This window comes from Cycloclasticus sp., from assembly GCA_040743155.1.
GTDB lineage: Bacteria > Pseudomonadota > Gammaproteobacteria > Methylococcales > Cycloclasticaceae > Cycloclasticus.
The window spans coordinates 1382211-1439881 of the sequence record JBFLJU010000001.1 but is presented as its reverse complement, the minus strand read 5'-3'; the positions used below and the strand labels follow the sequence as shown (position 1 = coordinate 1439881).

The following is a 57671-nucleotide window of genomic DNA, read 5'->3' as shown; positions in this document are numbered from 1 at the left end:
ATAAAGGAGCGTGTGTTGCCTTCATCGGCATAGCAAAATTTATTACCTCGATGTGGGCAGGAATTCAAAAATACTTTGACGCTCCCGTCTTTTTGGCGTGCGCCGATAACGCCGTCTTCACCCATGTACGTGGTGTAAAAATCATTCGCATTAGGAATCATTGAATCGTGCGCTATAAATTGCCATGATTTGGCAAAAATTTGTTTTAACTCTTGTTCGTAAATCTCTTCTTCCCAAAAGATGCGACGGTCAACCCATCCTTCTTCGTTGTCAATAAATTGATGATAATCGATATCGTTGCTCATAATATTCTGTCCTCTTTAAGTAGATACTGGAAATGGTTTTTATTAAGAAGAACCGGCACACAATTTGTTTGACAGCTCACTTCTGTGTAAATTCTAGGAGGATAGAGCTTTTAACGCCTTGATACAGATCAGGAAAAGGCAATGAAGCTATATACTGTTTTGCGGGAAGTGGTTTACTTAATGGTCAAGGGCAGAGTGAGTGAGCTATATAATTAAAGAGTAAGGGAGTAGCTTTTTTGCATAACAGCTACGGCCTACATTAACGTGAATTCTGCTGACGATTTGTTTTGAAACCAACGCCATTGAGAAAGAAATTGCTGTCAGATAAGGTGTTTTAACCCTCCATACCGCTAAACTTCCTACAGATATGGCCGATAAAATAGTTGTACACTGTTAGTTCAGCAAAATCAGGAGGATATTGTGACTATTCAAGCATCGATTCCCTTTAATCAACAAGTGCAAAACTTGGCTAAAAGTAACGATAAGAAAGCGGATGGCCCAATGGGGCAAGAAGTTTCGGCACTGGCACACGAGAAAAATTTAGCAAAAAAATCACTTAACTCGGCTATTTTAGAATCAACGATTAGTTTGAGTGCGGCTGATTCTCCTCAGGCATTAGTGCTAAAAACGGCTCTCGACGGCATTAATGAAGCGTTGAGTGCTAGCTTAGGAGAGAGTGCAATTCAAAATGCCTATGATTCGGACCTGGATGTTAGTCCGGATGCGACGGCAGAGCGAATTGTTTCTTTGAGCACAGCCTTTTTTGCGAGCTATCAAGAGCAGCACCCTGAATTAGTTGAGGATGAGGCGCTGTTGGCCTTTACTGAGCTTATTAAAGGCGGTATTGAGAAGGGTTTCTCAGAAGCTCGAGATATTCTAAATGGGTTAAATGTTTTAGAGGACGAGATCGCCAGTAACATTGATGAAACCTATGAGTTGGTGCAAACTAAATTAAATGCGTTCGTTGACAGCTTTACGTTAGAGGATTGAGAAATCAACCCGACGCTTATTGAATCGACTCTTTTTAAGTTCGTTTTATGCGTGTTCTTTGTGTGTTTTTTTCAGAGTACTTGCATGGCAGAGATTTTTAAATACAAGGATGAGAATGGGCGTTGGCAGTTTTCTGACTCACCTAAAAAATCTGCCGGTTCTACAGCTGTTCGTTCTTATCGAGGTTTTGGCTCATCATCTGGGAAAACGAGAGATTTTGTTGCATTATTGAATGACAAATATAGCCCTAGTAATCCAGTTCAAAAAGCGACGATGGCGGTAGTGACGGTTAGAAGTCAGCTTGGTTCAGGTTCTGGTTTTTTTGTAACGGATGACTGCTACCTTATTACTAATAAACACGTCGTACGTCCGGCCAAGGGGAAGCAGTGGGTTGTTACGGAAGCTAAGATAAAGCAAAACGCCTTAATGTTTGAGCGAAAGAAGCTGGAGGTTGCTAATCAGGAAGAGCGGCTGCTCATCAATAAGCAAAGACTAGATGACTTTAAGCTTTATATGGATGGTTTGTCGTCTGAAAGAGAAAGGCAAGTATCGCAGCGGGAATATTCGCTTTATGAGCAGCAATATCACCAAGATAAACAACAAATTAATGAGGCTTCAAGACGGTTGAATGAGGCCGAGCGAAAATTCAAACAACAACAGTCGGAATTTAATTTCTCAAGCGCGGTTTCAAATGTGGCGCGGTCATTTGAAATTATTTTAAAAGACAACACGAAAGCTAAAGCGAAGCTTATTAAGGTGTCGTCTAAAGACGATTTGGCCTTGCTTAAAGTGGACGCATGTAAGGCGCCGTATCTTGAAATTTCGACAGAACGGGTGTCACAGGGCACCAGTGTACATGCGATTGGCAGCCCGTTGGGTTTGCGAGATCAGCTAACCGAGGGGACGGTGACTCAAATTTCAGCAAGGGGAATTGCCACTGACGCAAAAATTTTACCTGGGAATAGTGGTGGGCCACTGATTACCGATAATGGGCATGTGGTAGCGGTTAACACCATAAAAGTGGCGCAAGGCTCTGCGCTTAACACAGGCTTTGGTATTTCAATTCCTATACAAAAGGTTAGGCAAAATTTTGGTGGTTATTTTAAGTAATATTTGAGTCGTTTCGACGTTATGTGATCACTAAGGGAGGTAAACCTTAAAACAATGGCTGACTACAGGTATTCAATTGGCGGGTGTTCATACCGGTTTAAAAACCTAGCCGACTTAATGGCGAAAGCATCGTCCGTTAAAAGTGGTGATTACTTAGCGGGTATTGCGGCCGAAACTGAGGAACAGCGTGTTGTAGCGCAGATGTTGTTGGCAAATACGCCGCTTAAGCGCTTTCTTGAAGAGCCGTTAATTCCGCCTGAATCTGACGCAGTGAGTCGTTTAATTTTCGATGAGCATCATGCTGAAACGTTTCAAAAAATAGAAAATGATACGGTCGGTGATTTACGTAACCGCTTATTATCTTATTCGATGACTTCGACCGAGTTAGCGGCATTGTCGAGCGGCTTACTGCCTGAGATGGTGGCCGCGGTGAGTAAGTTGATGCGTAACCAAGACCTGATATTAGTCGCCAGTAAATGTCAGGTAGTGAGTCAGTTTCGTAACACGATAGGGCTACAAGGTTGCGTGGCTACTAGGCTACAGCCGAATCACCCGACAGACGATGCAAAAGGCATTGGTGCGTCAATAGTAGATGGCTTGATGTACGGCTGCGGTGATGCAGTGATTGGTATTAACCCGGCGACAGACAGTGTGGAAAGTGTCAAGCGACTGGTGGCTAATATAGACGAGCTTATTCAACGTTTTGATATTCCAACACAGTCCTGCGTCTTAGCGCACCTGACGACACAACTGGAAGCGATCAATCAAGGTGCGCCGGTTGATATTGTTTTTCAATCCATTGCTGGGACAGAGGCGGCGAATAAAAGCTTTGGGATTGACTTGAATATGCTTGAGGAAGCAAAGCAAGCGGCGTTGTCGCTAAATAGAGGCACGGTGGGCCAGCAGGTGATGTATTTTGAAACGGGGCAGGGCTCGTGTTTATCTGCGCAGGCGCATCACGGTATTGATCAGCAGACGTTAGAAACCAGAGCATATGGCGTGGCGAGAAAATATAGCCCTTTTTTGGTGAACAGTGTGGTTGGGTTTATTGGGCCGGAATATTTGTACGATGGTAAACAAATTACCCGTGCGGGCTTAGAGGATCATTTTTGTGGCAAGTTACTCGGTTTGCCGATGGGCTGTGATGTTTGTTATACCAATCATGCAGAGGCTGATCAGGATGATATGGACAATTTGTTAACGCTGTTAGGTGTTGCTGGCTGTAATTTTTTTATGGGTGTGCCAGGTGCTGATGACATCATGCTCAATTATCAATCGACTTCATTCCATGATATGCACTACTTGAGGCAAGTGTTAGGCAAAAGGCCAGCGCCTGAGTTTGAGGCATGGCTTAAGTCGATGCATATTATTAATGACAGCAATATGTTGTTACCTGCCAGTGAGCAGCACCCATTGCTGATGGCTCAATAGGGTACTTATGAGCGATTCCAACATCAGCTTGAACGACCCTTGGTTTAATTTGAAGGCGTTTACATCGGCGCGTATTGCCTTGGGCCGAGCCGGTGGTAGTCTTAGAACCGATGATTGGCTGGATTTTAAGTTGGCGCACGCAAAAGCCCGTGATGCGGTTCATCATGAATTTGATAGCGATGCCCTCGTTAAAAAATTAATGCCGATTAACGGCGCAGTTTTATTGCTTGAAAGCCAAGCCAAAGATCGCTCTCGTTATTTAACGAGGCCTGATTTAGGGCGTTGTTTAGACGCTGACTCGCAACAATTATTACGTAATAATGCTGCATCTTATGAGGTGGTTTTTATTGTTAGTGATGGCTTGTCAGCGATGGCTGCTGATAAACATGCTAAGGCTGTATTGGCCTTGCTGCTACCTCGCTTAATAGGACTCAACTGGCGTATTGCACCGTTGCTAGTTGCGCGCTTTGGGCGGGTTGCGGTAGAAGATGAAATTGGTGCGTTAATCGGTGCAAAAATGGCAGTTATTTTAATTGGCGAACGACCAGGCCTAGGTAGCCCTGATAGTTTGGGCGCTTATGTTGTTCATAAACCGCAAATAGGCAATACAGATGCGAATAGAAACTGTGTGTCTAATATCAGGCCGGCTGGGCTTAGTTATGAGAAAGCAGCAGATACCTTACTTTATTTGCTAACCGAAGCGAAACGTATGCAATTGTCTGGGATTGGCTTGAAAGATGAACGTGTTTTTACAGATGATTTGTTAGCGTAAAAAGCGCTGCAGATCGGCAGGTTTTACACAGGCGTTTAGCTCTATTGATAGTTTAGCAACATGGGTAGCGATATTTTCTCTAAAGCTGTTTTAGTGTTTTTTAGAAAAGTTCAGTGAGCTTAGGTCTTGCTCCATTCATAAATGTCTATGCTATCAGGGTCGCAACTACGACAACCACCTTGGCAAAGCGAGCCGGGCGGTAGTTTTCTTACGTAACCTTTTTTAACCCAATGTTCGATCATGGATTGGGCGTCGTCGTGAGCTATATTGAAGTGTAGAGCAAGGTCGCGTACGGGGGCGCTGCCTGCTGCTTTTATGTAATCCCTAATTTCTAATAAGATCATGTGCTTCCGACGACAGAGTGATCAATAGCGAGCAGTTTTTGGCCTAGTTGGCGTAGGGTTAGCCAAATAGCTAAAAACCCAACAAAAAAGATACCAAGCCATATCAACGTTTGCGTTGGGTGCAGGCTAAAATATGCTATTTGATAGAAAGAAGTGGCCATACTATAGGCGAGGTATAAGCTCCAAAAAATGGAGAACATTGCCCAGCGTGTGCCTGTTTCTCGTTGAACGGCTGCAATGGCCGCCACACACGGCACATACAAAAGTATAAACAACAGGTAACTAAAAGCGCCGACCTTGCCATCAAAGTATTTTACTAAGGTGCCGAATAGGGCGTGGCTGACGTCTTGTTCTGTTGCCGCCTCTTCAATATTACTGTTGGCATCGAGTGTGCGTAAACCGAGCGGGTCACCCATATTATGGAATGCATCGCTTAAGTTTTCGTTAGTCGTGCTTATAGCTTCTGAGAACTTTGCGCTAAGACTGAAGCTTTCTTCATCTTCGCCGGTGTTGCCTTCAAGGTTTGAATAAACAGCATCCAGTGTGCCAACAACGACTTCTTTTGCCAATAAGCCGCTAAAAATACCGACGATGGCTGGCCAGTTTTCTTCTTGAATACCCATGGGTTCAAAGGCGGGAGTGAATGTTTTGCTCACTTCGCTCAACACAGATTTTGAACTGTTCTCGTTGCCGAAACTGCCATCTGTTCCCACAGAATTTAAGATATTAATCACCATGACCATTAAGACAATGAATTTGCCTGCTTCCAGCACGAAGGACTTTAAGCGTTCCCAAGTGTGAAGAAATAAGCTTTTAATAGCAGGGCGATGATAAGGCGGCAGTTCGATAAGGAAGCTATCAGACTCGCCTTCGAGCACGCTGCTTTTTAGCAGTAGTGCGGTAAAAATAGCGGCGGCGATACCGAGCAGATAAAGTAAGAAAACGATGTTTTGCCCAGACTGAGGGAAAAAGGCCGCGGCAAATAATGCGTAAACCGACAGCCGAGCGCCGCAGGACATGAAGGGCGCCATCATCACGGTCATGATGCGGTCGCGCTGTTTTTCTAAGGTGCGTGTTGCCATGATGGATGGCACGTTACAACCGAAACCAACAATCAACGGTACGAAGGCTTTACCGGGTAAACCGAGTTTGCGCATAAAGCGATCCATCACAAAGGCGGCACGTGCCATGTAACCTGAGTCTTCCAAAATAGATAGACAGAAGTACAAAGTGGCGATGATTGGAATAAAGGTCGCGACAACCTGAATGCCACCGCCTAAACCATCGGCGAGTAAGACCTGAAACCAGTTTGGGAAACCCAAATTCTGGAGCAGTATTTTCAAGCCATCGACAAACAGTGCGCCCGCAGTGATATCGAAAAAATCAATTAATGCGCCACCAAAATTAATGGTGATGCTGAACATTAAGTAGATGCTGAAGAAGAAGATTGGCAGGCCAAAATAATCGCTAAGAACCACTTTATCTACGCGGTCGGACCATGTTTGTTGAGTGCTTTTTGTTTGTTCAACAACCTGCGAGGTTAACTGATGTGAAAATTCATAGCGGCTAGCAGCAATAAGCGTGTCCGCGTCTTCTCCGGTTTCTTCTTGAATGGCGAGCTGCAAGCGGCGGCAAGCCTCGTGTGTTTGCTCGGTCGTCGTTGGTGAGAAGTAACCCTCTAGACACTGGATTGCGTGCCACTGCAAAATAAACTGTGATTGTTGCCCGGTGTTTAATGTGGGACTTATCTCGCCGATGGCTGACTTAATGGCTGAAGGGTAGTCGATTTCAAGATGCTGATTGGTTTTATTTTGTAGAGCCTCTAAAAGTTGCTTCAAAAGCGCATCGATACCTTTGTTCTGCCGTGCCATGATGGCGGCAACTGGACAGCCTAACGACTGAGATAAGGCGTCAAGGTTGATATCCATGCCTCTAGATTTAGCGACATCCATCATGTTTAAAGCCAGGATCGCTGGTATGCCCGTTTCTAATAACTGGCTCGTAAGATAGAGACTGCGCTCTAGATTGGCAGCATCAGCAACGATTAATAAAGCATCGGCTTCACCCGATAAAATATATTGGCGGGCAATTTGTTCATCCAGCGCCTCGCGATCACTATCGAGTGCGTAAACACCAGGTAGGTCAACGAGTATGATTTCTTGATCGTTAATTTTAGCAAGGCCTTCCCGACGTTCAACCGTCACCCCAGGCCAATTACCTGTTTTTTGCTTTATGCCTGTAATGGCATTGAATAACGTTGATTTGCCACAATTTGGGTTGCCAATAACGGCAACAACAGGGCTTTTATTTGATAGTGATACTGGGGTGGCTGCGTCGCAGCATTGTTTTGTCATAGTGATTGAATTAGGACTTGTTGCGCTAAGGCCTCGTTTAAGGCAATGCGCGCGTTACCTATGCTAACAACTAGGCCGCCTTTTCTTTTTTGTGTTACTTGAAGGGGAATCAATTTTGAAAAGCCAAGAGCTAACAGCTTTTTTTCTAGCTTATGATCCATTTGATTTTTGCGTAACATCACTTTTTGACCGATCGCAATATCGGCTAACGTGCTGTTAGTTGTCAATTCGTTGGTTCTTGACATGGAGTATTAAACGGTAATGATAATGATTCCCATTCTAATCCATAAGCAAAGCATGTCAAGGAGAGGGTTTTTAAGAAGAGACGCGATCCTTCGATTTAATGATATAGATCATGTAGATAATAGAGAGTAATGCAATCCAAGCAAAGCTGAGAAGACCCACTATGCCATCGTATTGACCCGTTAGGTAAGCTAAATCCGCATGCCGATTATTATCAGTTAATTCCTTAACTATTTTTATTAGAAAAACCCAGCTGGCGTGAAGGCCGATGCAGTAAGTTAAGGTGTTGGTTCTAAGTCGAACCAATGCCAGCAGAACACCGACACTGAATAAGGCCAAGAAATCACCTGCTTGCATACTTGTAAGAGCGCTAAACGCATTAAAAATAACCTCAAAACCACTTTGAATGCTCAGCACGCTTTGGTCGATGTGCTCAATCGGTTTGATGAAATGCAAGATAGCGTAGAAAAAGCTACTAACAAAAACAGCGGTAAAGGCGTTATGCCAAGTTTGCGTTAACTTGAAAAAGAGCCCACGAAAAAGCGTTTCTTCAATCAGCGCCACGACAATGCCTGCGAGTAGGGCCTTAACAATGAGTTTAAGTGTTAACTGCTCATCGGCCGATGTGGTTCTGACGTCGAAAAAGATTAGTGCAAAAACAACGACGCCGAGTATCAATAGCCCAGAAACAAATCCCTTAGAAAGTTGTTTTAAAGAATGCTTAAAAGTCGTATTGTATCCAATGCTGAGTAACGACAACTTAAAGAACTTAAAGCAAGGGATTAAACCCAAAATTAAAAATAATAGCGCGGAGCGGGTTACCCAGCTTTCGAAGCGGTATGAATTATTACCGACAAATTGAAATAATGGGTAGGCAATTAAAGCGGCCATAAGGGATGCTATTAAGAAGTAAAAAATAAAAAAACTGGTGGCTTTCATTAGGGTTTTTAGGTTTTAAATAAAATTGTCTAGAAAAGAGGTGCAAAAGTGTTGCAAGAGTCGGTATGATACCGCACATTATTTCCAACCAAAATGCGAAAGTGGCGGAATTGGTAGACGCGCTGGTTTTAGGTACCAGTATCGTAAGATGTGAGAGTTCGAGTCTCTCCTTTCGCACCATCTATTTGAATAACACCATCTAAAACAACACTAGAGAATAAATATGCAGGTTTCTGTTGAGTCTAATTCTGATATTAAAAGAACATTAACAATTGTCGTTCCTCAAGAAGAGGTGGATACAGCGATAAATAAGCGCTATGACGATGTGAAACGCAATGCGCGTATTGATGGCTTTAGACCTGGCAAAGTGCCTATGAGCGTCATTAAAAAGAAATTTGGTGCCAGTGTTAAAGCTGAAGCCTTATCAGAATTAACGCAAAGCTTCTTCTATAAAGCTCTTATGGAAGAAAAGTTGAACCCAGTGGGTGCGCCAGTTATTACGCCGAATGACGATAAAACAGACGGCTATGAGTTTTCGGCAAGCTTTGAGGTTTATCCAGAAATCACCATCAACCCTATTGAAGAATTATCTCTAAATGCTCCGGTTGCAGAAATTGCAGAGTCTGATATTGATAACATGGTTGAGAAGCTACAGAAGCAAAAAATCACTTGGAAAGAAGTTAAGACAAAAGCAAAAGATGGAAATCAGGTAACAATAAGTTTTGAAGGTAACGTGGGCGATAAGCCGGTTTCTGAAGAACCAATTAAAGGTTTCCCAGTTGTTTTAGGTTCAAAGAGCATGATTCCTGGTTTTGAAGAAAACTTAACAGGCGTTAAAACGGGTGAAAAACTAAACTTTGAAGTGACCTTCCCTGAAGATTATCAACAGAAAGACTTCGCTGGAAAAGTGGGTGTCTTTGATGTAGACGTTGATAAAGTGGAAAAAAGCGAATTACCTGAAGTAAACGAAGAATTCATTAAAGAATTTGGCGTTGAAAGTGGTGATATGGCTGACTTTAGAGCAGACCTTACAAAAAACATGACGGGTGAGTTGAGCCGCGCATTAGCAACAAAGCGTAAAGAAATCGTGATGGATGCGATTGTGGAAAACAACGAAGTTTCTATCCCTGAAGCATTAATCGATAATGAAGTGAACCAAATGGTTGCATCATTAAACGAAAAGGCAGCGCAAGCTGGCCAACCTGCTCAGCCTGATTTACCTAAAGAATTATTTACTGAGCAAGCGAAAAAGCGCGTTAAATTAGGCTTGTTATTATCTGAAGTTATAAAGCAAAATGACATAAAAGCGGATGAAGATAAGGTTCAAGCGCGTATTGAAGAGTTCGCCCAAACATATCAGTCTCCTGAAGAAGTGATTAACTGGTATAACTCAAATCCTGAAGAGAAAAATAAGGTTGAGAGTGTTGTTTTAGAAGATCAACTTGTTGATTGGGTACTAGAAAAAGCAAAAGTAACTGAAACATCCTTATCGTTTGAAGAGCTAATGACACCAGCACAAGCTGTTGGATAACTAACACATTTAAAAAATGGGAATAAATATGCAGAGCAATACGCCTGAAGCGACAGCGCTAGGTCTGGTTCCAATGGTGGTTGAGCAAACCGCACGCGGTGAACGTTCATATGATATTTATTCTCGACTTCTGAAAGAACGAGTTATCTTTTTGGTCGGACAAGTTGAAGACCATATGGCCAACTTGATTGTCGCTCAAATGTTGTTTTTAGAATCTGAAAACCCAGATAAAGATATTCATTTATACATTAATTCGCCGGGCGGTTCGGTCACGGCGGGTATGTCTATTTACGACACGATGCAGTTTATTAAACCGGACGTCAGCACGATGTGTATTGGTCAAGCGGCTAGCATGGGTGCTTTATTATTGACCGGTGGTGCAAAAGATAAACGCTTTGCTTTGCCACACTCAAGAATGATGATTCACCAGCCTTTAGGCGGCTTTCAAGGCCAAGCATCAGATATTGATATTCACGCCAAAGAAATCCTGCTGATTCGTGATCGCTTAAATAACATTATGGCTGAACATACCGGCCAACCGATTGAGGTTATACAAGGTGATACCGACAGAGATAACTTTATGGGTAGCGAAAAAGCTGTTGATTACGGTTTAATCGATAAAGTATTAAAAGCTCGAAGTGTGGATGGTTCTGAGAAATAACCGTTTGTGCTAGACAGATTCGAAATCTCAACCATACTATGCCTTAGATGAATGAAAGATTGAGAGCAAAGCAGCTGTCAGATATAGTAGTAGCGTTAAAGAAATGAGGTTTGTATGAGTGACAACAATGAAAACGATAGCAAAATTCTAATTTGCTCGTTTTGTGGTAAAAACCAGCACGAAGTTAGAAAATTAATTGCAGGCCCTTCTGTTTTTGTTTGCGATGAATGCGTAGAGCTTTGTAACGACATTATTAAAGAAGAGCTTGAAGAAAATGAAGCCTCTGCTGCTGGGGGCGAGTTACCTAAACCCGCTGAAATAAAAGAATCTTTAGACAAGTATGTCATCGGTCAACAACAAGCGAAAAAGATCTTATCTGTAGCTGTTTATAATCACTATAAACGTCTTAATGCAAAGCAGGGCACGAATGATGTTGAGCTTGCTAAAAGTAATGTCTTACTGATTGGGCCAACTGGATCGGGTAAAACGTTATTGGCTGAAACCTTGGCCAGAATGTTAAATGTACCATTCACCATCGCAGATGCGACAACATTAACTGAGGCGGGTTATGTTGGTGAAGATGTTGAAAACATTATTCAAAAAATCCTACAAAAATGTGACTTTGATGTTGAAAAAGCAGAAAGTGGCATTGTTTATATTGATGAAATTGACAAGATTTCACGTAAATCAGATAACCCTTCTTTAACGCGAGATGTATCAGGCGAAGGCGTGCAGCAGGCGCTATTGAAATTGATCGAAGGAACGGTGGCTTCAGTTCCTCCACAAGGCGGTAGGAAGCATCCGCAGCAAGAATTTTTGCAAGTTGATACGGCTAATATCTTATTTATTGTTGGTGGTGCATTTGCAGGTTTAGATAAAGTTATTAACGACCGTACGCAGAAAAATGTTGGTATTGGTTTTTCAGCTGAGGTTATTAGTGAAGATGATGCGCTTGATGTTGGCGACGTGTTACAAAATGTTGAACCAGAGGATCTTGTTAAATACGGCCTGATTCCTGAGTTTGTCGGCCGGTTGCCTGTCGTAGCTACGCTTGAAGAACTGGATGAAGAGGCCTTAATTGAGATCTTAAGTGAGCCTAAAAACGCATTAACTAAACAGTATAAAAGGCTTTTCGATATGGAAGGCGTTGAGTTAGAGTTTAGGGGCGAAGCGCTACGGGAAGTGGCCAAAAAAGCAATGCTTCGTAAAACGGGTGCTCGCGGTTTAAGGACTATTTTGGAGAGTGTCTTACTAGATACAATGTACGACCTACCTTCGTTGGATAATGTATGTAAAGTTGTGATAGATGATAAGGTGATTCGAGGCGAGTCAGCTCCTATGTTTATTTATGACAATGAAAAAAAGCGGGCATCGTTGAATCACACTTAGTCATAAGTAGCTAAATATGCTTAGCGGCAGGTGTATGTTCGTTCTCATCGACTCTTGTTGCTAAGTAATACCTGATTCGCAAAAATTTATAAATTAGCAGTCGCTAATTTGAATTTAAACTGTTCGATTGATAAATTAATCGGTTATTTTCTCCGTTGCTTTGCTGCTAAATGTGGCGCTGATGGACGCCGTTAGTATCTGTGCCTAGAACCCTAGAAGTGAACGGTTAAGCTAGGCTGTTTAGTTACACTGGGCGTAGGAAAGGGATAATTTTGGGCCTTATCAAAATTACTTCAATCAGAGCTTAATACCTCCCATCAAGCATTCTTACAGAGCTTATTTGGTTCTAATATGGCTGCGTTTGTGGCCTCTGCTAGCATTTAGCAACCGCTTTTTAGTAAGCGTTTCCTGTTTTATCTCTGGTTTTTAACTCTTGCTTCAATTTTCTAAGGTTGAATATAAACGCCTAGACTTATAAATAATCGTAACTTCATAAACATTCAAACGCTTCTTTTTAAATAGACAAAGGAGCGCAGTTTTTTTATTTAGGCAGTATTTGTTAAATACTGCTCCATCTGATCTAGCTCTTATCATTCGATGCGGTAAACAATTATGCAGTTAGTATGCTAGTATTTTTATAATTTAATCGAGATAAATGAGGGAGTTTATAGTGCAAGGAAAAACAGTTGTTTTAACAGGGGCGAGTGGTGGTATTGGTGGTGCATTGGCTGAGGAGCTTGCTTCAAAAGGTGCACGACTTGTTTTAATTGGCCGTAACACAGAAAAACTCTCCAAATTAGCTGAATTATTAGGGGAAGGTCATTCCGTTGTGTCATGTGATATTGCCACGGCTGATGGCAGAGAAACGATTATTAGTTATTGCCAGGCGCTAGAATCTGGCGTGGACATGTTGGTGAACAATGCAGGTATCGGTGCCTTCAAATCGTTTGATAAGACAGAGGAAGAACAGGTTATATCATTAATTCATACCAACCTGACGAGCACTATTCTTTTAACTCAGGCTATGTTGCCAATTCTGCAAGCTCAAAAAAGTTCTCAAATTGTTAATGTTGGCTCTGCTTTTGGCAGTATAGGTTTTCCAGGCTTTGTGGTGTATAGCGCGAGTAAATTTGGTCTGCGAGGCTTTACCGAGGCGCTTGCTCGGGAATTATCTGATAGTAGTGTTGCTGTTCGTTATTTTGCACCAAGAGCGACTAAAACCCCTCTTAATGATGCTAATGTTGATGCATTGAATGCGGCGCTTGATACGCATGTTGATGAGCCATCGCAAGTTGCAAAAGAGTTTGTTGAATTTGTTGAGTCTAATAAACAAAGGTATTACGTTGGTTGGCCGGAGAAGTTGTTTGCTCGTATTAATGGAGTTTTTCCTGCACTGGTTGATAGTTCGATTAGTAAGCAACTGGCGTTGATTAAGAGTTGTTTACCTAAATAAGTTTAGAGAAGTCATGAGCACGATATTAAGGGTGGTTTGTTAAGTGAGGTTCTTAAGTTTGTGGCGTTATTTAAGCGCGTTGCGCTGGGCGAAATATATGATTTAACGCATATTCATGTTAAGCGATAAAGCGATTTGGAGAATGAAAAAAACTTCTAAGTTACTGGATATTTATTCCTTAAATGTGAGCTATATTTAGATTCATTATTTGGCATGCCGTTTGTACTTGGTTAACTATTACTAGCGTTGTTGTAATACAAGATGTTTTTTGGAAATAAAAATAATAAAAGTGTTGAAGTGGATCACCTGAAGGAGCAGCTCGTTACGCTTAAACAATAATAAGAAGTGTTAAATCAGCAATTAATCGCTCAAGCAGAAACTATACGACAGTCAGCATCTTGCATACAGGGTGATAAAGGCGATATGAAAGTTTCCCGTGGGGTTTTTGGCAATATGGTGACCTGTTTAAAACAACTCAGGCTAGGAAGCAAATTGAAGGTGTTGCCACAAGTTCGGAGAACTTTAGTAAAATTGGCCTGAATGAAAAAGCCAAATGGATTAAATGATCACTATTTTTAATAGGATGGAAGTGGTTATTAATCAGGGGTGACTTAAAAGCTTCGTTGAAGCCGTGGAATTGATCTTTTGTCATGGAAATTAGAGGTTTACTAAGTTTTTATGGGGGTTTCGGATAAAACACCAGACGAGTTTGCTGATCATACAAAATGTCGATTAGGTCTGTGGTATTATCAAGGCGAAAGGCATCAGAATTTCTTGAAATTGAGTGGGTTTAGCGACATAGGAAGACCGCATAAAGCGGTGCATCAATCTGGGTTGTCTGCTTTGACCAATTTTAAAACGGGTGATGGGGTAGTTGCGTTAAATAATTTGGCGAAAATGGAAGATGCCAGTATGGGGGTATTACATGCATTGAGCCGTTTGGCGAATGCTCTATAAAAGGTAGGTCGGTTTGCCGCAATAATTCGTTAAATGATCCCGGACGATTCATTTCATTGTTTGTAGTAAGTTGACCATAAAATAAAAAAAATGAGTTTATTAGAAGTAAAGGGGTCTCAACAGCGCTTCAGCTTGCCTTCCCAGCCAGAATTATTGTTGGCTTTGCAAAATGAAATGCGTAAAGGTGATGCCAATATAGTTAAAATTGGGCAAATTATTAGCGAAGACGTAGCAATATCAGCTGCGGTTTTGAAAACGATTAACTCTTCCTTCTTTGGTATGAAGGTAGGCATCTCATCCATACAACATGCGGTTAGTTTAATAGGTGTTACAGCAACGACCAATATTGTAACGGCCTTTGCGCTTGAGCAGTCTATGAGAAGTTTTACTGTGATACTCCCACGTTATTGGGATACCGCTAAAAATACGGCAAATCTCTGCGCATATGTTGCTAATAGATTGAAATTGCATGAGCCCAGCGAACCGTATATGCTTGGTTTGTTTCACGATATTGGTATTCCATTGATGGCGTCTCGTTTTCCTGATTATCTTGATGTGTTAAGAGATGCGAATGCTCAAGAAGATGGTCGAGTCACGCAAGTTGAAGATGCCGCATACAGCACGAACCACGCTGTGATGGGATATTACCTATGCCGTGAATGGGGCTTGTCTGAGAGTATTAGGCAGGTGATTAGTATGCACCACGATTGTGCTCCGATCCTGTCACCGTCTAGTTCTTTGGATGAAGATACAGCCATATTGATGGCAATTCTTAAGCTGTCAGAGTGGGGGGATGATGTTTATCGGACTGGTCAATCAGGGGCTGATTGGCAGCGACATGGTGAGGCAGTTCTTGATTATCTTGGCCTCAGTGAAGAAGACTCGCTTGACCTGCTGGAAAATATGAAAGAGGTTCTGCTCGATTCACAATAAACGCTAGTGTCTTTTCTCAAGCTAACTTGAATGGCATCATGCTGATAGGGTCGGGTTGTAGAGTGCAAAAAAACTATCTGCAATAAAGGTCCTTGAATTGTTCAAATGAGCCCCCATTTAATTCACTGTCGATATTAATGAATAGATGGAGGCTTGAATGAGCGAAACAATAGAGAAGAATGAAAAACAAACACTGGGGTTTGAGGCAGAAACTAAACAAGTTTTAGAGTTGGTCATACACTCTCTTTATAGCAATAAAGAGATTTTTTTACGTGAGTTAGTTTCAAATGCTTCTGATGCGGCGGATAAGCTGCGTTTTTCTGCACTTTCAAACGAAGGCCTTTATGAAGGTGATGGCGAGCTTAAAATACGTTTAGCTGTGGATAAAGAAGCGCGTACGCTGACGATTTCAGATAATGGCATTGGCATGAATGCTGATGAAGTTAAAAAGAATATTGGTACGATTGCTCATTCAGGTACTAAAAAGTTTTTTGAATCACTAACCGGTGACGAGAGTAAAGATAGCCAGATGATTGGCCAATTCGGCGTGGGTTTTTATTCTGGATTCATCGTTGCAGACAAGGTCACCGTAGTAACGCGTAAAGCCGGTGAAGGTAAGGCAACTGGCGTTAAGTGGGAATCGTCAGGTGAAGGTGAGTACACCATTGAGACGCTTGAAAAAGTAGCGCGCGGCACAGATGTTATCTTGCACCTGAAAGAGGGGGAAGACGAGTTTTTAGAAAGTTACCGTTTACAAGCCATCATTCATAAGTTCTCTGAGCATCTGGACATTCCCATTGTGATGAAAAATGAGAATAAGGATGAAGAAAAAGAAGATGAGCCGGACGATATCACGGTTAATAGCAGTTCAGCATTATGGGCAAAAGCTAAAAATGAACTGAAAGAAGACGATTACAACGACTTCTACAAGCAAACATCAAATGACTATCAAGACCCATTAGCTTATACACACAGTAAAGTGGAAGGGACTAATGAGTATACGTTACTGCTATACCTGCCTTCGAAAGCACCGTTCGATATGTGGGATAGAGAAGCGACAAGCGGCGTAAAACTGTACGTAAAACGTACCTTTATCATGGAAGGTGGTGAGCTTATGCCGCGTTATTTACGTTTTGTTAAAGGCATCATTGACTCAGATAGTCTGCCATTAAACGTTTCGCGTGAATTGCTGCAACAAAGTAAGCAAATTGATTTACTCAAAGCGGGCGCTGTTAAAAAGGTATTGTCCTTAATCGAAGGTTTGTCTAAAAACCACCCTGAGAAATTTGACACACTGTGGGCAGAGTTTGGCGCTGTATTAAAAGAAGGCCCTATTGAGGACTTCAAAAATAAAGACCGCATAGCTAAATTGTTGCGTTTTGCGTCAACTAAAACCGATGGAAAGCAAACCCTAACATTGACATCTTATCTTGAGAATATGCAAGAAGGGCAAGATAAGATTTATTATCTAACGGGTGGAGCGTACGGTACGATTAAAAATAGCCCGCACCTTGAAGTCTTTAAAAAGAAAGGTATCGAAGTGCTGTTATTAACCGATCATGTTGATGAGTGGTTGGTACAGCATATGCCTGAATTTGATGGCAAGTCTTTACAGTCTGTGGCAAAAGGTGATCTCAACCTTGACGCAGGTAATAAAGAAGATGATGCGGATAAAAAGGCTGACGATAAGAATGAAGACGAGTCGCTGAATAGTGTGCTCGAACAAATCAAAACGACTCTGGAAGGCAAGGTGAAAGAGGTGCGCGTGAGCTCTCGTTTAACCGATTCTCCGGCTTGTTTAGTGGCAGATGAGCATGAAATGGGCGCACATATGGAACGCATCATGAAAGCGGCTGGTCAGGATATGCCGGCAAGCCTGCCAACATTTGAGGTCAACGCCGATCATGCGCTTATTCAACGTTTAAAATCAGAAACAGACGATGAGCGTTTTGCGGATTTGTCACATTTGTTATTTGAACAGGCTTTATTGAGTGAAGGCGGTCAATTGGAAGACCCTGCAACATTTGTGCACCGTTTAAATAAGTTGTTGCAATCACTGTTGTAAAAAATGGGCTGTCAGCCCTGATTTGGATGTAAAAAGAAGGCGGCCCATGTGGCCGCCTTTGAGTATGTGAGAACAAATCTCACAAGGGAGGAAAAGAACCTTCAATTCAATCTTGCAGTTAAAACGATAAGTGCACCCTGAAGCCATGGTTATGATGGTTGTAGTGCCTTAAGGCCCTATTAAGTCTCCGGGCTCCGTAGTAATAGCTTGAATGTCTGGGCCTGTAGTTGTTGTACGCCCGATGTCTAGGCCGGTAAGAATATTTGCTGTGGTGACGGTTGAAATGACCGCGATATTGGTACTTGTTATGGTGTTTGTTCCAATGTTTTCTCGCACGCCACTGTTGATTATGGACGTAAGCGTGAGGACGCCGACTGTACATAGCGGAGTTGTGCCGTTGGTGATTTTGAGGTTGCTGGTGTGTCGCGTTAGCTTGATGGTCTGAATAGCCACGGTGATCAGAATGTCTTCGCTCGGCTAACGAAGCGGTGCTAATAAGTAGCAAGGAACAAAAAAGAACTTTCGTAACTGTGTTTAATATATTCATCATCTTATCCTTAACTGCAATGCAGTTTTGTTAACGTGCAGTTAAAGGATAAGACTTAGCGATGAATTGAAACTGAATGACTTTAATTCGAAAGAATGTCGGAGAGTTTTCTAGGGTAATTGAACAGGGATGCTGGGTGTCCAGTTATCCGATTTATGTTCTGCAACAACAGTCGTATAAACACCGCCTCGAACATTAAACTCGGCAGATAGACGCATAAAGCGCGGCTCACAAGCTTTTACTAGATCTTCTAATATTGAATTAGTGACTGCTTCATGGAATGCGCCTTTATCGCGGTAAGACCAGATATATAGTTTGAACGACTTTAACTCAACACAACGTTCATTAGGGACGTATTCAAGCGTAAGTGTTGCGAAATCAGGCTGACCTGTTTTTGGGCATAAGCAGGTAAACTCGGGAGTATCGATGCGAATCGTGTAGTCGCGTTCAATGTTTGGGTTTGGGAAGGTTTCTAAACCTGTGTTTGGCTGTGTACTCATTAAATTATCGTTAAAGTTGTCTTAAAAGTGCATTTTACAATGAATATAAAACGAAGGGTGTTAATCACTCTTTTTAACGAATAAATTCATCAGTATTCTTTATGGTAAAAGCGCAATCATGTATCGTTAGCCGATGCGTTTGGAAAAAATAAAGCTATCCGGTTTTAAATCATTCGTTGATCCGACGACCATTCCTTTTTCGAGTGATTTGGTTTGTATTGTTGGGCCAAATGGTTGTGGTAAATCGAATGTGATTGATGCTGTTAGGTGGGTGTTGGGTGAAAGCTCGGCCAAACACCTGCGGGGCGATCAAATGGCTGATGTTATTTTTAATGGCTCAACGACCCGTAAACCCGTTGGCCAGGCATTTGTAGAGCTCATTTTTGATAACGCTGACGCGACTATTACAGGGGAGTTTGCAGGCTATCGCCAAATTTCTCTAAAACGGCAAGTTAATAGAGAAGGGCAGTCGGTTTATTTTTTAAATGGCACGCGATGCCGCCGTAAAGATATTACAGATCTTTTTTTAGGCACAGGCCTTGGTCCTCGTAGTTATGCGATTATTGAGCAAGGCACTATTTCACGGTTAGTAGAGGCAAAACCGGATGAGCTTCGGGTGTTCCTTGAAGAAGCAGCCGGTATATCAAAGTACAAAGAGCGTCGCCGTGATACTGAAAATAGGATGCGTCGAACTCGGGAAAATTTAGAGCGTATCGCCGATCTATGTGAAGAGATAGATAAGCAGTGTCGTCATCTAAAACGCCAAGCCAGTACGGCAGAGCGTTATAAGGGTTTGAAAACCGAAGAGCGTCAGCTTAAAGCGCAGTTATTAGCATTGCGTTGGCAGACGTTAAATGAGCAAGATGAAGGTCAGCATAAAGCAATAAAATCGTTAGAGCTTAAAGTTGAAGAAGCTCTAGCAGGCCAACGTGAGTTGGAGATGAATATTGAGCAACAACGAGAACAGCACAATGTTCAATTAGCAAGCTTAAGCGAGATACAAGGAGAGTTCTATTCGAAAGGCTCTGACATTGCGAAAGTTGAGCAAGTATTGCAGCAGCAGCAAAATTTACAGCAACAACAACAAACGGAGCTGGAGCGTTATAAAACAATGCTAAAGCTATCTCAACAAGAGCTTGCTGAAGGTGAGGGGAAAATAGCCCAATCCAATACATCTATTAAGAGCAGTGAGTTGGCTTTAACCGAAGTGAGGGAGCAAGAAAGTAACGCGGCTCAATCTTTGGTTGAGGTTGAGCAAGCGATGATGGATTGGCAAAAATCGTGGGATGAATTTACCTATCAAGTGGCCGAACCAAAAAGAAAAATTGACGTTGAAAAAACAAAAATAAGCCAGTTAGATAAACAGTTGCTGCAATCGACACAGCGACTGTATGCTGCGCAAAATGAACAACAAAGGTTACAAACAATATTGCGTGAAACCGATTTGATTGGCTTGCAACAGCAGCATGATACGCTTGATTCACAGCATCAAAGAAATCAAGCGTTATGGCAACAAAACCAACTAGGGGTTTCGACTTCGCAGCAATTAATTCACGATGAAAGTGAAGCATTAGCCAACGTGCGCGCAGAGTATTCACGGCTGGCAGGTCGGCTGGAGTCTATCGTTGTTTTACAGCAAGCTAATTTAGGTGACTCCCATGAGTCAGTTAATCAGTGGCTTGAAGAGAAGGGCTTGTTAACGGCCTCTAAACTCATCGAAAAAATTGATGTGGTGGCAGGTTGGGAAAAGGCAGTCGAAACAGTGTTGGGGACAAGATTGCAGGCGGTTTGCGTGGAAGATATAGCGGCTATATTAACGGAAGGTACACATTATCCGGTGGGTGAGTTAACGCTGTTTAATGCACATAGTCAGCCCCAAGTTGCGGTCAGTAAAACTTCATTAGCTAGCTTAATAACGTCAGATATACCAGCTATGGTGTTGTTGAAGAACGTCCATTTTGCAGAAACGATTGAGCAAGCAAAAACATTGATTAGCGTGTTAGATGAGCATGAATCTGTGATGACAAAGGATGGCGTTTGGCTGCATGCCGATAGTGTTTGTTTTAAACGCGATGACAACAAGAGTAGTGCATTAGTATTGGAGAAAGAGAAAAAAGAGTTAACACAACAACTGCAAAAACTACTGTCAGCTATCTCACATAAAGAAGAAGCGTTAGCACAGGCTAGGCTCGAATTATCGGAGTTGGAGAAGCAGGGCCGTGAATTGCGTCAACAAGAGAGTGCAGCGGTGAAGCAAATTTCTCAGTTAGCGATGCAAATAAATGAGAAGCGATCAACACTTGAATCGGCGCAGCAAAGGTCATTGCAGGTAGAAATTGATATGAAGCAAATAAGCGAACATCAAGCTATAGACCAAGCAAGCCTACTAGAAAGTAAGCAGACCTTGGATGCGGCTATTGAGCAATCGACGCAAATAGAAACGCAACGTGAAGCTTTGCAGCAAGAGCGTTCTGTAAAAAAACGATTGCTTGACGAAGTAAGGCGAGATATACAAAGTTCTCGTGACTTGACGCATAACTTGTTGATGAAAATCGAGTCGCAACGCTCATCTCAAGCGCTGACGAATCAACATTTGCAAGTCGTTGGGGAGCGCATAACGCAGGCGGACGATAAAGTTGTCATGTTACAAGTTGAGTTAAGTGTTAGTGATAAGCCATTAGATGAACAGAAGTTAGCGTTGGATGGTTTGTTAAAAGACCGGGTGTTGGTTGAAGATCGATTAGTAGAAATGCGTACGAGAACTGAGTCGCTTGAAGAATTAATTAGAGGGTCGGAAACAAGGCGTCACCAAGCCGAGCTAAAAGTTGAAAAGGCTAGGGAAGATACCTCGACGGCGAAGATTGCTCACCAAGAAGTTTTAGTGCGAAAACAAACGTTGGTGGAACAGCTGCAAGAATCGGGTGTTGAGTTAGTTGAAACGCTGACTAATATTCCGGACGATGCGGATGATAGCCAATGGCAAGAACAGGTCACGCACTTGGCCGAAAAAATTAATAAACTAGGCTTAATTAACCTGACGGCGATTGAAGAGTACGAGGCGCAGTCGGAACGAAAGAAATACCTCGATAGTCAGCAATTAGATTTGATCGAATCATTGCGAACGCTGGATACTGCGATTGCTAAAATTGATAAAGAAAGTCGTACACTGTTCAAGCAAACTTTTGATAAAGTGAACGCTGGTTTTGAAAAACGATTTCCAAAGTTGTTTGGTGGTGGACATGCTTATTTGCAGCAAACGGGTGAGGATTTGCTTGAAACAGGCGTTACGGTCATGGCTAGACCACCGGGAAAACGTAACAGCTCAATTCATTTATTATCGGGCGGTGAGAAAGCATTAACGGCGGTTGCGCTGGTGTTCTCAATTTTTGATTTAAACCCCTCTCCATTTTGCATGTTGGATGAAGTGGATGCACCGCTTGATGAAGCTAATGTAGGGCGTTTTGGAGAGCTGGTTAAGGAAATGTCGGAGAATGTTCAAATGATCTTGATTACGCATAATAAAGTCACCATGGAAATGGCGAATCAATTAGCAGGGGTTACGATGAAAGAACCGGGTGTGTCCAGATTAGTTGCGGTGGATTTGGAAGAAGCCGCTAAAATGGCGGTTAGTTAACACTAATTTTTAAGGGTAGGAAATGGAACAAAACTCGTTAAGGTTAATATTGGTTGCGGTTGGTATCGTCATACTGATAGGGATTTATTTATACGACGTGCTGCAAAAGAAAAGGACTCAAGAAGTTGAGGAATTTGATATACCAGATAACGATGAAAGGATCATGCCTGTGATGAGTAATGAACCGTCGTTTTCAGCTGTTTTTGATGAGCAACAAGCCGTCGAGCCGGTTAAAGAAGATGAGCGTGTTATGGAGGATGTGCAGGATTTATCGCCTGTTATTGAGCCGGAAGGTATTCCAGTAGCGGAGCAGGCACCGGTGATTCAATTGGCCGTTTTGCCTAAGGAAGGAAATAGCTTGTCGGGGAGTGCCTTGTTAGAAACTTTTACGGGTTTAAACCTTGAGTTTGGTGACATGGGCATTTTCCACTGTTACGAACGACACGATGGCGTTGAAATACAGCGTTTCCACGTTGCCAATATATTGGAGCCGGGCACGTTTCCGGTTGGTAGTATGAGCGATTTTGAGTCCACTGGGATTGTGCTGTTTTTTCAAGCGAATGACTCAGGGGATCCTGAGGTGGTCTTCAGTAGTATGTTAAGTGTTGCTGAGCAGTTGAGTCGTAGCCTTGATGCAAAGTTGGTTGATGCTGAAATGAATGAATTGACCATCGATAAAATCACCCGCATTCAATCTCAGTTAGCAGGTCTATCTCATTGATGTCAAAAAATGACGCTGCTAAAAAGCGTATACAGCAACTGTGTGAACAGATTAATCAGCATAACCAGAATTATTATCAATATGACGCGCCGCAAATTCCCGATGCGGATTATGATGCGTTAATGCGCCAGCTTCAGTCCTTAGAGGCTGAGAACCCAAAACTGGTCAATAAGGATTCGCCTACTCAGCGCGTTGGCTCAGCGCCTTTGGATTCGTTTCAGCAAGTGCGGCACGAAGTGCCTATGCTCTCGCTAGATAACGCATTTGATGATCAAGAGTTTGAAGCATTTGATAAGCGTGTGCGTGATCGAGCTGAACTGACTTCAGATGTTGAATATTTGGTAGAGCCAAAGCTCGATGGCTTAGCTATTTCTCTTTTATACACCGATGGGGTGTTGGTTCGCGCGGCGACCAGAGGCGATGGTAACGTTGGTGAAAATGTTACGGAGAACGTTAAGACCATTAGCGCGATACCACTTAAGTTACACCCGAGAGTGGCAGGTTCCATTGAATTAGAAGATAAGGGGCTTCCGCTTCATTCGGCTTTGCCAAAAACGATCGAGGTAAGGGGGGAAATTTTTATGCCTTTATCTGGTTTTGATAAGCTCAATCAGAAGGCCATTAGCTTAGGTGAAAAGCCGTTTGCGAACCCGAGAAACGCAGCGGCGGGCAGCTTGCGGCAATTAGATTCAAAAATCACCGCAACGCGACCGCTGGCTTTTTATGCATACGGCATTGGTGTGTTGGAAGGCTATCAGTTACCAGTAACACAAAAGGAATTATTCGAATTATTGTTTAGCTGGGGCTTGCCTGTGTGTGATCAAGTGGCGGTTGCAAACGGCATGCAGCAATGTCATCAGCGGTATCAAGAGTTGGCGCAAAAGCGCGCTTTATTGCCTTACGAGATTGATGGTGTGGTGTATAAGGTGAATGATTTTGCGCTACAAAAAAGCATCGGTTTTGTTTCAAGGGCACCACGTTGGGCGATTGCACGTAAGTTTCCTGCGCAAGAAAAAATGACGGAAGTAGTGGCTATTGACGTGCAAGTAGGTAGAACGGGTGCCATTACGCCAGTAGCTCGCTTGTCGCCAGTGTTTGTTGGTGGCGTTACGGTGACTAACGTAACGCTTCATAACGAAGACGAAATGCGTAGAAAAGACGTCCGTGTGGGCGATACGGTGATCGTTAGGCGCGCAGGTGATGTGATTCCAGAAATTGTTTCGGTCGTTCTTAGTGAAAGAAAGAGTGAATCGAGAATTTTTCACATGCCAACGCATTGCCCTGTTTGCGAGTCGGCTGTTGAGCGAGCAGAGGGCGAGGCGGTTATTCGTTGTCCGGCGGGGCTATTTTGTCGGGCGCAGGTTAAAGAATCGATAAAGCACTTCTCATCGCGTAAGGCAATGGATGTGGATGGTTTGGGTGACAAAATTGTCGAACAACTCGTTGCCTTGGGTTTGGTAAAAACACCGGCTGATTTGTATAGCCTATCGCGAGAGCAATTGTCGAGCCTAGAAAGGATGGCTGAAAAATCTGCCGACAACTTATTGTCTGCGCTAGATAAGAGTAAAGCGACGACATTAGCAAAGTTTTTATTTGCTTTGGGTATTCGAGAAGTGGGTGAAGTGACGGCATCAAGTTTAGCCAACCACTTCGGGCAATTCGAAGTGTTGCAAAGTGCGTCCATTGAAGACTTAGAAAAAGTGCCAGATGTTGGGCCGATTGTTGCGCAGCATATTGTTGCTTTTTTTGAACTGGAGCATAATCGTGAGGTTGTATTAACGCTGCGCAAGTTAGGCATACATTGGCCCGACGTGAGTGCGGTTTCTGACAATGATCAGGCGCTGTCGGGTAAAGTGTTTGTTTTAACGGGGACGCTTTCAACAATGGCGCGTACTGAGGCCAAAGAGGCGTTGCAGTTGCTCGGCGCGAAAGTGACCGGTAGTGTGTCGAAGAAGACTGACTATGTCGTTGCCGGAGACGAGCCCGGGTCAAAATTGAAAAAAGCACTATCATTAGGGATAACGGTTTTGTCAGAAGAAGATTTGGTGGCTCTGATAGAAAAGCAATAGGGATAAATTTATGGGTATGGAAGACGATTTAGATACGCAAGTTTGCATGCTGCAGAGCCATTTGGATGGCATGATACAACGCGCGCAAAAGAACGAGGAGATGTTAAAACGTTTTCAGGATTTGGAAGTGCGGTTGTTATCGCTAAATTCCTTGCGGGAATTGATTGAACATATCCATGATGATGCGAAACAGGTTTTCAGTCTTCAATCAATGTCTCTGGTGTTGGCGGATGAGTCGGGCGAGATCAAGCAATTTCTGACCGAAGATGGGTTCAGGTTTGATGAATATCAAAGCATTATTTTGCTCTCTGATATTGCTCTGTTTAAAGAAAAACTGGGCGTCTCTCAACGTATATTATTGGGCAATGCCAGTAATACCCTTGCTAAGCAGTTTTGGCCTGAACAGCAGGATGAGCCGCAAACAGTGGCTGTGATCCCCTTAGTGCGGCGAGGTGTGTATTTGGGTTGCATGGTATTTGGTAGCGATGACAGTGCGCGTTTTCAAGCCGATATGGCGACTTATTTCTTAGATCGTTTGGGTAAGGTGCTGAGTGTTTGTATAGAAAATACGCTCAACTATGAACAGCTTAGACGTAGTAGTTTATTCGATACATTAACCGGGGTTAATAATCGACGCTTTTTTGAGCAACGGCTGGATGAGGAAATACTTCGCTCGCTAAGAACCGGTGATTGCCTGTCTTGCCTGTTCATCGACATCGATCTTTTTAAGAAAGTGAATGATACCTTTGGTCACCAAGTGGGTGATACGGCATTAAGGCATGTGGCAGAGCAGTTGCGTAGCCAACTCAGAAGCAATGACATTTTAGCGCGTTATGGTGGCGAAGAATTTGTCGCCATACTGCCAACGGCATCGGAGAAGAAGGGTATTGAAGTGGCCGAAAGGATGCGCAAGGCGGTTGCCCGAGCTGGCGTTGAATTACCGCATAGTAAGCGATTGAACGTAACGGTTTCAATTGGCTTGTCAACGTTCGTTGTTAAGCAAGCAGGGGTGTTAAAGGCTATAGATAGGGCTGTTTTGATTGAGGTGGCCGATAAGGCGCTTTATTTGGCGAAAAACTCTGGCCGTAATCAAGTGTTAAGCGGTGGTGAAGTTGCGGCCCTTCCCGCAACAGAAAAAGAATCAGCTTAATCAAGCTGCGTAGGTTCTTTGATGTCAGTTTTATAATGACTGCTCTTTCGTGTTTTTGTTTTCTATACAGTGCAATCGTAAGCCCAAGATCAGTGATCAATGAGGATAAACAAAGTTATCAAGAAGTGGCTATTTAGGGTATAATTTCGGCTTTATTTTTCATCAATTTTTAGGCGATAAAGTGGTGCTGTAAAGGCCAGGCTTTTTCTTCTTTCTTAAAGTTTTATTGAATCATTTGGCATCTGAGGGGATACCGGTACATGTCTGAGCTCGTAAAAGAAACAATACCAGTCAATATTGAAGATGAGATGCGTCAGTCGTACTTAGACTACGCAATGAGTGTTATTGTTGGTCGAGCATTGCCCGATGTGCGAGATGGCTTGAAGCCGGTGCATCGCAGAGTGTTATTTGCGATGAGTGTGCTGGGTAATGACTGGAATAAGGCGTATAAAAAATCAGCACGTATTGTTGGTGATGTGATTGGTAAATACCATCCACATGGTGACACAGCGGTTTATGACACGATTGTTCGTATGGCTCAGCCTTTTTCAATGCGCCATATGTTGGTGGATGGTCAAGGTAACTTTGGCTCGGTTGATGGTGATTCAGCTGCGGCGATGCGTTATACCGAGATCAGAATGTCAAAGTTGTCGCATGAAATGTTGGCTGATCTGGATAAAGAAACGGTCGATTTCAACGCGAACTACGATGAGTCTGAGTTTGAGCCAACCGTTTTGCCAGCACGTGTGCCGTTGCTGCTCGTCAATGGTTCGTCTGGGATCGCTGTCGGTATGGCGACTAACATTCCTCCGCACAACCTTGCCGAAGTAACGGCTGCTTGCTTGCGTTTAATTGAAAATCCAGAAACAACAATTGACCAGTTAATGGAGTGCATTCCTGGCCCTGATTTCCCTACTGCGGGAATTATTAATGGTGCCAGCGGCATTCGTGAAGCCTATCAAACAGGGCGTGGCAAGATTTATTTACGTGCCAGATACCACGTTGAAGGTGAAGAGAGTTCGAGTAGTAAATTGTCGCTTGTTGTTACTGAGTTACCGTACCAGGTAAACAAGGCGCGCTTAATGGAGAAAATAGCGCACCTCGTGAAAGATGCGAAGTTAGAGGGTATCTCTGGTTTGCGTGACGAGTCTGATAAAGACGGCATGCGTATGGTTATTGAGTTAAAGCGCGGCGAAGTGCCGGAAGTTATCATCAATAATTTGTATCAGCATACGCAACTGCAAAATGTGTTTGGTATCAACATGGTGGCACTGATTGATGGCCGCCCAAAATGCTTGAATATTAAGCAAATTTTAAATGCTTTTATTGACCACAGAAGAGAAGTGGTCACCCGTAGGACGATATACGATTTACGTAAGGCGCGGGAGCGTGCGCATACATTGGAAGGTTTGGCTGTTGCGCTATCCAATATCGACGAGATGATTGCGATGATTAAGGCGGCAAAAACACCTGCCGAAGCGAAAGTGAGTTTGTTAGAAGCGTCATGGCAACCGGGTTTGGTGTCTGACTTGTTATCCAAGGCCGACACCAGTCGTTCTCGTCCAGATAAGCTAGAAGAGCAATATGGTTTGCTCGATGGTGCTTATCATTTATCACCCGCACAAGCTCAAGCTATTTTAGAGCTTCGTTTGCATCGCTTGACGGGGCTTGAGCAAGATAAGATTTTGCTAGAATATAAAGGCTTGCTAGTTGTGATCGACGATTTGCTGGATATTTTGGCGAATAGAGTTCGTTTGATGTCTGTTATCAGCGACGAACTAGAGAAGCTGATTGAAGAATATAAAGAAGATCGTAGGACTGAAATTGTCGATAAGTTTTTGAACTTAACGGCTGAAGATCTCATCACAGAAGAAGATATGGTGGTCACGCTGTCGCATGAGGGTTACGTTAAGTCGCAACCATTGACATCGTATACAGCTCAGCGCCGTGGTGGTAAAGGTAAAACAGCGGCGAATACCAAGAACGAAGACTTCATTGATAAGTTATTTATTGCCAATACGCATGACACAGTATTGTGTTTTTCCAGTAAAGGTAAGGTGTATTGGCTGCGCGTGTTTAATTTGCCCGTTGCCAGCAGGATCGCTAGAGGCAAACCTATCGTTAACTTGTTACCACTTGAAAGTGATGAGCGGATAAATGCTATTTTGCCAATTCGTGAGTTCAATGAAGATGAGTTTATCTTTATGGCGACGGAATCTGGAACCGTTAAAAAGACCTTTATAAAAGAGTTTGAAAAGCCGCGTGCAAACGGCAAAATCGCCATTGATTTACGCGATAATGACACCTTAGTGGGTGTGGCGGTGACCGATGGTGAAAAAGAAGTCATGCTATTCGCTAGTTCAGGAAAGGTGGCGAGCTTTAAAGAAGCTGATGTACGGGTAATGGGACGTACGGCCAGTGGTGTGCGTGGTATGCGATTGAAAGAAGAAGAGCGTATTATCTCACTCATTATTTCAGAGCCAGGTACCGTATTAACGCTAACAGAAAATGGCTATGGAAAACGCACGCAAATTGAAGAGTACCCGATTCACAAGCGCGGTGGTCAAGGCGTTATTGCGATGCAAACCAGCGAGCGTAATGGTGCCCTAGTTGGTGCGGTGTTGGTTGATGAAACTGATGAGTTAATGCTGATCACCGATGGCGGTACATTAGTGAGAACACGCACCAAAGAAATTTCAATTTTGGGAAGGAATACGCAAGGTGTACGCGTTATTCGTCCGGCTAAAAATGAAAAAGTAATCGGCTTAGACCGTATTGCTAGTTTAGATGAAGATGACGTCGACGAAGAGTCCGCATCTGACGAAGAAATCACAGATTAATTGTTTTAAGGAGGTTTAGATGTCCCGCGTATATAATTTTAGTGCCGGCCCAGCTGCGGTGCCAGTAGAAGTATTAGAAAAAGCCCAAAGCGAAATGCTTGATTGGAATGGTTCAGGCATGTCTGTTATGGAAATGAGCCATCGTGGTAAGGAGTTTATTTCAATTGCAGAGAAAGCCGAAGCAGACGTCAGAGAGTTGATGAATGTGCCAACTAATTACAAGGTCCTATTTTTACAAGGTGGTGCGACAACGCAATTCTCAATGGTACCAATGAACTTGCTTCGTGGTAACAACAAGGCGTGTTATGTCAACACAGGCGCTTGGGCGAAGAAAGCGATTAAAGAAGCGAATATTCACTGTAAAGTGCAAGTATCAGCGACATCGGAAGGTGATAACTTTACCTCAATTCCCGCTGTAGATAGCTGGGATATCGATCAAGAAGCTGCTTATTTGCATTACACCAGCAATGAAACTATTGGCGGTGTTGAATTTCAGAGCATTCCAGACGTAGGCGGCTTGGATTTAGTGGCAGATATGTCATCAAATATCTTATCTAGAGAAATTGATGTGAGTAAGTTTGGCGTTATTTACGCCGGTGGGCAAAAAAATATGGGCCCATCAGGCATTGCCTTAACCATCGTTCGTGAAGACTTGATTGGTAATGTTCAAGCGGGAGCGCCTTCTATGATGGATTATAAAAATCATGCGGATGCTGACTCAATGTTCAATACGCCAGCAACATACAGCTGGTACTTGATGGGTTTGGTGTTTGAGTGGATCAAAGAAAATGGCGGAGTTTCGGCGATTGAAGCTCGCAATATTCGTAAATCTGAAAAGCTTTACGCGGCAATTGATGGCTCAGACTTTTATGCGAACCCAGTTGAGCTTAGCTCGCGCTCTAGAATGAATATTCCATTCACATTAGCAAATAGTGAATTGGACGCGTTATTTTTGAGTGAAGCAAAAGCAGCCGGTTTAGTAACATTAAAAGGACATCGCTCTGTGGGTGGTATGCGAGCCAGCATATACAACGCCATGCCCGAAGAAGGTGTTGATGCATTGATTAGCATGATGGCAGAGTTTGAAAGAACGAAAGCTTAAATTACAGATAAATTTATCATTTGAAGCTGATAAATACCCCGTTAAATACTTTATAGGTTAGTAATATGTACAAAATACAAACATTGAATAATATCTCTGTCAAAGGTCTTGAAAAGTTTCCAAGAGAAACGTATGAAGTGGCGTCAGAAATGCAAAACCCTGATGCATATATGCTTCGTTCTTTAAAGTTACACGATATGGATATTCCGGAAAGCGTCTTAGCAGTCGGTCGAGCAGGTGCTGGCGTGAATAATATTCCTATCGAAAAAATGAGTGCCTTAGGTATACCCGTCTTTAATGCACCTGGTGCTAATGCTAATGCCGTTAAGGAATTGGTTTTAACTGGGATGCTATTGGGTTGTCGTAATATTTGTCAGGCTTGGGAATGTGCGAAAAACCTAGAAGGTGATGACGAGTCAATTGGTAAAGAAGTAGAACAAGTTAAGAAGAATTACGTTGGTTTTGAACTGCCTGGCCGCACATTAGGTGTTATTGGTCTTGGTGCTATTGGCACGTCAGTTGCCAATACGGCACAAGATTTAGGCATGGGTGTTGTTGGATTTGATCCAGCCATTACCGTCGAACGTGCGTGGCAATTATCATCTTCTATTGAATCGGCAAACACGGTTGATGAGCTGTTAGCAAAGTCTGATTTTGTAACCATTCATGTACCGCTTAATGAAGGCACTAAAGACTTAATTAATGCGAGCCGTATTAGCACAATGAACGATAATGCGATTATTTTGAATTTCTCACGCAACGGCATTGTCAATGATGAAGACGTTGTTGCAGCGTTAGATTCAGGCAAGCTTTATGCCTATATTTGTGACTTCCCAAGTAATTTATTGAAAGATCATCCACGTGTGATTACGCTGCCGCATTTGGGCGCTTCTACAGGAGAGGCGGAAGAAAATTGTGCCATTATGATTGCTGATCAGTTGAAAGACTTTTTAGAGAATGGCAATATTAAAAATTCGGTGAATTTCCCGCAGGTTAAGATGCCAAGAGTGAGCGGCTACCGTATGGCTATTGCTAACTCAAACGTACCTAACATGGTCGGTCAAATTTCTAGTATTTTGGCGGAAACAGGTCATAACATATTGGATTTATTGAATAAATCTAGAGGCGATTTGGCGTATACCTTGTTAGATGTGGATACAGAAATTACCGACGAGGTTGTTAACCAAATAAAAGCGATCGACGGTGTTTTATCAGTTAGAACAATTTAAGGTTTATGATGAGTGTTAACAATTCACTATCAGAATTACGAGATGCTATCGATGAGTTAGATGGTAAGTTGTTAACACTTTTTAATGAGCGTGCTGATTTAGCTAAAGAAGTAGCGGTTGTTAAAATGCGTGAAGGTGAATCGGTTGATTTCTACCGTCCCGACCGTGAGGCCAGTGTATTAAGGCGGGTTAAAGAACAAAACCCAGGGCCATTGAAAGATGAGCACGTTGCGCGAGTTTATCGTGAATTAATGTCATCGTGTCTAGCATTGGAAAAACCGTTAACGGTTGCTTATTTAGGCCCTTCTGGTACTTTCACACAAGAAGCAGCATTGAAGCATTTTGGTCATGCGGTAAATACGGTTCAAGCGGTGACGATTGCAGATATTTTTCACGAGGTTGAAAATGGGCAGGCGCATTATGGCGTTGTGCCTGTTGAAAATTCAACTGAAGGCGTTATTAGTCATACCTTGGACAGATTCATGAATTCACCTCTGTACATTTGTGGTGAAGTGGCTTTACGCATTCATCATCACCTGATGTCAACGGCCGACTCATTGGATCAAATTAAGGTTGTCTACTCACATCAGCAATCGTTAGGGCAATGTAGGCAATGGCTTATGTCTCATTTAGCTGACGTAGAAACTATCGCAGTCAGTAGCAACGCTGAAGCGGCGCGGCTTGCGAGTAAAGAAACCGGTGCGGCTGCAATAGCAGGTGAAGCGGCATCAGATATTTATCAGATGAATACATTGGCAAACAATATAGAAGATGAGTCGAATAATACGACACGCTTCTTGGTTATTGGCCAACAAAAAATACCTGCTAGTGGCGACGATAAAACCACGATGATGATTTCTACAAAAAATATTGCTGGTGCATTACAAAGTGTATTAGCACCTTTTGCTTATGCTGGCATAAGTCTGAATAAAATTGAGTCGAGACCATCAAGGCAAGCTGCATGGGATTACGTCTTTTTTATTGACATTGATGGTCATCAAGAAGATGAGAAAGTGGCAGTAGTACTGCAAGAGTTATTACCCAACGTTAATTTGTTAAAAGTATTAGGCTCTTACCCCAAAGCGGTTATTTAACACGTGAAAAGCTAGGCCTTTCTCGAAAAAAACAATAATTAATATGTCTACAGAAAATCTCTTTTGTGATTTGGCTTTCGAGCCAATAAATGGTTTATTTCCTTACCAGCCAGGGAAACCAATTGATGAACTTCAAAGAGAGCTAGGTCTCGACAATATTGTCAAGCTAGCCTCAAATGAAAACCCCTTGGGCCCGAGTGACGCGGTTAAAAGGGCGATTCAAAACTCATTAGGTGATATTTCACAATACCCAGACGGCAGTGGTTTTTATTTGAAGAAAGCGCTCTCGGAAAAGCTGGGGGTTACCGCGGATATGATCACGCTTGGCAATGGCTCAAATGATGTGCTGGACGTAATAGCCCGCGTCTTTTTAAGTGCAGGTCGTGAGGCGGTCTATTCAGAATATGCATTTGTTGTGTATGCGATAGCGACCCAATCAGTGGGTGCGACAGCGTGCGTGGCAAAAGCGTACTCGGCTGATAATGATGGAGCTTATGGGCACGACTTAGACGCGATGGAAAAGTTGCTGACTGAAAAAACCTCGGTGGTTTTTATTGCTAACCCTAATAATCCAACAGGGACTTGGTTAGCCTCAGATGTTTTAGAAAACTTTATTAAAAAAATACCTCGTGACGTTATCGTTGTGTTGGATGAAGCGTATTGTGAATATTTAGCTCAACGAGACGTGATCGACACAATAAAGTGGCTGACGAAATACCCAAACCTTATCATCACAAGAACTTTTTCAAAGGCTTATGGTTTAGCTGGTTTGAGGGTTGGCTACGCGCTCAGTCATCCCGATATTGCAAATTTACTTAATCGAGTACGGCATCCATTTAATGTTAATTCGTTGGGCTTAGTGGCGGCAGAAGCAGCGCTCAAAGATGAAACGTATATTGAGAAAAGCCGCGAGTTAAATAAACAAGGTCTGCAGCTAGTGGCCGATGGGTTTGAGCAGCTGGGCTTGGATTATATTCCTTCAGTCGCTAACTTTATAACCGTTAATGTAGGTGATCAGTCGCCAGAGATATATACGAGATTACTGCAAGAAGGAGTTATTGTGCGTCCAATATCGGCGTATAAAATGCCCCAGCATTTAAGAGTATCTGTAGGCTTGCCAACAGAAAATAAAATATTTTTAGATGCTTTGGGAAGAGTACTGAATGATGTTTAAAAAAATATGCATCATTGGCGTTGGTTTAATTGGTGGTTCAATCGCTAGAGCGTCAAGAGAGAATGGGTTATGCGCAAATATAGTAGGGGTTGGGCGCAGCCAAAGTCACTTGCAAAAGGCGGTTGATTTGGGTGTTATCGACAGCTTTGATCTGTCTATTGCAGAAGCCACAAAAGGCGCGGATATTGTGGTCGTTTGTTCTCCAGTGGGTTCTTTCGAAGCCGTGTTTAAGCAGTTAAAAGCCACGTGGTCGAAAGACTGCTTATATACCGATGTTGGCAGTACAAAAGAAAGTGTGTTGAGTGCATTAACATCAGTTTTTGGTGAAGTACCTAGTAATTTTGTGCCAGCTCACCCTATCGCAGGTTCAGAAAAAAATGGTGTAGAAGCTTCTAGCGATACCTTGTTTCATGGTAAACGGAGTATCATAACGCCGGTTGAAGAAACGGACATAATAGCGATAAAAAAGTGTCAATTGTGGTGGCAGAAGATGGGTGCAATAGTTTCTAAGATGTCCCCTCAACACCACGATGAAGTTTTCGCTGCAACCAGTCATTTACCGCATGTGTTGGCTTTTTCATTAGTAGAAGTTCTGAAAAATAAGCAGGATGAACGTGAAATATTTGAATATGCCGCAGGTGGATTTAAAGATTTTACGCGCATTGCATCTAGTAATCCTGAAATGTGGGCTGATATTTGTTTGGCTAATGGATCTGAGCTGATCAATGTGATGAAAGAATTAGAACGGCTCAATCAGAAAATTTCATCATTGATTGAGACAAAAGATAAACAAGGTTTACTGGATATTTTTAAATCTGCGCAGGGTGCGCGTGAATATTTTTTAAGCCTGCAAAATAAATAATATCAAATGAATACAATGTTTTCGGCCCCTAGTGAAGGGCTAAATGGTAAATTTCGTGTCCCCGGAGATAAGTCAATTTCGCATCGATCAGTGATGCTCGGAAGCTTGGCTGAAGGCGTGACAGAGGTAAGTGGGTTTTTAGAAGCCGAAGATGCGTTGGCTACTTTAAAAACCTTTCAGAATATGGGGGTTGAGATTGATCGCTTAGGTGAAGGTCAGTTAAGGATCCACGGTGTAGGTTTGCACGGGCTTAAGCCAGCAGAGGGTGACTTGTATGTTGGTAATTCGGGTACCTCAATGCGCTTATTGTCGGGCATTCTGGCTGGGCAAGCTTTTGATAGTGTATTAACGGGCGATAGTTCGTTGACTAAGCGGCCGATGCGCCGAGTTTTAGATCCGTTGTCACTGATGGGTGCAAAAGTTGAAAGTACGGCGACAGGCACATCACCATTAAAAATACACGGCGGCGCACCACTGTTGGGGGTTCATTATGAAATGCCGATGGGGAGTGCTCAGGTAAAGTCATGTTTATTGTTAGCGGGTCTTTACGCAGAGGGAACGACTACCGTTGTTGAACCGGCCGTTACTAGAGATCATACCGAGCGAATGCTCAGAGGTTTTGGTTACGATGTGAGAACCGAGGGAAATGTTGTGTCGCTGCAAGGTGGTGGTACTTTAAAGGCGATGTCAATTGATGTGCCAGCGGATATTTCTTCTGCCGCTTTTTTCCTTGTGGCGGCATCGATTACACCAAACTCAGATATAACGCTCGAGCACGTTGGCATTAATGCAACGCGCACAGGTGTTATCGATATTTTGTTACAAATGGGTGCTGATATTCAACTATTGAATGAACGGGTAGTTGGTGGTGAACAGGTGGCTGACCTGCGTGTCAAAAGTAGTCGCTTAAAAGGGATACACGTTCCTGATAACTTGGTAGCGTTGGCTATTGATGAATTTCCGGTGATATTTGTGGCTGCAGCATACGCTGATGGTAACACCGTGGTGACTGGCGCAGAGGAGTTGCGTGTTAAAGAAAGTGATCGAATTCAAACCATGGCCGATGGCCTGCAAGCGTTGGGCGTTGATGCTCAGGCGACGCCGGATGGAATGGTTATTAATGGCGGTAGTGTGAACGGTGGAACAATTGAGAGTTTTGATGACCACCGAATTGCGATGGCGTTTGCGGTTGCCGGTCTGCAGTCTAAAGGCCAGATTCAAATAAATAACTGTGAAAATGTTGCTACGTCGTTTCCTAATTTTGTTGATTTGGCCACTATGTGTGGTTTTAACCTAGAAACAAAATGAGTAAGCCGGTACCCGTTTTAACGATAGATGGGCCTAGCGGATCGGGGAAGGGCTCTATTTCAAAGCGTGTTTCCGAGAAGCTGGGTTGGCATTATTTAGATAGTGGGTCTTTGTACCGAGCGCTCGGAATAGCGGCGATTAAGAATGAAGTGGATATCGACAATGAAGATGCATTAGCCGACTTAATTGACAAAATAGAATTAGAGTTTAAGAAGGCAGAACAGGGAAATTGGGGGGTGTTTCTTAATGGCATGCAGGTACAAGACCAATTGCAGACCGAAGCTGTCGGTCATGTCGCCTCAAAAATTGCAGTGTTTGCAAAGGTCAGAAGCGGGTTATTGGCAAAGCAGCAAACATTTCAGGAAGCTCCTGGGCTAGTTGCAGACGGCAGAGATATGGGCAGTGTGGTATTTCCTGATGCGCCATATAAAATCTATTTGACAGCTACCGCCGATGAGCGAGGAAAAAGGCGCTATAAGCAGTTGATTGAGAAAGGAATAAATGCTAATCTGTCTGATGTTATTCAAGATATTGAACAAAGAGATGAGCGGGACAAAAACCGCTTAGTGTCTCCGCTGGTAATTCCAGATGGCGCCGTTTATATAGACTCATCGTTTAATGCTATTGATGAAGTTGTGGCGCAAGTTTTAAATATATTGAAAAACAAATAGTGTTGGATTAAAGGGCGTGCTTAGCACACCAATATGATGACACATACCCCATGTGGGGTGAAATCTCGTTAAAGAGAAACCAAGGTGGTTTGAGTTCATACAGCTCAAACTTTTTATAACTTAACCTTTTTTAAAGGCTCCTAATGCCCTTAAAAATTAATAAAGAGAACGTCATGAGCGAAAATTTCGCAGAATTATTTGAAGAAAGCATTCAATCCGCTGAACTTACACCGGGTACGTTAATTACTGGCTTAGTGGTTGATATCACTAATGACTCAGTTATCGTTAACGCTAACCTAAAATCAGAAGGCAATGTCCCTCGTTGGCAGTTTGTTAACGCAAAAGGTGAGCTAGAAGTAGCCATCGGCGACGAAGTTGAAGTTGTACTAGATATGGTTGAAGACGGCCTAGGCTCAACGCTATTATCAAGAGATAAAGCGAAGAAAGCCGCCGCTTGGAAATTCCTAGAAAAAGCAGCAGAAGAAAAAGAAACAGTTACGGGTGTCATCACTGGCAAAGTACGTGGTGGTTTCACAGTCGAAGTAGGTGGCTTGAGTGGCTTCTTACCAGGGTCACTTGTTGATGTACGTCCGTTAAGAGATACGACCTTCTTAGAAGGTAAAGATCTTGAGTTTAAAGTGATTAAACTTGATGAAAAACGTAATAACGTTGTTGTATCTCGTCGCGCTGTTCTTGAAACAGAATACAGTGCAGAGCGTGAAGAACTACTTAAAAACTTGAAAGAAGGCGCTATCTTGAAAGGTATGGTCAAAAACCTTACCGATTACGGCGCGTTTATCGATTTAGGTGGTGTAGATGGTCTATTACATATTACCGATATGGCTTGGAAGCGTGTTAAGCATCCGTCTGAAGTTATCGAAATTGGACAAGATATTGAAGTACTTGTTTTACGTTACGACGAAGAGAAGAAACGTGTATCACTTGGTATGAAGCAATTGGGTGAAGATCCTTGGGTTAACATTCTAGACCGTTACCCTGTGAATTCTAAACTTAGCGGTAGAGTGACTAACTTAACTGATTACGGTTGTTTCATTGAAATTGAAGACGGTATTGAAGGACTTGTTCACGTATCAGAAATGGATTGGACTAACAAAAACGTTAACCCAGCTAAAATAGTTTCTTTGGGTGATGAAGTTGAAGTTATGGTTCTTGAAATTGATGACACACGTCGTCGTATTTCATTAGGCATGAAGCAATGTAAAGGCAATCCATGGGAAGATTTCTCAGCTATTCATAAGAAAGGCGACAAAATCAAAGGCCTTATCAAATCAATCACAGACTTTGGTGTGTTCATTGGTTTGGATGGAGAAATTGATGGTTTGGTACATTTATCTGATATTTCATGGGATGAAAAAGGCGATGAAGATCTCCAAAGCTTCAAGAAAGGTATGGAAATTGAAACGGTTATTCTAGCGATCGATTCAGATCGTGAAAGAATTTCATTGGGCATTAAGCAGCTCGAACAAGACCCATTCCAAGAGTTCTTAGCGTCTAACGAGAAAAGTAGTCTAGTAAAAGGTACAGTGAAAGAAGTAGATGCTAAAGGCGCTGTTATCGTGCTTAGAAATGGCATTGAAGGCTATTTACGTGCCTCTGAATTGAATCGCGACCGTGTTGACGATGCTAGAAACATCCTAACTGAAGGCGATGAAATTGAAGCTAAGTTTATTGGTATTGATCGTAAAAATAAAACCATTAACTTATCTATAAAAGCTAAAGATGATGATGAAGAAAAAGCAGTATTGAGCGATTACTCTGCTCAAAATGCTAGCACACCTACATTAGGTGATATCTTCAAAAGCTCAATGGAAGATAAGTAAACTGTTTGGAGCTAGGTGGGAATTCAACTTCCCACCTAGATCCAATTTAAGGTGACTATGTGACTAAATCAGAATTAATAGAAAAATTAGCAGATCAGCAGGTCCATCTTCCTTATAAAGATGTTGAGTTAGCAGTTAAGTGTATTCTCGAGAGAATGAGTAGGGCGCTATCTTCTGGCGAAAGGATTGAGATTAGAGGGTTTGGTAGCTTTTCACTGCACTATCGACCGCCAAGGGTTGGAAGAAATCCGAAAAATGGTGAGTCAGTCGCGTTATCAGGAAAGTATGTGCCCCACTTTAAGCCGGGGAAAGAGTTAAGAATACGGGTTGATGAAGCGAAAGAACGATACAGAATTAAATAAAAAAAGCCCCTTTAAAGGGGCTTTTTTTTGCTTTAAGAAAAGTCCTAATTATACGGGGGCTTGTTATAATCGAACATGAAAGTGACTTACTGACATGATGTCTAAAGCTTTAGAAGGTTAATATGAGATTTTTATACCTATTGTTGTTTGTAGTAATTCTAGTTGTTGGCTTTGTATTGTCAATTTTGAATTCTGCGCCGATACAAATTAATTATTACTATGGCTGGCTTGAAATGCCGTTGTCCTTTGCGCTTCTTACGGCTTTTATTTTAGGTACGTTGATTGGCTTGATGGCTAAAGTTTGGAGTAACTTAGTCCTACGTCAACGTTACTCAGCGTTATCTAAAGAAGCTGCTATCACTAAAAAAGAAGTTTCCAACCTAAGAACTTATCCAGCAAAACGCATAAACTAAATGTTTGAAATTGCAATAATGCTGCTACCAGTTGCAGCAGCCAGTGGATGGTATGTTGCCTCTAGACACTATAAAGCGAAAGCGGAAAAGCCTCTTAATGAACACGAAGGTTATTTTAAAGGGCTAAATTACCTATTAAACGAGCAGCCGGATAAAGCTATCGATGTCTTTATTGACTTGTTGGAAGTTGACGATGAGACGATTGAAGTACATTTGGCTCTTGGCACCTTATTCCGGCAACGTGGAGAGGTTGAAAAAGCAATACGCTTGCACCAAAACTTGATTGCTCGCCCACAAATTAATCATACAACTAGAGCGGGCCTTTTAAATGAGTTGGGTCTCGACTATATGCGTGCTGGTTTGCTTGATCGAGCAGAAAGTATCTTTCTTGAGCTTGAAAAAGGTAATTTGCATAAGGTTAATGTCATTCGGCAATTATTGTCTGTTTATCAGCAAGAAAAAGAGTGGTTAAGTGCAATCGAATATGCAGAAAAATTAGAATCAATTGACCTGTATAAACAGACTTCATTGTTGTCGCATTTGCACTGCGAGGCAGCACTTTTTTACAAAGATGATTCTGACACCAGCATTACAAAAAATCATTTAAGAAAAGCACTTAAAATAGATCCTATATGCGTTAGGGCTAACCTTATTAATGCCGAGATGGCTATAACAACGCGTGGATATAAGCAGGCATTAAAATTCTTAATGAAAATTATGGATCAAGATGTTCGATTTATTCCCGTGTTTATCGATTTGATTCTTACCTGCTTTGATGAGTTGGATAAGCCTAAGCAAAAGTTTGAGTTTCTTGCTAACCTTCAGTCGGCTAATGAATCTACCATTGTTATCAGTCGTTTTATGGATGTATTGCTCAAGCAAAGAGGAGCAGCTGAAGCATCGGCTTTTATGTATAAAAAGTTATTGGAACACCCGAGCAAAAGCTATTTGAAATTGTATGCGCAAGTAGATGCTGGTGAGCCAGAGGGTACCGAATCTGTTTTTTTGTGTAATATCATTAAACAGCTTGAGGATGAATCATCCGGTTTTCAATGTAAGCAATGCGGTTTTACCTCTGTTGACTTAAACTGGTGTTGCCCAAGCTGTAAAGAATGGGGAGTTATTGAGCCTGTTTTACTATAGCGACTCCAGGTGTCAGCATTTTCTTACGGTGATTTAGGCATAAGCGTATTGACCCCGCCAGTTGACTTATCCATAGTAAAGAAGCGTTACTAAGTACGGATATTCAATTAATTAATAAATAGGGACATTTATGAAAAAGATTATTATGTTGGTTGCTTCGTTGGTTTGTCTGAGCTTTTCAATGTCAACATTGGCTGTTAATGTTAATACGGCAACGGCTGAAGAAATAGCAAAAGAACTTAAGGGAATTGGGCCAGCTAAAGCAGGGGCTATTGTTCTTTATCGTGAAAAGCATGGTGCCTTTAAAAACTTGAAAGAGCTTACCAAAATAAAGGGGATTGGTGCAGCAACGGTTGATAAAAACCGTGAGAGCATTCAATTAGACGTTAAGTCGTCATAACGAATCATTATAAAAAGCCCTGATTAATCAGGGCTTTTTTATGTCGATGTGGCTAAAACTGACTATCTTTTAAACTCATCGTGCTGTCGCAGCCAGACATAATGTTAGACAGTAACGAACCTGATTGTGGTAACAAGCGTTGCATATAAAACAGACCTGTTGTTAGTTTGCCATCATAAAATTCGTCGGGCATATTGCCTTTTCTATTGAGAGCTTGCTCTGCCATTGAAGCCCACATATAAGCTAGGGCAACTAGTCCAAATAAATTAAGGTAGTCGCTTGCAGCGGCACCGGCTTCATCAGGGTTGGATAAGCCTTTTTGTGCAATAAAAAGCGTAGCCATTTGAAGTCTTGAAAAAGATTTTGCTAAGGGTTGAATGTATGCCGACATACGTTCGTCCTCTGAATGTTGTTCGAGGAATTCTGATAATGGATGAAAAAAGTGGCGTAAGTATTTGCCCATATGAGCCGGCAGTTTACGGCCCACTAAATCCAATGCTTGGATACCGTTAGTACCTTCGTAAATTTTACTTATTCTCGCGTCACGTAGGTATTGTTCCATACCATTTTCACGAATGTAGCCGTGACCTCCATAGACTTGCATACCAAGGCTAGTCGTTATTTCGCCAATATCGGTTAGAAACGATTTCATGACGGGGGTGAGTAAGGAGACCAGTTCATTCGCTTCTTGGCGATGTAAAGAATTAACAGCGTTATGTGATAGATCAAGTTTAAACGATAACCAAAGGCTGAATGCTCGAGCACCTTCGGTATATGCTTTCATTGTCATTAACATCCGTCTTACATCTGGGTGAACGATGAGTGGGTCAGCAGGCTGATCAGGGTATTTATCACCCGAAAGTGCACGTCCTTGGGTGCGTTCTTTTGCGTAGTCTACAGCGCCACAATATGAGGCGTGTGCGAGTGCTAAACCTTGAATTCCCACATGAATACGGGCACTGTTCATCATGATAAACATAGCTTTCATGCCTTTGTTTAGATCACCAATCAGGTATCCATTGGAGCCTTCAAATTCCATTGCGCATGTAGACGATGCCTTGATGCCCATTTTGTGCTCTATACCACTACAAACAGTGCTGTTTGAGTTGCTTAACGTGCCATTGATATCGATATTGATTTTCGGGACAAGAAATAAACTAATACCTTTAATGCCCTCTGGTGCATCGGGAGTTCGTGCTAATACAAGATGAATAATATTTTCGGTCAAGTCGTGTTCGCCAGCTGAAATAAATATTTTGCTACCAGTAATGGCATAGCTTCCATCTTCTTGATGAATGGCTTTAGTTCGGATGAGCCCTAAGTCAGTGCCGCATTGAGGTTCAGTTAGACACATGGTGCCGCTCCACTTTCCTGAGACCATATTGGGCAGAAATTTGGCTTTTAGCTCTTCGCTGGCAAATTGCTCAATCGCGTTATAGGCGCCTAGAGTCAACCCCATATACATTGTGAATGACATATTGCCTGAAATAAGCATTTCATCGACTGCATTCGCAATGTAATGAGGCAAGCCTTGTCCGCCGTATTCTGCTTTACAGGTTAAATTGCCCCAACCAGCGGCCGTCATCTCTTGGTAAGCCTGCTTAAACCCCTTAGGTGTTGTGACGATACCGTCTTTAAATGAACAACCTTCTTCGTCACCGGATCTATTAAGCGGAAATAATAAGGTCTCGCTCACTTTGCCGGCTTCTTCAAAAATAGCAGCCGTGAGATCGGCTGTCATATTAGCGAACATGGGGATGCTGTCTAGTTCAGAGGTATTTAAAAACTCATGCACTAGGTAGTTAATATCATCAACCGGCGCTTTTAAAGTAGCCATACTTAATTCCTTAAAGGTTTTCCAGTTTCAAGCGTATGTTGAACTCGGTCGAGTGTTTTGTGTTGTTTTATCAATGTCATAAAAGCCTTACGCTCTAATGACAGCAAATCATCTTCTGAATGCAATTCTGAAATATCTGTTTCATCGCCAGTCAATACCATGGCAAGCTGATTCGCAACGACGGCATCGTATGAAGTGGCTTTGCCCGATTTTACAAAACTGTCAACGGCTAAGTTGAGTGCAGTGCTAGCGGTAGGACCGGGTAATGAAATATTGTTGCGTTCAGGAGGTATATACTCAGCGGCCAGTTGTAAGGCTTTGTTTTTGGCGTCGAATAATAAACGTTCACGGTTCATCGTAATGCCATCTGACGGTGCCAGAAACAGATGGCTTTTGGCTTCGTCAGCTGAAGTGGATACGCTTGCTGTACTAATCAGTTCAAAAGCTTTGCTGATAGCGGGCATAGGCCCTTTCGGGCGTTTTGGGTTTAGCATCCAGCGAGTGAGCATTTCTTTACTGCCGCCCCATGAGGGAATAAGACCGACTCCGGCTTCAACTAATCCAATGTATGATTCGGCATGTGCTTGAATGGCATCACAATGGAGTAAACTTTCACAGCCTCCACCTAAGGCCATCCCAGCGGGTGCGCCAACAACGGGGAAAGGGCTGTGTTTCATAGCTTTGTATGTGTCTTGACCCGACTTCACCATCGCCTCTATTTGCGGCCAAGCTGCAACATTAGCGGCGAATAATGCCAAGCCAATATTGGCCCCAACAGAATAGTTGTCAGCTTCGTTATATAACACTAAGGCTTTATATTTGGTTGGAATGATTGCAATAGCGATATCAATCATCCCTAGTATATCGGGGTCAATTGAATTCATTTTGCTATGAAATTCTAGGCACAAAACAGCATCGCCAATATCCCACAAGCTGGCGGATGGATTATGCTTAATGGGTTGTTGATTTTGCTTGATATCGGCTAATAACAAAACACCATTTTCGCGCGTTAGGGTTTGATATTTGCCCTTTAAATCTAGGCATTGGCGTTGTTTATTGTGAATCCGATACAGCGGTTGGCCTTTAGCCTCCGCCAGAATGGGAGGGATAGGCAGCCCGTTTGCATTGAGTTTATCGATAAACCACTCAACGCCGAGTTTATCTATCAGCTCAAAAGGCCCGTATTTCCAGTTGTAGCCGAGCCTCATAGCGCGGTCGATAGCATCAATGCTAGCGGCGATTTCTGGAATTAATCCGGCAGAATAATGGAGTGTTTTTGATAACACCGACCAAACAAAACTACCTCCTTTGTCATCAAAGCTGACTAATTTACGCAAATCTTTCGCTGTGGATGGTGCTAAGCAAGCTAAGGAGGCTTTTTGACTAGGCGCATATTTGCCGGTTTTTAAATCGATGGATTCCTTAACTTTTTTGCCATTTTCTTTATTGAGTCGGTAAAAACCACCTTTTCCCTTACGGCCGATGTAGCCATCATCAATCATTTTCGTGACAAGATCTGGGATAACGGCCTGTTCGTGAAAAGCATCTGCTTCGGGTAATGAGTGAGTCATAGACGCCAATATATGAGGCATAATATCGATACCAACCAAATCCATTAAACCGAAAACTCCCGTTTTTGGTATACCCATTGGTTTGCCACATAGAGCATCAGCCTCATCAATAGTTAACCGCAAACGGATGGCTTCAAGCAGCGCCGTTTGCATCCAATAAGCCCCAATTCTGTTAGCAATAAAGCCGGGTGTGTCGTTACATTTTACGACGCCTTTCCCAAGGTGGTGATCGCAAAAATAGTCAAGAGTATCAACCGATTCTTGGCGCGTATTAGGGCCTTGAACGATTTCCATTAAACGCATGTAGCGCGGTGGGTTAAAAAAATGAGTAATTAAAAAATTGCTGGTAAAACTGTCGGGCATGCCTGCCGTTAAGTCAGCCAGCGGTAAAGTTGAGGTGTTCGACGAAATAATACTGTTTGGTTTTCGAACGCGATCAATTTTTTTATAAAGCGCCTGTTTTAAGTCAAGCCGCTCAATGATGACCTCGATAATCCAGTCAACATCCGCCAACTCAGCTAGATGGTCTTCTAGGTTGCCAGGCGTAATATGTTTGGCGTTACGTTTATGCATTAAAGCGGCAGGCTTAACTTTTAGTAACTTTTGAATAGCGCTTTCAGCGATAATATTTCTATTTGTAGCGCCGTCAGGCACGATGTCTAATAACAAAACCTTTTTGCTTGCATTGGCAATTTGCGCGGCGATACCGCTGCCCATTACGCCAGCGCCAATCACGGCAACGCGTTCAATGTTCATTAGATAGACTCCAATATCGTTGCGATGCCTTGACCGCCGCCGATGCACTGGGTTGCTAATGCGTATTGTTTGTTTTCACGTGTTAATAAAGAAGCTGCTTTTCCCGTAATACGAGCACCTGTAGCGCCAAGGGGATGACCTAAAGCTATGGCGCCACCGTCTAAATTCACGCGTTCCATTGGGATGCCTAAGTCTTGAATGCAGGCAATGGATTGACTGGCAAAGGCTTCGTTAATCTCGATAATGTCGATATCCTTGATGCTCAATGAGGCGCGTAATAAGGCTTTTTTTGTCGCGGCAATGGGGCCAAGGCCCATCGTTTCTGGTGCGCAACCTGCTACCGCAATACTCTTAATACGTGCTAAAGGCGATAAGCCGTTTTGTTTTGCATATTCTTCACTGCAAACCAGTGTGGCGGATGCGCCATCAGTTAAAGGCGATGAAGTGGCGGCTGTTACCGTGCCATTGGCTAGGAAAGCCGGTTTCAAGCCTGCTAAATCGTCTGATGTGGTGCTGGGGCGTAGGCAACCATCCACATTGACTGTGCCGGTTCGGGTAACGATAGGCACGATTTCATCAGTGAAATAGCCCTGCTGTTGAGCAGAAATGGCTTTTTGTTGGCTAATAATGGCGAATTCATCTTGCTGTTGACGCGTAAGCTTGTATTGTTTTGCGACGTTCTCAGCGGTTTCGCCCATACTGATGTAAGCGGCGGGGAGAGATTTATATAGCTCGGGGCTTGGCATAGGGTTATAACCACCCATAGGGATACGGCTCATGGATTCAACGCCGGCACAGATAAAAGCCTCGCCTGCATCCATTTGGATGGCACCCGCGGCCATATGTATGGCTTGCATTGATGAGCCACAAAAGCGATTAACCGTGGTCGCTGCAATGGATTGTGGAAGCCCGGCCATTAAACCAGCAAGCCTAGCGATATTAAAACCTTGCTCGCCTTCAGGGAATGCGCAGCCCATGATAAGGTCTTCAAGAGTGTTTGGGTCGATGCCTGTCTTTGTCACTAGACTGGCGATCACTTGTGCGGCCATGTCATCCGGCCTAACGGTCGCTAAAGCACCTTTGTGTGCAAATGTTTGAGGGGATCTTGCGTAAGCTGCAATGACGACGTTTTTCATGTTAACTCCATTTGATTGCTAATTCTTTGTTAAGTGACTGTGTGCTTGCACGGTGAATCTCATTGAGTTGATTCAATGTTTTTGCGATGTCACAACGATCTTAATTCGCGCCTTAACACCTTGCCAACATTGGTCTTAGGTAGTTCTTGAATGAAGACAATTTTGTCAGGCGTTTTATAAGCGGTTAAACTCTTTTTGCAGTGGGCGATTAAATCAGCTTCGCTGAGGGAATCGTCTTTTTTAACGACGAATGCTTTAACGGCTTCGCCGCGTTTTTCATCGGGTACACCAATCACACCACATTCAAGAACACCGTCGTGTTCAACGATAATATTTTCAACTTCATTGGGGTAAACGTTAAAGCCAGAGACTAAAATCATGTCTTTTATCCGGTCGACTATGTAGAAAAAACCATTGCCATCCATTTTTGCAACATCACCTGTTTTAAGCCAGCCACCATCCGATAAAACATTGGCCGTTTCTTCTGGGCGATTCCAATAGCCTCGCATAACTTGTGGGCCTTTAACGCATAGCTCACCAGATTCGCCATCTGTAATAACCTGCCCTTTATCATCAACTAGCTGGCAGTATGTTGACGAAATAGGAAGGCCAATGCTGCCATTGTATTCTTTAAGGTTTAAAGGGTTGATACACACCGCTGGCGATGTTTCTGTCAAGCCGAAGGCTTCAACCAGTGTGCAACCTGTTATTTGCTTCCATTGCGCCGCCACGGCCGGTTGCACCGACATGCCGCCACCAAGAGTGATTTTAAGCTTAGAAAAGTCAATGTCACTAAAGCCCTTGGTATTGATAAGGGCGTTGAATAAGGTGTTAACACCGGTAATGGCGGTAAAAGGAATGCTACTGAGTTCTTTTACAAAACCTGCAAAATCTCTGGGGTTGGTAATTAAGATGTTTTTTGCGCCAGCTTCCATAAAGACGAGGCAGTTAGCGGTTAATGAAAAGATGTGATAGAGCGGTAGCGCGGTGATAACGATTTCGTTGCCTAAGATAACGTCATTTTTTATCCATTCGGATGCTTGCAACATATTGGCAACCATATTTTTATGGGTCAATATAGCGCCTTTAGAGACCCCTGTTGTGCCGCCGGTGTATTGCAGAAATGCGATATCGTCGTGTGTTGGCGCAATATGAGTAAACTCTAGTTTTGCACCTTCAGATAAGACATTCTTGAATGAAATGGCGTTTGCTAAGGAAAAGCTGGGCACCATTTTTTTAACGTATTTAACGACTAGATTGATCAGCATTGATTTTGGAAAATCAAGCATATCGCCCATTTTGGTGACGATAATATGCTCAAGCTGGGTATCAGCAACAACTTCTTGAACGGTGCTGGCGAAGTTTTCAACAACAATAATGGCTTTAGCACCAGAATCGTTTAGTTGGTGACGTAATTCGCGCGCAGTATATAGTGGGTTCGTATTGACTACCGTTAAGCCAGCCCTAAGAACGCCAAAAATACAGACAGGGTTCTGTAGCAGGTTCGGCATCATAATCGCAACGCGGTCGCCTTTTTCTAAGCCTAGTTTGTTTTGTAAGTAGCTAGCGACTGCTCTGGTTGAGGACTCAAACTCAGCATAAGTCAGCGTTTTACCGAAGTTACTAAAAGCAGGCCTGCTGGCAAATTGCTCAACGCTTTGCTCAAAAATTTCAACAACGGAGGCGTATTTGTTGATATCTATATCGGCATTAATGCCTTCTGGATAACTATTTAACCAAGGTCTGTCCATGATGCTTTCCTTTGTCGGCTGCATATTAAAGTCGAGTAAAGCGAGTCTGTTTTTTCCACAGCTACAAAATTTGTAACGTTTGAAGAAAAACCAGCCCAACGGTATAAATAATCCTATATTAAAAGGTCGTGGTAAAGGGACTTTGTTTAATTCAAGCAAAATGTGATAGTTCAAAGATTTCAACGAGCTTGAGAACTGAGCGCTGCTGGATTTGATTCGTATCAACACTATCAGTGCATTAACAGTGTTGGATAGTGAGCACTGGATTCACTCTGGCATAACTAAAGGAACAAGGTTTTTATTGCAAAAAAACTAAATAAAGGCACTATGTCATTTTGTTGAATTGTAATTAGGAAAAATTAATGTCATCTGTTTTAGTTAAGAAGAAAGGAAATATCGCTTGGCTTATTTTAAATAGGCCTGAAAAATTGAATGTATTGGGTTTGGAGATGCCAGCAGATTTGCGACGTTGTACCCAAGAATTGAAAAATGATGAAAAAGTTAAGTGCGTTATCATCACGGGAGCGGGTGATCACTTTATGGCTGGGGGTGATATTGATTACTTTAAATCTCTGGTTGATGCTTATGCGGTAGAAGGCGAATCGGCCTTACCGGATGATATGTTTAGTGATTTGCATGAAGCGATTCTAAATATTACGTCGATGGAAAAGCCAGTTGTGGCGAGTGTTCAAGGCGCTGTTGCAGGCTTTGGCTTAAGTTTGATGCTGGCGTGCGATATGGTGGTAGCTGCTGAGAGTACGGTTTTGTCGGTAGCTTATTGTAAAATTGGCACGACGCCGGATGGTGGGATGACGTACTTCTTACCGCGAGCCGTTGGCCAAAAAAGAGCAATGGAGCTGGCGTTGACAGGGCAACGATTTTCGGCAGAACAAGCCGAGCAATGGGGAATGGTCAATCAGGTCGTTAGCACAGATGAGCTGGAGACTAAAACTAAGGAGTTGGCGGACACATTATGCAGAGGGCCTAATGATGTGTTGGCGAGAACCAAGCTATTGCTCAACCAAACGTACGATGTCAGTTTAAAAGACCGGTTGGATGAAGAGGCTGAGAATTTTTATTCGAGTATGTTGAAAGAAGATTTTACTGAAGGTGTCACTTCGTTTTGTGAGAAACGCCGCGCGCAATTTAAGTAGGCGCTCAACATACCATTTAAAATGAACACTAATATAGCCATCATCGGACTGGGATATGTGGGCTTGCCCTTGGCGGTTGAGTTGGGCAAGCAGTATCCTAGCATCGGCTTTGATATCAGTAAGGAACGTATAGCGGCATTAAACGAGGGTGTGGATGTAACACTTGAGATGTCAACTGCTGAAATAGCAGCAGCTAAGCAGTTGTTTTTTACGACAGACACAACAGAACTCTCTACGGCTAATATTTATATCATTACAGTCCCTACGCCAATAGATAAGGGTAATAACCCGAATTTAACGCCGATAAAAGAGGCTACGAAAACAGTGGCCGGTTATTTGAGTGACGGCGACATCGTCATTTATGAATCGACCTTATATCCGGGCGCAACAGAAGAAGTTTGTGTGCCCATTCTAGAACAACTCTCAGGTCTGATATTCAATGATGGGTTCTTTTGTGGCTATAGCCCAGAGCGCATTAATCCCGGTGATAAAGAACGTAGCTTAACGACCATTACCAAGGTCACATCAGGCTCAACAGCGAAGGTTGCAACAACGGTTGATGATTTATATCAATCTATTATTCCGGCCGGAACGCATAAGGTCAGCAGTATAAAGGTAGCTGAAGCCGCTAAAGTCATTGAGAACACGCAGCGCGATATTAATATCGCCTTAGTTAATGAATTGGCGCTTATTTTTAATAGAATCGGTATCGACACTGAAGAAGTTTTGCAAGCCGCTGGTACGAAATGGAACTTCTTACCCTTTAGACCCGGCCTTGTGGGCGGGCATTGCATTGGTGTAGACCCTTATTACCTTGTTCATAAAGCTGAAACACTGGGCTATCACCCGCAGCTGATTGCGGCGGCTAGGCGCATTAACGACAATATGGGGTCTTTTGTTGTCAGTGAAGTGGTTAAGTTAATGGCGGTAAAAAGGTTAAGTATCGTTGGCGCGAAGGTATTGATGATGGGGCTGTCATTCAAAGAGAACTGTCCCGATTTGAGAAATACCCGTGTTATTGAGATGGTTGAAGAGTTGCAGCTATGCAATGCAGAAGTTGATGTTTGGGATCCTTGGGTCAATGAAGAAGAGGTGCTGAGTGAGTACGGTTTAAGGTTAATCGGATGGCCCGCTGACAATTACTATGACACGATTATTGTTGCGGTTTCCCATGATGAGTTTAAAGAGCTTAGTGCCTCAAGTATTCATGCGTTCGGTAAAGACAAGCATGTGCTTTATGATATTAAATACCTGCTTGATTCAACTGAATCGGATGGGCGTTTGTAATTAAAAAAACGGCTCAAGGAACGAAGGTGAGTCAGTGGCTAAGCTGACGTTGGCTTGCGTCAAAGGAAATAATAATTGAAGGAAGGTTTATCGCCTGACAATTAGGTATGAGTGTTTTTGCACAGCGGATGATTCAAATAAAATGTTGCCAGCAAAAAAAACCCGCGAAAGAATCGCGGGTATAAGAGGTTCATGAGAACCTGAGGAGGTTGGTACATCTTTGAGAACATCCCAACTGGCGCAAATATTACGGTAAAGGTGGTTTTTTCACGTGACATTAGTCACTCTAACTAACATTAGGGGAAGATTATGTAGGTTGTTTGGCAACCTACGCTGGTTGAGCCGATTTGGCTTATACGTATGTCTCATAAAGTATGCACTCGGTTGAGTGCGTGTCCGGCTAGGGTAACTATAGGTTGCAAACTCCGCTCATGCGCATTAGGCTTGTTGCCCCACCTCATTAAACCCTCAAGCCGTGTCTAAAAAGAAGCCCTCCAATAAATTGTCAAGAAAAGAGATAGAAGCCATCGATGATAAAGAACTCATCACTAAAACGCAGCTAGTAAGCTACTTGGCCAATCAAAAACGGCCCCAGGCTTGGCTAGATATCGCTGGCGGTTTAATGGTGCAATCTAAACGAGAAAAAAAATCGTTATCGCGCCATTTATCGGCGATGTTGAAGTCGGGTGAGTTGCTATTTAATCGAAAAGAGCAGTATTGCTTGGTGCAACAAAGCGACCTTGAAACTGGCGTGGTGATTGGCCATGCGGATGGGTTCGGATTTTTGAAACGCGATGCCGGCGGTGACGATATGTTTATACCGCCACACGAAATGCGCGCGTTAATGAACGGTGACCGTGTAGTTGCTAGTCGAGGGAAGTTGAATCGTCAAGGAAAGCTCGAGGCACGTATTGTTGAAGTGCTAGATAGAAAAGTTAAAACGGTGGTCGGACGATTTTTCGATGTGATGGGCGTTTTCCATGTTGAAGCAGAAAATAAACGAATTTTTCAGCACATACTGATTCCTGCAGACGCGACCTTAGGCGCGAAAGATGGCCAGATTGTGATGGCGCAGATTTCACGCTACCCATCTGCCCGTACACAAGCTATTGCTAAGGTAATTGAAGTGATGGGCGACCATATGGCGCCAGGTATGGAGATTGACATGGCGATTCGTTCATACGAGTTACCAAATAGTTGGTCACAAGCGGTGCTTGATGAAGCGCAAAGTTTTGGTGCCGGCGTGGTTGAGGCGGATTTGCTTGATCGAAAAGACATTCGTAAGCTGCCTTTTGTAACAATAGATGGCGCTGATGCGCGAGATTTTGATGACGCAGTGTTTTGTAAAAAAATGGCAAAGGGCTGGAAGCTCTGTGTAGCCATTGCTGATGTGGCTCACTATGTAAGGCCCAATAGTGCCATTGATACAGAAGCATATGAGCGGGGTACCTCAGTGTATTTCCCCGAAAAAGTGATACCGATGTTACCTGAAGTGTTGTCTAACGGGCTGTGCAGTCTCAACCCTCACGTTGACCGCTTGTGCATGGTTTGTGAGATGCGGCTGGATGAGCAAGGGACGGTGACTGGCGTCAAGTTTTACCAAGCAGTGATGCATTCACATGCGAGGCTAACGTATGATGAAGTTGGGTCGATATTTGACGAAACGGCGCCAGAGCTCCTGCAAAAACATAAAAAACTTCTGCCGCATTTGAATGCCTTGCGGGGCCTCTATGAGGTAATGAAAGTGGCGGCAGACGAGCGTGGTGCACTTGAATTTGATACCTTTGAAACGCGCTTTGTTTTTGATAAGGGGCGAAAAATAAAAGCCATTGAACCGGTTGTTCGGCATGATGCGCATCGCCTTATTGAAGTGTTTATGATTGCAGCAAATGCATCAACGGCTGACTTTCTAGCGAAACAAAAGATGCCTAATTTACTGCGTATACATGATGGCCCAAGTGTTGACCGCTTGTTAAAGCTTAGAGGGTTTTTGTCAGAACTTGGTTTAAGTTTGGAGGGTGGTGAAGAGCCAAAGCCGCATCATTATAAGCAATTGATTGCCAGCATACACGACCGCCCCGACTCGCATTTAATAGAAACCGTTATGTTGCGTTCAATGTCACAAGCTATGTATAGCCCAGAGCAGCAAGGACATTTTGGCTTGGCGTTAGATTTGTATGCGCACTTTACCTCGCCAATTCGACGTTATCCGGACTTGTTGACGCACCGAGCAATTAAGCACGTTATTCAAAAACAAACGCCAGCGAGTTTTAATTACTCAGATGGCGACATGGATTTATTTGGCGAGCATTGTTCGCACTGTAGCCGTCGCGCAGACGAGGCAACACGTGATGTTGAGAGTTGGCTAAAGTGTGAGTTTATGATGGATAAAATTGGCCAGCAGTTTACTGGGGTCGTTTCCTCTGTTACTTCATTTGGCTTGTTTGTAGAGTTGGATAAAGTCTTTATTGATGGCCTGATTCACGTAACCGCGTTGGGTGATGATTACTATCACTTTGATGCAGGTAAACATCGTTTACTCGGCGAACGTACGAATAAATCATTTCGCTTAGGTGATCGGTTACAGGTGAAAGTGGTGAAAGTAAGTTTAGATGACAAGAAAATTGACTTGTCCTTAGTGGGGGCGGAACAGAAGAAAAAAGTGTCGAGTAAGCGCTTTAAGAAGAGCAGACGATAATGGCTGAGATGCAAACAGTTTATGGTATTCATGCTGCGCAAGCGCTGATTAAAGCTGGGCCAGATCGAATCGTTAACGCGTGGTTAGATCGCCAGCGAAAAGATGCAAAGCTACAAGCAATAAAAGAGAGCTTGGATGTTGTGGGGGTACGTGTTGAATATGCGGATAAGAAAACGTTAGAGAAGTTGTCCGGCAATGGGAATCATCAGGGTGTCTTACTAACCGTTAAGCTGCCACAAGAGCGCACAGAGGAGGAGCTCAAAAAAAGGGTTAAAGAACGTACAGATGATGCGTTTTATTTGGTCTTAGATCAAGTCACTGACCCGCATAATTTAGGTGCGTGTTTAAGGACCGCGTTGGCGGCGGGTGTGCAAGGCGTGATTGTGCCAAAAGACAATGCCTGCAGGCTAAATGCTACGGTTTGTAAGGTGGCCAGTGGAGCGGCTGAAGTGCTTCCTGTCTACCGTGTCACCAACCTTGTTCGAACGTTGAAATGGCTTAAAGGCGAGGGTGTCTGGCTCAGTGGTGCCGCAGGCGAGGCGACACTGGGTATTTTTGATGCCGAATTAACAGGATCCGTGGCTATCGTCATGGGTGCTGAGGGGAAAGGTTTAAGGCAATTAACGCAACAACAATGTGACCAGTTGGTTAAGATTCCGATGTCAGAAAAGGTAGAGAGTCTGAATGTCTCAGTCGCAACGGGCATTATTTTGTATGAAGTGCTTCGGCAAAATAAGAAAGCCTTATAAAAAAATCAAATAACCGAATAATAAAATATTACATAAATATTGGAACACACCATGTCTACTTTAGTTTTTACCGTACAAAAAACTGATCTTCTTGAATTTAATGAATATCACGCCAAGATGAATAGTGCCTACGGTAAAAGTGTGACGAGGCATCAGATGTTATGGCCTGCAATTATTGCTGTTGCAGCATTGTTTATTGTGATGTCTACAGGAGATGCGCAAAAGGGTGTGTTGACCTTGACGGGTGCGTTCATTTGGTCGTTATTGGTGCCGGCGTGGTTGAAGAAGAGATTTTACCAACACGTTAATGATCAGATGTCTGATGAGCAGGTAGAGCAGGCCACGGGTGACTATAGTTTGAAAGTAACCCCTGAGGGCTTGATGGAAATTAGGCCGATGGGAGAGGATCTTATAGAATGGTCGAGTATTCATAGACTTGAAAAGTCAAAACACCATGTTTACCTTTATATGAGTAAAGATGCAGCCATTATTATTCCGAAAGATAGGGTGTCTAAAGAGAGCGATTTCAAAGCCTTTTATGCCGAGTTAGTCGATGCGATGAAGAAATAATCTAAACCAAGTCCTGCTTGATAAGTTATGCCTTTGGTGTGCGATGTTTACTTGTGAGTTGTAGAAGTAGTAAATTAAAAGCAAATAAATCTTAAACCTCAGGCGTTCGCTTGATTTACAGGGTTAATGTCTGTAAAATCGCGCGTTCGAAATTGCGGTCCTTAATATTGGGCTGTGATCCTTGCTTCACCTGTATTTCAGGGAAGCTGATAATCCTTAAGGAGATAAAATGAGACATTACGAAGTTGTATTTTTGGTTCACCCGGATCAAAGTGCGCAAGTGCCTGCAATGATTGAGCGTTATAGTGCGTCAATTAAAGAAAGCGGCGGCAATATTCACCGAGTAGAAGATTGGGGTAGAAGGCAGCTTGCTTATCCAATCAATAAAATTCATAAAGCCCATTACACATTGATGAACATTGAGTGTAGTCAAGAAGGTCTTGATGAATTAGAAAAGTCATTCAAATTCAATGATGCAGTGATCAGAAATATGATTATGCGTCGTGATGAAGCAGCGGCTGGTACAACGCCTCTTGCTAAATCAAACGAAAAAGAAGCGGCTAAATCTTATGTAAAGCCTGTCCAAAAAGCGGCTGAAGCACCAGCTGAAAAAACAGAAAAGTCTGAGCCTGTTGCTGAAAAAGCAACGGAAAAATAAGACGCTGTAAAACAAAATTTAAGGAATAGATATGGCATTTGATAAAGGTTTTAGACGTCCACGTTACTGCCGCTTTACTGCGGAGAATGTAAAAGAAATTGATTACAAAGATTTGGATACATTAAAAGAATATATGACGGAAACAGGAAAAATCATTCCTGCTCGTGTAACAGGTGTAAAGGCAAAGTACCAACGTCAGTTAACTGCAGCGATTAAAAAAGCTCGTTTTCTTTCATTGATTCCATATTGCGACGCACACGAACGTTAGAATATTTGTCGCGAGTGATCGCGTTTTAAGCCCTGCATTATGAAAGCATTAGCAATATTTATTATGCAAGGCGGGCGGCAGGCTACTATTGTTGTGGCCACAATGGCTATTTTGTCATTGTTATTTCCGCCACTGCTGATAGTGAGTGTCGCTGCAGTATGTTTGGTGACACTAAGAAATGGTTCTACTGAAGGCTTAAGGGTTTTAGTAGGATCAACGGTAGCGACTGCATTAATGGGGTATATGTTATTGGGAACATCATTAGTTTCCTTTACATATCTGCTCATTATGTGGTTGCCGGCCTTTTTAGTGTCGATGGTACTGCGCGAAAGTAGGCAGCTAAATAAAGCCCTAGAGTTTTTGGTAGTATTAGGGATGTTGGCGGTAGCCGGTGTCTATTTAACGATAGATAACCCAGCCCAACTTTGGGCGGAAGGCATCCAAAATATTATTAAAAGCTTAGTGGAGCAACAAGGTTTACTCATCACTCAGGCAGAGTTGCAAGAAGGCCTGGAGTTTTGGTCCCAGTACATTACTGGAATTGTAGTAGCCGGTACGCTTATTAGCTTGTTAATGAGCTTGTTGTTAGGAAGATGGTGGCAAGGCCTACTGTTTAATGCAGGTGGTTTTGACGAGGAGTTTAGCCATATTCGTTTGTTGCCTCGTGATGGCTTGGTGTTTGTAGTGCTTATTGCCTTAGGTGTGTTATTAGAAGGGCAGTTTGCAGAGTTAATATGGAACCTCGATATACAAGTTCTACTGTTATTTTTTATAGTAGGCGTATCTGTTGTTCATGTGGTAATTAAAAACAGAGGCGGCAGTCGATTTTTGCTCGGGGTTTTTTATATTGCAGTATTTTTTGTGCCACATTTGATGTTACCCTTAGTATTGATTGGGTTATCGGATGTTTGGATGGATTGGCGTCAACGGTTAGTTAAAGCGTAACGCTGGGTTAAATTTTAAATTTATAGATAGGATTCAGTAAAGATGAACATTATTCTTCTTGAAAAAGTAGCAAATTTAGGTAATTTGGGCGATAAAGTATCGGTTAAACCAGGTTTTGGTCGTAATTTTTTAATACCGGGCGGTAAAGCAGTTCTTGCAACCCCTGATAGAATTAAAGAATTTGAAGCGCGTAGAGCCGATCTTGAAAAAGCAGAAGCAGACCGTTTAACACAGGCTCAAACACGAGCAGAAGCTGTTGAAAAACTAAGCCTGACAATCACTCACCAAGCAGGTGAAGAAGGTAAATTATTTGGTTCAGTAGGTTTGCCAGACATTATCAAAGCATGTGCTGATGCAGGTGTTGAAATTGATAAGCAAGAAATCAAGTTGTCTGAAGGATCAATTAGACAAACGGGTGAATTTGAAGTAGCTATTCACTTGCACTCTGATGTTGTTGCAACACTTAAATTAGCGGTAGTTTCTGAAGACTAGACCGCTATCTTTTGTGAGAAAGCCGGTGTCTTTTTGACACCGGCTTTTTTTTGCGATCCGGATTTACCCTTCCTGTACAATCGTTTAACTTTCCATTTAAATTTTAAGTAGATCCATGTCTGAAGAACCAATGTTCGATTATGAAATGCCGGATGAAACGGAGTTTCTTCGTGTGCCGCCACATTCTTTGCAAGCCGAACAATCTGTTTTAGGTGGTTTGATGCTAGACAATCAGTGCTGGGATACAGTGGCTGACAAGGTGATGGCAGAGGATTTCTACCGTAAGGATCACCGTTTAATATTTGAAGCAATTGCTGATTTAGCAAAAAAAGACGAACCCTTCGATGTGGTCACTATTTCAGAAATACTAGGTCAAACAGGTGAGCTAGAGAGTGTGGGTGGTTTGGCGTATTTGGGTGCGTTGGCCAAAGATACACCGAGTGCGGCCAATATTGTGAGTTACGCAGCCATTGTGCGTCAGCGTTCTGTTCGACGCCAATTGATTCACATTGGTAACGAAATTTCGGACTCTGGGTTTGATACCGAAGGCCGTGATATCAATGAATTACTGGATGTGGCTGAAAGTAAGGTCTTTAAGATCGCAGAGCAAGGGGCGAAAGGACAGAAAGGCTTTGAGACGATAAAAGATTTATTGGGTAAAGCGGTCGATAAGATCACAGAGTTACATGAGAACCAGAATTCGATTACCGGTGTTAGTACGGGTTTCTCTGATCTAGATGAAATGACATCAGGGCTTCAGCCAGCGGATTTAATTATCGTGGCAGGGCGACCTTCGATGGGTAAAACCAGTTTTGCGATGAACCTTGCGGAAAACGTAGGTATCAAAAGTGGTCTGCCGATTGCTGTGTTTAGTATGGAGATGCCTGGCGATTCGTTAGCGATGAGGATGATGTCGTCCTTAGGCCGGATTGATCAGCATAAAGTAAGAACTGGGCAGCTCGACGACGATGAGTGGCCGCGGATGCAATCATCAATTAACATTTTGGCTGAAGCAAAAATATTTATAGACGATACGGCGGCATTAAGCCCAATAGAGATTCGTGCACGTTCTCGGCGCTTAATGAAAGAGCACGGCCAGTTAGGCTTGATCGTACTAGATTATTTACAGCTAATGCAGTCACCTTCCAAAAGTGAAAGTCGTGTGGCAGAGATTTCTGATATTTCTCGGTCATTAAAAGCACTGGCGAAAGAGTTGAATGTTCCTGTTATTGCTTTATCGCAGTTAAATCGTAACTTGGAGC

General features: G+C 42.9%; 49 protein-coding genes and 1 tRNA gene (2 of these 50 cut by a window edge). 40 read left to right on the top strand and 10 right to left on the bottom strand.

Going from position 1 to position 57671, the window contains the following annotated elements:
- Positions 1-305, bottom strand: the start of a protein-coding gene (locus AB1Y31_06875) for an aromatic ring-hydroxylating dioxygenase subunit alpha (GenBank protein MEW4982889.1). It extends 1027 nt beyond the left edge of the window; 305 of the gene's 1332 nt are visible here — the first part of the coding sequence; the start codon lies at positions 303-305; its stop codon lies beyond the left edge, outside the window.
- 420 nt (positions 306-725) lie between these two features.
- On the opposite strand from AB1Y31_06875, the gene AB1Y31_06870 reads away from it, so the two are divergent.
- The 4 genes from AB1Y31_06870 to eutC are packed head-to-tail and all read left to right on the top strand — an operon-like array spanning position 726 to position 4608.
- Positions 726-1295 carry a DUF5610 domain-containing protein gene (locus AB1Y31_06870; protein ID MEW4982888.1) on the top strand — a complete coding sequence of 190 codons (570 nt, stop codon included), beginning with the start codon at positions 726-728 and terminating at the stop codon, positions 1293-1295.
- A gap of 51 nt (positions 1296-1346) precedes the next feature.
- A complete protein-coding gene (locus AB1Y31_06865; GenBank protein ID MEW4982887.1) occupies positions 1347-2405 on the top strand; it encodes a trypsin-like peptidase domain-containing protein in 1059 nt (352 codons plus the stop codon).
- 54 nt (positions 2406-2459) lie between these two features.
- Entirely contained in the window at positions 2460-3836 is a 1377-nt protein-coding gene (locus AB1Y31_06860) for an ethanolamine ammonia-lyase subunit EutB (GenBank protein MEW4982886.1), read from the top strand.
- 7 nt (positions 3837-3843) lie between these two features.
- A complete protein-coding gene (eutC, locus tag AB1Y31_06855) occupies positions 3844-4608 on the top strand; it encodes an ethanolamine ammonia-lyase subunit EutC (GenBank protein ID MEW4982885.1) in 765 nt (254 codons plus the stop codon).
- A 119-nt stretch (positions 4609-4727) separates the two neighbouring features.
- Here eutC and AB1Y31_06850 read toward each other — a convergent pair whose 3' ends face one another.
- The 4 genes from AB1Y31_06850 to AB1Y31_06835 all read right to left on the bottom strand — a co-directional run bounded on the left by AB1Y31_06850 (position 4728) and on the right by AB1Y31_06835 (position 8440).
- Positions 4728-4952: a FeoC-like transcriptional regulator gene (locus AB1Y31_06850; protein MEW4982884.1), complete on the bottom strand. Its 225-nt coding sequence runs from the start codon at positions 4950-4952 to the stop codon at positions 4728-4730.
- Positions 4949-7306 (bottom strand): Fe(2+) transporter permease subunit FeoB, encoded by a 2358-nt coding sequence (feoB, locus tag AB1Y31_06845; protein MEW4982883.1) that lies wholly within the window; start codon positions 7304-7306, stop codon positions 4949-4951. The genes AB1Y31_06850 and feoB overlap by 4 nt, the downstream gene beginning before the upstream one ends.
- Positions 7303-7551 (bottom strand): FeoA family protein, encoded by a 249-nt coding sequence (locus tag AB1Y31_06840; protein MEW4982882.1) that lies wholly within the window; start codon positions 7549-7551, stop codon positions 7303-7305. Before AB1Y31_06840 ends, feoB begins: the two co-directional genes overlap by 4 nt.
- A 70-nt stretch (positions 7552-7621) precedes the next feature.
- Positions 7622-8440 carry a CPBP family intramembrane glutamic endopeptidase gene (locus AB1Y31_06835; protein ID MEW4982881.1) on the bottom strand — a complete coding sequence of 273 codons (819 nt, stop codon included), beginning with the start codon at positions 8438-8440 and terminating at the stop codon, positions 7622-7624.
- A 143-nt stretch (positions 8441-8583) separates the two neighbouring features.
- On the opposite strand from AB1Y31_06835, the gene AB1Y31_06830 reads away from it, so the two are divergent.
- The 9 genes from AB1Y31_06830 to AB1Y31_06790 all read left to right on the top strand — a co-directional run bounded on the left by AB1Y31_06830 (position 8584) and on the right by AB1Y31_06790 (position 17922).
- A tRNA-Leu gene (locus tag AB1Y31_06830) sits at positions 8584-8668 on the top strand.
- 43 nt (positions 8669-8711) lie between these two features.
- A complete protein-coding gene (tig, locus tag AB1Y31_06825; protein ID MEW4982880.1) occupies positions 8712-10019 on the top strand; it encodes a trigger factor in 1308 nt (435 codons plus the stop codon).
- A 28-nt stretch (positions 10020-10047) separates the two neighbouring features.
- Entirely contained in the window at positions 10048-10680 is a 633-nt protein-coding gene (gene clpP, locus AB1Y31_06820; GenBank protein MEW4982879.1) for an ATP-dependent Clp endopeptidase proteolytic subunit ClpP, read from the top strand.
- A 114-nt stretch (positions 10681-10794) separates the two neighbouring features.
- Entirely contained in the window at positions 10795-12069 is a 1275-nt protein-coding gene (clpX, locus tag AB1Y31_06815) for an ATP-dependent Clp protease ATP-binding subunit ClpX (GenBank protein MEW4982878.1), read from the top strand.
- A 670-nt stretch (positions 12070-12739) separates the two neighbouring features.
- Positions 12740-13522 carry an SDR family oxidoreductase gene (locus AB1Y31_06810; protein ID MEW4982877.1) on the top strand — a complete coding sequence of 261 codons (783 nt, stop codon included), beginning with the start codon at positions 12740-12742 and terminating at the stop codon, positions 13520-13522.
- Between the two features lie 678 nt (positions 13523-14200).
- On the top strand, positions 14201-14479 hold the full coding sequence (locus AB1Y31_06805; protein ID MEW4982876.1) for a CZB domain-containing protein: 279 nt from the start codon (positions 14201-14203) through the stop codon (positions 14477-14479).
- 90 nt (positions 14480-14569) lie between these two features.
- Positions 14570-15412: an HDOD domain-containing protein gene (locus AB1Y31_06800; GenBank protein ID MEW4982875.1), complete on the top strand. Its 843-nt coding sequence runs from the start codon at positions 14570-14572 to the stop codon at positions 15410-15412.
- Between the two features lie 157 nt (positions 15413-15569).
- Positions 15570-17477, top strand: coding sequence for a molecular chaperone HtpG (gene htpG, locus AB1Y31_06795; protein MEW4982874.1), 1908 nt, complete (start codon positions 15570-15572; stop codon positions 17475-17477).
- A 211-nt stretch (positions 17478-17688) separates the two neighbouring features.
- Positions 17689-17922 (top strand): hypothetical protein, encoded by a 234-nt coding sequence (locus AB1Y31_06790; GenBank protein ID MEW4982873.1) that lies wholly within the window; start codon positions 17689-17691, stop codon positions 17920-17922.
- 212 nt (positions 17923-18134) lie between these two features.
- Here the strand turns inward: AB1Y31_06790 and queF are convergent, their stop codons facing one another.
- The gene (gene queF / locus AB1Y31_06785) at positions 18135-18524 is read right to left on the bottom strand and encodes a preQ(1) synthase (GenBank protein MEW4982872.1); all 390 of its coding nucleotides are present in this window, start codon (positions 18522-18524) and stop codon (positions 18135-18137) included.
- A 133-nt stretch (positions 18525-18657) separates the two neighbouring features.
- Between queF and smc the strand changes: the two genes are divergently transcribed.
- The 17 genes from smc (at position 18658) to AB1Y31_06700 (ending at position 40537) form a co-directional block, all read left to right on the top strand.
- The gene (gene smc / locus AB1Y31_06780) at positions 18658-22158 is read left to right on the top strand and encodes a chromosome segregation protein SMC (GenBank protein ID MEW4982871.1); all 3501 of its coding nucleotides are present in this window, start codon (positions 18658-18660) and stop codon (positions 22156-22158) included.
- A 22-nt stretch (positions 22159-22180) separates the two neighbouring features.
- Positions 22181-22879 carry a cell division protein ZipA C-terminal FtsZ-binding domain-containing protein gene (locus AB1Y31_06775; GenBank protein ID MEW4982870.1) on the top strand — a complete coding sequence of 233 codons (699 nt, stop codon included), beginning with the start codon at positions 22181-22183 and terminating at the stop codon, positions 22877-22879.
- Positions 22879-24948: an NAD-dependent DNA ligase LigA gene (ligA, locus tag AB1Y31_06770; GenBank protein MEW4982869.1), complete on the top strand. Its 2070-nt coding sequence runs from the start codon at positions 22879-22881 to the stop codon at positions 24946-24948. The genes AB1Y31_06775 and ligA overlap by 1 nt, the downstream gene beginning before the upstream one ends.
- A 10-nt stretch (positions 24949-24958) precedes the next feature.
- A complete protein-coding gene (locus AB1Y31_06765; protein MEW4982868.1) occupies positions 24959-26098 on the top strand; it encodes a sensor domain-containing diguanylate cyclase in 1140 nt (379 codons plus the stop codon).
- 260 nt (positions 26099-26358) lie between these two features.
- Complete coding sequence (gene gyrA, locus AB1Y31_06760; protein MEW4982867.1) at positions 26359-28938, top strand: DNA gyrase subunit A; 2580 nt, start codon at positions 26359-26361, stop codon at positions 28936-28938.
- Positions 28939-28957: 19 nt separating this feature from the next.
- Complete coding sequence (gene serC, locus AB1Y31_06755; GenBank protein ID MEW4982866.1) at positions 28958-30040, top strand: 3-phosphoserine/phosphohydroxythreonine transaminase; 1083 nt, start codon at positions 28958-28960, stop codon at positions 30038-30040.
- A gap of 65 nt (positions 30041-30105) precedes the next feature.
- Positions 30106-31269 carry a phosphoglycerate dehydrogenase gene (locus AB1Y31_06750; protein ID MEW4982865.1) on the top strand — a complete coding sequence of 388 codons (1164 nt, stop codon included), beginning with the start codon at positions 30106-30108 and terminating at the stop codon, positions 31267-31269.
- A gap of 8 nt (positions 31270-31277) precedes the next feature.
- Positions 31278-32363 carry a prephenate dehydratase gene (gene pheA, locus AB1Y31_06745; protein MEW4982864.1) on the top strand — a complete coding sequence of 362 codons (1086 nt, stop codon included), beginning with the start codon at positions 31278-31280 and terminating at the stop codon, positions 32361-32363.
- Positions 32364-32406: 43 nt separating this feature from the next.
- The gene (gene hisC / locus AB1Y31_06740; protein MEW4982863.1) at positions 32407-33537 is read left to right on the top strand and encodes a histidinol-phosphate transaminase; all 1131 of its coding nucleotides are present in this window, start codon (positions 32407-32409) and stop codon (positions 33535-33537) included.
- Positions 33527-34399: a prephenate dehydrogenase/arogenate dehydrogenase family protein gene (locus AB1Y31_06735; protein MEW4982862.1), complete on the top strand. Its 873-nt coding sequence runs from the start codon at positions 33527-33529 to the stop codon at positions 34397-34399. The genes hisC and AB1Y31_06735 overlap by 11 nt, the downstream gene beginning before the upstream one ends.
- A gap of 6 nt (positions 34400-34405) precedes the next feature.
- Positions 34406-35707 carry a 3-phosphoshikimate 1-carboxyvinyltransferase gene (aroA, locus tag AB1Y31_06730; protein ID MEW4982861.1) on the top strand — a complete coding sequence of 434 codons (1302 nt, stop codon included), beginning with the start codon at positions 34406-34408 and terminating at the stop codon, positions 35705-35707.
- Entirely contained in the window at positions 35704-36378 is a 675-nt protein-coding gene (gene cmk, locus AB1Y31_06725) for a (d)CMP kinase (protein MEW4982860.1), read from the top strand. The genes aroA and cmk overlap by 4 nt, the downstream gene beginning before the upstream one ends.
- Positions 36379-36551: 173 nt before the next feature.
- The gene (gene rpsA / locus AB1Y31_06720; GenBank protein ID MEW4982859.1) at positions 36552-38219 is read left to right on the top strand and encodes a 30S ribosomal protein S1; all 1668 of its coding nucleotides are present in this window, start codon (positions 36552-36554) and stop codon (positions 38217-38219) included.
- Between the two features lie 59 nt (positions 38220-38278).
- Positions 38279-38581, top strand: a complete 303-nt coding sequence (locus tag AB1Y31_06715) for an integration host factor subunit beta (protein ID MEW4982858.1) — start codon at positions 38279-38281, stop codon at positions 38579-38581.
- Between the two features lie 122 nt (positions 38582-38703).
- Positions 38704-38994 carry a LapA family protein gene (locus AB1Y31_06710; protein ID MEW4982857.1) on the top strand — a complete coding sequence of 97 codons (291 nt, stop codon included), beginning with the start codon at positions 38704-38706 and terminating at the stop codon, positions 38992-38994.
- A complete protein-coding gene (gene lapB, locus AB1Y31_06705; protein MEW4982856.1) occupies positions 38995-40137 on the top strand; it encodes a lipopolysaccharide assembly protein LapB in 1143 nt (380 codons plus the stop codon). It abuts the gene before it with no gap.
- A gap of 130 nt (positions 40138-40267) precedes the next feature.
- Entirely contained in the window at positions 40268-40537 is a 270-nt protein-coding gene (locus tag AB1Y31_06700; GenBank protein ID MEW4982855.1) for a helix-hairpin-helix domain-containing protein, read from the top strand.
- Between the two features lie 52 nt (positions 40538-40589).
- Here the strand turns inward: AB1Y31_06700 and AB1Y31_06695 are convergent, their stop codons facing one another.
- The 4 genes from AB1Y31_06695 to AB1Y31_06680 form a co-directional block, all read right to left on the bottom strand.
- Positions 40590-42374, bottom strand: coding sequence for an acyl-CoA dehydrogenase C-terminal domain-containing protein (locus AB1Y31_06695; GenBank protein MEW4982854.1), 1785 nt, complete (start codon positions 42372-42374; stop codon positions 40590-40592).
- 2 nt (positions 42375-42376) lie between these two features.
- A complete protein-coding gene (locus AB1Y31_06690) occupies positions 42377-44701 on the bottom strand; it encodes a 3-hydroxyacyl-CoA dehydrogenase NAD-binding domain-containing protein (GenBank protein MEW4982853.1) in 2325 nt (774 codons plus the stop codon).
- Entirely contained in the window at positions 44701-45837 is a 1137-nt protein-coding gene (locus AB1Y31_06685) for a thiolase family protein (protein MEW4982852.1), read from the bottom strand. Before AB1Y31_06685 ends, AB1Y31_06690 begins: the two co-directional genes overlap by 1 nt.
- A gap of 89 nt (positions 45838-45926) precedes the next feature.
- On the bottom strand, positions 45927-47588 hold the full coding sequence (locus tag AB1Y31_06680) for an AMP-binding protein (protein ID MEW4982851.1): 1662 nt from the start codon (positions 47586-47588) through the stop codon (positions 45927-45929).
- Between the two features lie 362 nt (positions 47589-47950).
- Between AB1Y31_06680 and AB1Y31_06675 the strand changes: the two genes are divergently transcribed.
- The 10 genes from AB1Y31_06675 to dnaB form a co-directional block, all read left to right on the top strand.
- Positions 47951-48742 carry an enoyl-CoA hydratase gene (locus tag AB1Y31_06675; GenBank protein MEW4982850.1) on the top strand — a complete coding sequence of 264 codons (792 nt, stop codon included), beginning with the start codon at positions 47951-47953 and terminating at the stop codon, positions 48740-48742.
- Positions 48743-48763: 21 nt separating this feature from the next.
- On the top strand, positions 48764-50029 hold the full coding sequence (locus AB1Y31_06670; protein MEW4982849.1) for a nucleotide sugar dehydrogenase: 1266 nt from the start codon (positions 48764-48766) through the stop codon (positions 50027-50029).
- Between the two features lie 475 nt (positions 50030-50504).
- Complete coding sequence (rnr, locus tag AB1Y31_06665; protein MEW4982848.1) at positions 50505-52727, top strand: ribonuclease R; 2223 nt, start codon at positions 50505-50507, stop codon at positions 52725-52727.
- Positions 52727-53476 (top strand): 23S rRNA (guanosine(2251)-2'-O)-methyltransferase RlmB, encoded by a 750-nt coding sequence (gene rlmB / locus AB1Y31_06660; GenBank protein ID MEW4982847.1) that lies wholly within the window; start codon positions 52727-52729, stop codon positions 53474-53476. Before rnr ends, rlmB begins: the two co-directional genes overlap by 1 nt.
- 51 nt (positions 53477-53527) lie before the next feature.
- A complete protein-coding gene (locus AB1Y31_06655; GenBank protein ID MEW4982846.1) occupies positions 53528-54046 on the top strand; it encodes a YcxB family protein in 519 nt (172 codons plus the stop codon).
- Between the two features lie 229 nt (positions 54047-54275).
- Positions 54276-54704 (top strand): 30S ribosomal protein S6, encoded by a 429-nt coding sequence (rpsF, locus tag AB1Y31_06650; GenBank protein MEW4982845.1) that lies wholly within the window; start codon positions 54276-54278, stop codon positions 54702-54704.
- A gap of 31 nt (positions 54705-54735) precedes the next feature.
- The gene (gene rpsR, locus AB1Y31_06645; protein MEW4982844.1) at positions 54736-54972 is read left to right on the top strand and encodes a 30S ribosomal protein S18; all 237 of its coding nucleotides are present in this window, start codon (positions 54736-54738) and stop codon (positions 54970-54972) included.
- Positions 54973-55011: 39 nt separating this feature from the next.
- Positions 55012-55917 carry a DUF2232 domain-containing protein gene (locus AB1Y31_06640; protein MEW4982843.1) on the top strand — a complete coding sequence of 302 codons (906 nt, stop codon included), beginning with the start codon at positions 55012-55014 and terminating at the stop codon, positions 55915-55917.
- A gap of 42 nt (positions 55918-55959) precedes the next feature.
- Entirely contained in the window at positions 55960-56409 is a 450-nt protein-coding gene (gene rplI, locus AB1Y31_06635) for a 50S ribosomal protein L9 (protein MEW4982842.1), read from the top strand.
- Positions 56410-56524: 115 nt separating this feature from the next.
- Positions 56525-57671, top strand: the 5' portion of a protein-coding gene (gene dnaB, locus AB1Y31_06630; protein ID MEW4982841.1) for a replicative DNA helicase. It continues 251 nt past the right edge of the window; the window shows 1147 of its 1398 coding nt (coding positions 1-1147); the start codon lies at positions 56525-56527; the stop codon falls past the right edge of the window.

Excerpts from the sequence above, each read along its gene's own strand:
- AB1Y31_06860 (MEW4982886.1), top strand. The coding sequence starts at position 2,460 with ATGGCTGACTACAGGTATTCAATTGGCGGGTGTTCATACCGGTTTAAA.
- eutC (MEW4982885.1), top strand. The coding sequence starts at position 3,844 with ATGAGCGATTCCAACATCAGCTTGAACGACCCTTGGTTTAATTTGAAG.
- AB1Y31_06850 (MEW4982884.1), bottom strand. The coding sequence starts at position 4,952 with ATGATCTTATTAGAAATTAGGGATTACATAAAAGCAGCAGGCAGCGCC.
- feoB (MEW4982883.1), bottom strand. The coding sequence starts at position 7,306 with ATGACAAAACAATGCTGCGACGCAGCCACCCCAGTATCACTATCAAAT.
- AB1Y31_06840 (MEW4982882.1), bottom strand. The coding sequence starts at position 7,551 with ATGTCAAGAACCAACGAATTGACAACTAACAGCACGTTAGCCGATATT.
- AB1Y31_06835 (MEW4982881.1), bottom strand. The coding sequence starts at position 8,440 with ATGGCCGCTTTAATTGCCTACCCATTATTTCAATTTGTCGGTAATAAT.
- tig (MEW4982880.1), top strand. The coding sequence starts at position 8,712 with ATGCAGGTTTCTGTTGAGTCTAATTCTGATATTAAAAGAACATTAACA.
- clpP (MEW4982879.1), top strand. The coding sequence starts at position 10,048 with ATGCAGAGCAATACGCCTGAAGCGACAGCGCTAGGTCTGGTTCCAATG.
- clpX (MEW4982878.1), top strand. The coding sequence starts at position 10,795 with ATGAGTGACAACAATGAAAACGATAGCAAAATTCTAATTTGCTCGTTT.
- AB1Y31_06805 (MEW4982876.1), top strand. The coding sequence starts at position 14,201 with ATGGGGGTTTCGGATAAAACACCAGACGAGTTTGCTGATCATACAAAA.
- AB1Y31_06800 (MEW4982875.1), top strand. The coding sequence starts at position 14,570 with ATGAGTTTATTAGAAGTAAAGGGGTCTCAACAGCGCTTCAGCTTGCCT.
- htpG (MEW4982874.1), top strand. The coding sequence starts at position 15,570 with ATGAGCGAAACAATAGAGAAGAATGAAAAACAAACACTGGGGTTTGAG.
- AB1Y31_06790 (MEW4982873.1), top strand. The coding sequence starts at position 17,689 with ATGTCTGGGCCTGTAGTTGTTGTACGCCCGATGTCTAGGCCGGTAAGA.
- queF (MEW4982872.1), bottom strand. The coding sequence starts at position 18,524 with ATGAGTACACAGCCAAACACAGGTTTAGAAACCTTCCCAAACCCAAAC.
- smc (MEW4982871.1), top strand. The coding sequence starts at position 18,658 with ATGCGTTTGGAAAAAATAAAGCTATCCGGTTTTAAATCATTCGTTGAT.
- AB1Y31_06775 (MEW4982870.1), top strand. The coding sequence starts at position 22,181 with ATGGAACAAAACTCGTTAAGGTTAATATTGGTTGCGGTTGGTATCGTC.
- ligA (MEW4982869.1), top strand. The coding sequence starts at position 22,879 with ATGTCAAAAAATGACGCTGCTAAAAAGCGTATACAGCAACTGTGTGAA.
- AB1Y31_06765 (MEW4982868.1), top strand. The coding sequence starts at position 24,959 with ATGGGTATGGAAGACGATTTAGATACGCAAGTTTGCATGCTGCAGAGC.
- gyrA (MEW4982867.1), top strand. The coding sequence starts at position 26,359 with ATGTCTGAGCTCGTAAAAGAAACAATACCAGTCAATATTGAAGATGAG.
- serC (MEW4982866.1), top strand. The coding sequence starts at position 28,958 with ATGTCCCGCGTATATAATTTTAGTGCCGGCCCAGCTGCGGTGCCAGTA.
- AB1Y31_06750 (MEW4982865.1), top strand. The coding sequence starts at position 30,106 with ATGTACAAAATACAAACATTGAATAATATCTCTGTCAAAGGTCTTGAA.
- pheA (MEW4982864.1), top strand. The coding sequence starts at position 31,278 with ATGAGTGTTAACAATTCACTATCAGAATTACGAGATGCTATCGATGAG.
- hisC (MEW4982863.1), top strand. The coding sequence starts at position 32,407 with ATGTCTACAGAAAATCTCTTTTGTGATTTGGCTTTCGAGCCAATAAAT.
- AB1Y31_06735 (MEW4982862.1), top strand. The coding sequence starts at position 33,527 with ATGATGTTTAAAAAAATATGCATCATTGGCGTTGGTTTAATTGGTGGT.
- aroA (MEW4982861.1), top strand. The coding sequence starts at position 34,406 with ATGAATACAATGTTTTCGGCCCCTAGTGAAGGGCTAAATGGTAAATTT.
- cmk (MEW4982860.1), top strand. The coding sequence starts at position 35,704 with ATGAGTAAGCCGGTACCCGTTTTAACGATAGATGGGCCTAGCGGATCG.
- rpsA (MEW4982859.1), top strand. The coding sequence starts at position 36,552 with ATGAGCGAAAATTTCGCAGAATTATTTGAAGAAAGCATTCAATCCGCT.
- AB1Y31_06710 (MEW4982857.1), top strand. The coding sequence starts at position 38,704 with ATGAGATTTTTATACCTATTGTTGTTTGTAGTAATTCTAGTTGTTGGC.
- lapB (MEW4982856.1), top strand. The coding sequence starts at position 38,995 with ATGTTTGAAATTGCAATAATGCTGCTACCAGTTGCAGCAGCCAGTGGA.
- AB1Y31_06700 (MEW4982855.1), top strand. The coding sequence starts at position 40,268 with ATGAAAAAGATTATTATGTTGGTTGCTTCGTTGGTTTGTCTGAGCTTT.
- AB1Y31_06695 (MEW4982854.1), bottom strand. The coding sequence starts at position 42,374 with ATGGCTACTTTAAAAGCGCCGGTTGATGATATTAACTACCTAGTGCAT.
- AB1Y31_06690 (MEW4982853.1), bottom strand. The coding sequence starts at position 44,701 with ATGAACATTGAACGCGTTGCCGTGATTGGCGCTGGCGTAATGGGCAGC.
- AB1Y31_06685 (MEW4982852.1), bottom strand. The coding sequence starts at position 45,837 with ATGAAAAACGTCGTCATTGCAGCTTACGCAAGATCCCCTCAAACATTT.
- AB1Y31_06680 (MEW4982851.1), bottom strand. The coding sequence starts at position 47,588 with ATGGACAGACCTTGGTTAAATAGTTATCCAGAAGGCATTAATGCCGAT.
- AB1Y31_06675 (MEW4982850.1), top strand. The coding sequence starts at position 47,951 with ATGTCATCTGTTTTAGTTAAGAAGAAAGGAAATATCGCTTGGCTTATT.
- AB1Y31_06670 (MEW4982849.1), top strand. The coding sequence starts at position 48,764 with ATGAACACTAATATAGCCATCATCGGACTGGGATATGTGGGCTTGCCC.
- rlmB (MEW4982847.1), top strand. The coding sequence starts at position 52,727 with ATGGCTGAGATGCAAACAGTTTATGGTATTCATGCTGCGCAAGCGCTG.
- AB1Y31_06655 (MEW4982846.1), top strand. The coding sequence starts at position 53,528 with ATGTCTACTTTAGTTTTTACCGTACAAAAAACTGATCTTCTTGAATTT.
- rpsF (MEW4982845.1), top strand. The coding sequence starts at position 54,276 with ATGAGACATTACGAAGTTGTATTTTTGGTTCACCCGGATCAAAGTGCG.
- rpsR (MEW4982844.1), top strand. The coding sequence starts at position 54,736 with ATGGCATTTGATAAAGGTTTTAGACGTCCACGTTACTGCCGCTTTACT.
- AB1Y31_06640 (MEW4982843.1), top strand. The coding sequence starts at position 55,012 with ATGAAAGCATTAGCAATATTTATTATGCAAGGCGGGCGGCAGGCTACT.
- rplI (MEW4982842.1), top strand. The coding sequence starts at position 55,960 with ATGAACATTATTCTTCTTGAAAAAGTAGCAAATTTAGGTAATTTGGGC.